This is a genomic window from Desulfomonilaceae bacterium (assembly GCA_041662605.1).
GTDB lineage: Bacteria > Desulfobacterota > Desulfomonilia > Desulfomonilales > Desulfomonilaceae > CAJBEZ01.
Window position 1 is genome coordinate 114,039 of record JBAZSD010000006.1, and the last position, 57,671, is coordinate 171,709.

46 protein-coding genes and 1 tRNA gene (2 of these 47 cut by a window edge) are annotated in these 57,671 nt (G+C 46.3%); 24 read left to right on the forward strand and 23 right to left on the reverse strand.

Going from position 1 to position 57,671, the window contains the following annotated elements:
• Both WC647_07120 and WC647_07125 read right to left on the reverse strand, forming a co-directional pair.
• Nucleotides 1–1,793, reverse strand: partial view of an AMP-binding protein gene (locus WC647_07120; protein ID MFA6222069.1) — the 5' portion only. 163 nt of this gene lie to the left of the window's left edge; the window shows 1,793 of its 1,956 coding nt (coding positions 1–1,793); its start codon is at nucleotides 1,791–1,793; the stop codon falls past the left edge of the window.
• Nucleotides 1,777–2,577: an ABC transporter ATP-binding protein gene (locus WC647_07125; protein MFA6222070.1), complete on the reverse strand. Its 801-nt coding sequence runs from the start codon at nucleotides 2,575–2,577 to the stop codon at nucleotides 1,777–1,779. The genes WC647_07120 and WC647_07125 overlap by 17 nt, the downstream gene beginning before the upstream one ends.
• A gap of 844 nt (nucleotides 2,578–3,421) precedes the next feature.
• Between WC647_07125 and WC647_07130 the strand changes: the two genes are divergently transcribed.
• From WC647_07130 to WC647_07140, 3 genes are read left to right on the forward strand one after another with little or no spacing between them, the layout of a single operon-like run.
• Entirely contained in the window at nucleotides 3,422–4,213 is a 792-nt protein-coding gene (locus tag WC647_07130; protein MFA6222071.1) for an enoyl-CoA hydratase-related protein, read from the forward strand.
• Nucleotides 4,214–4,227: 14 nt separating this feature from the next.
• Nucleotides 4,228–5,367 (forward strand): pyruvate carboxyltransferase, encoded by a 1,140-nt coding sequence (locus WC647_07135; protein ID MFA6222072.1) that lies wholly within the window; start codon nucleotides 4,228–4,230, stop codon nucleotides 5,365–5,367.
• Nucleotide 5,368: 1 nt separating this feature from the next.
• On the forward strand, nucleotides 5,369–7,318 hold the full coding sequence (locus WC647_07140) for an acetoacetate--CoA ligase (GenBank protein ID MFA6222073.1): 1,950 nt from the start codon (nucleotides 5,369–5,371) through the stop codon (nucleotides 7,316–7,318).
• Nucleotides 7,319–7,495: 177 nt separating this feature from the next.
• Here WC647_07140 and WC647_07145 read toward each other — a convergent pair whose 3' ends face one another.
• The 3 genes from WC647_07145 to WC647_07155 all read right to left on the reverse strand — a co-directional run bounded on the left by WC647_07145 (nucleotide 7,496) and on the right by WC647_07155 (nucleotide 11,203).
• On the reverse strand, nucleotides 7,496–9,436 hold the full coding sequence (locus WC647_07145) for a SpoIIE family protein phosphatase (protein ID MFA6222074.1): 1,941 nt from the start codon (nucleotides 9,434–9,436) through the stop codon (nucleotides 7,496–7,498).
• Between the two features lie 34 nt (nucleotides 9,437–9,470).
• Complete coding sequence (locus WC647_07150; GenBank protein ID MFA6222075.1) at nucleotides 9,471–9,803, reverse strand: STAS domain-containing protein; 333 nt, start codon at nucleotides 9,801–9,803, stop codon at nucleotides 9,471–9,473.
• 149 nt (nucleotides 9,804–9,952) lie between these two features.
• Nucleotides 9,953–11,203, reverse strand: a complete 1,251-nt coding sequence (locus WC647_07155) for a hypothetical protein (GenBank protein MFA6222076.1) — start codon at nucleotides 11,201–11,203, stop codon at nucleotides 9,953–9,955.
• 270 nt (nucleotides 11,204–11,473) lie between these two features.
• Between WC647_07155 and WC647_07160 the strand changes: the two genes are divergently transcribed.
• Complete coding sequence (locus WC647_07160) at nucleotides 11,474–12,232, forward strand: sugar phosphate isomerase/epimerase family protein (GenBank protein ID MFA6222077.1); 759 nt, start codon at nucleotides 11,474–11,476, stop codon at nucleotides 12,230–12,232.
• Nucleotides 12,233–12,377: 145 nt separating this feature from the next.
• Here WC647_07160 and WC647_07165 read toward each other — a convergent pair.
• The 4 genes from WC647_07165 to WC647_07180 all read right to left on the reverse strand — a co-directional run bounded on the left by WC647_07165 (nucleotide 12,378) and on the right by WC647_07180 (nucleotide 15,706).
• Nucleotides 12,378–12,453 (reverse strand) — tRNA-Ala (locus WC647_07165).
• Nucleotides 12,454–12,504: 51 nt separating this feature from the next.
• Entirely contained in the window at nucleotides 12,505–13,386 is an 882-nt protein-coding gene (locus WC647_07170) for a LysM domain-containing protein (protein MFA6222078.1), read from the reverse strand.
• 35 nt (nucleotides 13,387–13,421) lie between these two features.
• A complete protein-coding gene (locus WC647_07175; protein MFA6222079.1) occupies nucleotides 13,422–14,033 on the reverse strand; it encodes a CvpA family protein in 612 nt (203 codons plus the stop codon).
• 386 nt (nucleotides 14,034–14,419) lie between these two features.
• On the reverse strand, nucleotides 14,420–15,706 hold the full coding sequence (locus tag WC647_07180) for a tetratricopeptide repeat protein (protein MFA6222080.1): 1,287 nt from the start codon (nucleotides 15,704–15,706) through the stop codon (nucleotides 14,420–14,422).
• A 347-nt stretch (nucleotides 15,707–16,053) separates the two neighbouring features.
• Here WC647_07180 and WC647_07185 point away from each other — a divergent pair, with 347 nt between their 5' ends.
• Both WC647_07185 and WC647_07190 read left to right on the forward strand, forming a co-directional pair.
• On the forward strand, nucleotides 16,054–16,737 hold the full coding sequence (locus WC647_07185) for a hypothetical protein (protein MFA6222081.1): 684 nt from the start codon (nucleotides 16,054–16,056) through the stop codon (nucleotides 16,735–16,737).
• A 344-nt stretch (nucleotides 16,738–17,081) separates the two neighbouring features.
• The gene (locus WC647_07190; protein ID MFA6222082.1) at nucleotides 17,082–19,535 is read left to right on the forward strand and encodes a PAS domain S-box protein; all 2,454 of its coding nucleotides are present in this window, start codon (nucleotides 17,082–17,084) and stop codon (nucleotides 19,533–19,535) included.
• 150 nt (nucleotides 19,536–19,685) lie between these two features.
• On the opposite strand, the gene WC647_07195 is transcribed toward WC647_07190, so the two are convergent.
• A complete protein-coding gene (locus WC647_07195; protein ID MFA6222083.1) occupies nucleotides 19,686–19,823 on the reverse strand; it encodes a hypothetical protein in 138 nt (45 codons plus the stop codon).
• Nucleotides 19,824–20,000: 177 nt separating this feature from the next.
• Between WC647_07195 and WC647_07200 the strand changes: the two genes are divergently transcribed.
• The 3 genes from WC647_07200 (at nucleotide 20,001) to WC647_07210 (ending at nucleotide 21,475) form a co-directional block, all read left to right on the forward strand.
• Nucleotides 20,001–20,474 (forward strand): Hsp20/alpha crystallin family protein, encoded by a 474-nt coding sequence (locus WC647_07200; GenBank protein MFA6222084.1) that lies wholly within the window; start codon nucleotides 20,001–20,003, stop codon nucleotides 20,472–20,474.
• A 111-nt stretch (nucleotides 20,475–20,585) separates the two neighbouring features.
• Nucleotides 20,586–21,047: an Hsp20/alpha crystallin family protein gene (locus WC647_07205; GenBank protein MFA6222085.1), complete on the forward strand. Its 462-nt coding sequence runs from the start codon at nucleotides 20,586–20,588 to the stop codon at nucleotides 21,045–21,047.
• A 26-nt stretch (nucleotides 21,048–21,073) separates the two neighbouring features.
• Nucleotides 21,074–21,475, forward strand: coding sequence for an Hsp20/alpha crystallin family protein (locus WC647_07210; protein ID MFA6222086.1), 402 nt, complete (start codon nucleotides 21,074–21,076; stop codon nucleotides 21,473–21,475).
• 66 nt (nucleotides 21,476–21,541) lie between these two features.
• On the opposite strand, the gene WC647_07215 is transcribed toward WC647_07210, so the two are convergent.
• Nucleotides 21,542–23,011 carry a S1 RNA-binding domain-containing protein gene (locus tag WC647_07215; protein ID MFA6222087.1) on the reverse strand — a complete coding sequence of 490 codons (1,470 nt, stop codon included), beginning with the start codon at nucleotides 23,009–23,011 and terminating at the stop codon, nucleotides 21,542–21,544.
• Nucleotides 23,012–23,263: 252 nt separating this feature from the next.
• On the opposite strand from WC647_07215, the gene WC647_07220 reads away from it, so the two are divergent.
• Nucleotides 23,264–24,322, forward strand: a complete 1,059-nt coding sequence (locus tag WC647_07220) for a hypothetical protein (protein ID MFA6222088.1) — start codon at nucleotides 23,264–23,266, stop codon at nucleotides 24,320–24,322.
• Between the two features lie 15 nt (nucleotides 24,323–24,337).
• On the opposite strand, the gene nikR is transcribed toward WC647_07220, so the two are convergent.
• From nikR to WC647_07235, 3 genes are all read right to left on the reverse strand, one after another.
• Complete coding sequence (gene nikR / locus WC647_07225) at nucleotides 24,338–24,757, reverse strand: nickel-responsive transcriptional regulator NikR (GenBank protein MFA6222089.1); 420 nt, start codon at nucleotides 24,755–24,757, stop codon at nucleotides 24,338–24,340.
• Nucleotides 24,758–24,950: 193 nt separating this feature from the next.
• Nucleotides 24,951–25,391 (reverse strand): metalloregulator ArsR/SmtB family transcription factor, encoded by a 441-nt coding sequence (locus WC647_07230; protein MFA6222090.1) that lies wholly within the window; start codon nucleotides 25,389–25,391, stop codon nucleotides 24,951–24,953.
• A gap of 302 nt (nucleotides 25,392–25,693) precedes the next feature.
• Nucleotides 25,694–27,037, reverse strand: coding sequence for an endonuclease Q family protein (locus WC647_07235; protein ID MFA6222091.1), 1,344 nt, complete (start codon nucleotides 27,035–27,037; stop codon nucleotides 25,694–25,696).
• Nucleotides 27,038–27,477: 440 nt separating this feature from the next.
• On the opposite strand from WC647_07235, the gene WC647_07240 reads away from it, so the two are divergent.
• Both WC647_07240 and WC647_07245 read left to right on the forward strand, forming a co-directional pair.
• Nucleotides 27,478–27,753 carry an HU family DNA-binding protein gene (locus WC647_07240; GenBank protein ID MFA6222092.1) on the forward strand — a complete coding sequence of 92 codons (276 nt, stop codon included), beginning with the start codon at nucleotides 27,478–27,480 and terminating at the stop codon, nucleotides 27,751–27,753.
• Nucleotides 27,754–27,825: 72 nt separating this feature from the next.
• A complete protein-coding gene (locus WC647_07245) occupies nucleotides 27,826–28,854 on the forward strand; it encodes a hypothetical protein (protein ID MFA6222093.1) in 1,029 nt (342 codons plus the stop codon).
• Between the two features lie 22 nt (nucleotides 28,855–28,876).
• On the opposite strand, the gene WC647_07250 is transcribed toward WC647_07245, so the two are convergent.
• From WC647_07250 to acs, 3 genes are all read right to left on the reverse strand, one after another.
• On the reverse strand, nucleotides 28,877–30,646 hold the full coding sequence (locus tag WC647_07250; protein MFA6222094.1) for an AMP-binding protein: 1,770 nt from the start codon (nucleotides 30,644–30,646) through the stop codon (nucleotides 28,877–28,879).
• 109 nt (nucleotides 30,647–30,755) lie between these two features.
• The gene (locus tag WC647_07255) at nucleotides 30,756–31,796 is read right to left on the reverse strand and encodes a histone deacetylase (GenBank protein ID MFA6222095.1); all 1,041 of its coding nucleotides are present in this window, start codon (nucleotides 31,794–31,796) and stop codon (nucleotides 30,756–30,758) included.
• A 179-nt stretch (nucleotides 31,797–31,975) separates the two neighbouring features.
• Nucleotides 31,976–33,934: an acetate--CoA ligase gene (gene acs / locus WC647_07260; protein MFA6222096.1), complete on the reverse strand. Its 1,959-nt coding sequence runs from the start codon at nucleotides 33,932–33,934 to the stop codon at nucleotides 31,976–31,978.
• A gap of 471 nt (nucleotides 33,935–34,405) precedes the next feature.
• Between acs and WC647_07265 the strand changes: the two genes are divergently transcribed.
• From WC647_07265 to WC647_07275, 3 genes are all read left to right on the forward strand, one after another.
• Nucleotides 34,406–36,319, forward strand: a complete 1,914-nt coding sequence (locus WC647_07265; protein ID MFA6222097.1) for a putative nucleotidyltransferase substrate binding domain-containing protein — start codon at nucleotides 34,406–34,408, stop codon at nucleotides 36,317–36,319.
• A 56-nt stretch (nucleotides 36,320–36,375) separates the two neighbouring features.
• Nucleotides 36,376–38,307 (forward strand): DUF294 nucleotidyltransferase-like domain-containing protein, encoded by a 1,932-nt coding sequence (locus WC647_07270; GenBank protein ID MFA6222098.1) that lies wholly within the window; start codon nucleotides 36,376–36,378, stop codon nucleotides 38,305–38,307.
• 88 nt (nucleotides 38,308–38,395) lie between these two features.
• The gene (locus WC647_07275) at nucleotides 38,396–39,124 is read left to right on the forward strand and encodes a 3'-5' exonuclease (GenBank protein MFA6222099.1); all 729 of its coding nucleotides are present in this window, start codon (nucleotides 38,396–38,398) and stop codon (nucleotides 39,122–39,124) included.
• Here WC647_07275 and WC647_07280 read toward each other — a convergent pair.
• Nucleotides 39,112–41,004 carry a propionyl-CoA synthetase gene (locus WC647_07280; protein ID MFA6222100.1) on the reverse strand — a complete coding sequence of 631 codons (1,893 nt, stop codon included), beginning with the start codon at nucleotides 41,002–41,004 and terminating at the stop codon, nucleotides 39,112–39,114. The genes WC647_07275 and WC647_07280 overlap by 13 nt on opposite strands.
• 1,308 nt (nucleotides 41,005–42,312) lie before the next feature.
• Here WC647_07280 and WC647_07285 point away from each other — a divergent pair.
• The 4 genes from WC647_07285 (at nucleotide 42,313) to WC647_07300 (ending at nucleotide 48,947) form a co-directional block, all read left to right on the forward strand.
• Nucleotides 42,313–42,627 carry a DUF485 domain-containing protein gene (locus tag WC647_07285; protein MFA6222101.1) on the forward strand — a complete coding sequence of 105 codons (315 nt, stop codon included), beginning with the start codon at nucleotides 42,313–42,315 and terminating at the stop codon, nucleotides 42,625–42,627.
• Between the two features lie 14 nt (nucleotides 42,628–42,641).
• Nucleotides 42,642–44,558, forward strand: coding sequence for a cation acetate symporter (locus WC647_07290; GenBank protein MFA6222102.1), 1,917 nt, complete (start codon nucleotides 42,642–42,644; stop codon nucleotides 44,556–44,558).
• A gap of 499 nt (nucleotides 44,559–45,057) precedes the next feature.
• Nucleotides 45,058–46,875 (forward strand): sigma 54-interacting transcriptional regulator, encoded by a 1,818-nt coding sequence (locus WC647_07295; GenBank protein ID MFA6222103.1) that lies wholly within the window; start codon nucleotides 45,058–45,060, stop codon nucleotides 46,873–46,875.
• Nucleotides 46,876–47,207: 332 nt separating this feature from the next.
• Entirely contained in the window at nucleotides 47,208–48,947 is a 1,740-nt protein-coding gene (locus WC647_07300; protein MFA6222104.1) for an ArsB/NhaD family transporter, read from the forward strand.
• 379 nt (nucleotides 48,948–49,326) lie between these two features.
• Here WC647_07300 and nifS read toward each other — a convergent pair whose 3' ends face one another.
• From nifS to WC647_07325, 5 genes are all read right to left on the reverse strand, one after another.
• A complete protein-coding gene (gene nifS / locus WC647_07305; GenBank protein MFA6222105.1) occupies nucleotides 49,327–50,514 on the reverse strand; it encodes a cysteine desulfurase NifS in 1,188 nt (395 codons plus the stop codon).
• Entirely contained in the window at nucleotides 50,511–51,359 is an 849-nt protein-coding gene (gene nifU, locus WC647_07310; GenBank protein ID MFA6222106.1) for a Fe-S cluster assembly protein NifU, read from the reverse strand. Before nifU ends, nifS begins: the two co-directional genes overlap by 4 nt.
• A gap of 69 nt (nucleotides 51,360–51,428) precedes the next feature.
• Nucleotides 51,429–51,743 carry a hypothetical protein gene (locus WC647_07315; GenBank protein ID MFA6222107.1) on the reverse strand — a complete coding sequence of 105 codons (315 nt, stop codon included), beginning with the start codon at nucleotides 51,741–51,743 and terminating at the stop codon, nucleotides 51,429–51,431.
• A gap of 145 nt (nucleotides 51,744–51,888) precedes the next feature.
• Complete coding sequence (locus WC647_07320; protein ID MFA6222108.1) at nucleotides 51,889–53,100, reverse strand: glycosyltransferase; 1,212 nt, start codon at nucleotides 53,098–53,100, stop codon at nucleotides 51,889–51,891.
• 378 nt (nucleotides 53,101–53,478) lie between these two features.
• On the reverse strand, nucleotides 53,479–54,459 hold the full coding sequence (locus WC647_07325) for an NAD-dependent epimerase/dehydratase family protein (GenBank protein MFA6222109.1): 981 nt from the start codon (nucleotides 54,457–54,459) through the stop codon (nucleotides 53,479–53,481).
• Between the two features lie 440 nt (nucleotides 54,460–54,899).
• On the opposite strand from WC647_07325, the gene WC647_07330 reads away from it, so the two are divergent.
• The 5 genes from WC647_07330 to WC647_07350 form a co-directional block, all read left to right on the forward strand.
• Nucleotides 54,900–55,181, forward strand: a complete 282-nt coding sequence (locus WC647_07330) for a hypothetical protein (GenBank protein ID MFA6222110.1) — start codon at nucleotides 54,900–54,902, stop codon at nucleotides 55,179–55,181.
• Between the two features lie 38 nt (nucleotides 55,182–55,219).
• Nucleotides 55,220–56,104 (forward strand): Mrp/NBP35 family ATP-binding protein, encoded by an 885-nt coding sequence (locus WC647_07335; protein MFA6222111.1) that lies wholly within the window; start codon nucleotides 55,220–55,222, stop codon nucleotides 56,102–56,104.
• Between the two features lie 79 nt (nucleotides 56,105–56,183).
• Nucleotides 56,184–56,564, forward strand: a complete 381-nt coding sequence (locus tag WC647_07340) for a NifB/NifX family molybdenum-iron cluster-binding protein (GenBank protein ID MFA6222112.1) — start codon at nucleotides 56,184–56,186, stop codon at nucleotides 56,562–56,564.
• Nucleotides 56,565–56,582: 18 nt separating this feature from the next.
• Nucleotides 56,583–56,942, forward strand: coding sequence for a NifB/NifX family molybdenum-iron cluster-binding protein (locus WC647_07345; GenBank protein ID MFA6222113.1), 360 nt, complete (start codon nucleotides 56,583–56,585; stop codon nucleotides 56,940–56,942).
• Nucleotides 56,943–56,963: 21 nt separating this feature from the next.
• A protein-coding gene (locus WC647_07350) for an ATP-binding protein (GenBank protein ID MFA6222114.1) crosses the window boundary here: on the forward strand, nucleotides 56,964–57,671 show its 5' portion. 153 nt of this gene lie beyond the right edge of the window; the window shows 708 of its 861 coding nt (coding positions 1–708); its start codon is at nucleotides 56,964–56,966; its stop codon lies off the right edge, out of view.

Consider the following 57,671-nt stretch of genomic DNA (forward strand, 5'->3'; position numbering starts at 1 on the left):
CGAATTTTCCTGGTTCGAGTCAACTCGTCGTCATCAGCGTCAAATTCTTTGTACAGATTCGCGAACCTGTGAATCTTGGCAGCTTCCGGGATAGATTTGTTAACGTCTCCAATGGCTCTCATTATGAGATCGTAAACTTGCGGAATCTGCGATAACTCAGTGTAGCTCGTGTAGTTTATCCCATGATCCTCAGTCCACTTTCCGACAGTGTTGTAATCGATACATATTATTCCAGTTACATATGGCCGCTTATTGCCGACAATTAGGGCCTCTCTGATGTAAGGACTGAATTTTAGCCGGGCCTCAAGAAATTGGGGCGAGAACTTACGACCATCATTAAGGATCATTATGTCTTTGGATCTGTCGAAGACCACCAGGTGCCCATCATCATCAATGAATCCAGTGTCCCCCGAGTAAAGCCAGCCATCTATTAGGGCCTTTGTTGTCTCATCGGGCGACTTGTAGTAGCCCACAAAAACTGAAGGGCTTTTCGACAGGATTTCGTCGTTTTCGCCTATTTTGATCTCAGTTTCCGGTATGGGCGTGCCCACCGTGTCGAACTTGATGTCACCATCACGATGGACCACTGAAATGCCCGCTATTTCCGTTTGACCGTAAATTTGCTTAAGGTTGACTCCAATTGCGTGGAAAAAACGAAAATGATCAGGCCCCATGGCTGCTCCACCCGTATAGGCGTGTCGCACATGACTTAACCCAAGTTGATCTCTTACCTTGGAAAACATGGTCCATTCCGCCAGCATCCACAAAATCTTCCAGTAAAATGGCACAGGTTTCTTTTCAAATTTTAATTCCGCGGTGTGGTACCCGATCTTCATTGCAAGGGTATAGAGATTACGTTTTAACCAGGTCGCATCGAGGTGTTTAACCTGAACTGTCCTGGTAAACTGCTCATATAGCCGAGGGGGCGCAAACATCACGTGCGGCCCAATTTCTCTCACGTTGCTCTGGGAGGTCTCAGGCTCTTCAGGGAAGTTGATGGTATAACCGATCTGGAGACCACATGAGATTGACATCATCTGTTCCCCGATCCAGGCAAATGGCAGGTAAGAAACGAAGTCATCCTCAGGACCGCACGGATCAACCCTCATAAGGTTCTGACCCATTTTGAGCATGTTGTAATGAGTAAGGAGAGCGCCTTTTGGCAGAGACGTGGTTCCAGATGTGTAAAACAAAAGAGAAATGTCGTCGCCTGTTCCTTTGGAAACCAGGTTTTCAAAAAGATCAGGCTCCTTGGCCATACGCTCCCTGCCGAGCCTCATCACTTCTTCAAGGCTAATCAGCATAGGATCGTCATAATGACGCATGCCCTTCGGATCATCCCAAATAATCTTTTTTAGTTTCGGGCATTGATCACGAATCGCCAGAGCCTTGTCAACTTCTTCCTGACCTTCAGCCACATAGAATTTGGAGTCTGAATGATCAACAATGTACTTGACCTCATCCATCAAGCAATCCTGAAACAACCAAACCCCGACACCGCCACCACACATTGCGGCCATTTCGGTCCATAGAGCTTCAGGCCTGTTGTCACCAATCATTATGACCTTATCTCCAAATTCAAGACCAAGAGATACCAGACCAAGGGTTATTTGTTTCACATTTTCAAGATACTGACTCCAGGTGACAGGGAGCCATACCCCATACTCCTTCTCCCGCATGGCGACTTTTGCGTCTCCAAACTTTTTTGCCTGCGTTACAAAAAGCTTGGGTAGAGTAAGGTCTTTTGTAATTTCTATTTCACTCTTGAAACCCCGTTCATCTGCGGCTGACATACAGATCCTCCACCTCGCCGAGATAGGCTTTAATAACTTCTGGGTTTTCCTGGATTTGCGCTGGAGTTCCTTCCGCTATTTTGACCCCAAAATTCAAGGCCATGACACGATCCGACAAATCCATGACCACTCCCATATCATGCTCTACCAAAATGCACGTAATGTTCCACCGTTTGTCTTCGTTTATATCAATGATAAAACGAGCCATGTCTTCCACTTCCTCAAGATTCAAACCAGCTAGTGGCTCGTCCAATAGAATTAGTTCAGGTTTTACGGCTAGTGCCCTTGCCAGTTCTATCCTCTTCTGAAGACCATACGGAAGCATTCCGGTAACCTCGTTTCGGACCGCCTCGATCTCCAAAAGATCTATTATTTCTTCTTCAATGAATTTTCTGGTTTTGATTTCCTCGCGAGAAGTTTTTCCCCAATACAGGCATGAACTCAAAATACCGGACTTTAAATGCAAGTGTCGTCCTAAACGTATGTTGTCAAGAACCGTCATACCTCCAAACAACTCTATCTTTTGAAAGGTTCTTGATAAACCCATTGACGCCCGGCGATGCGGCGAGAATTTACTTATGTCAGCTCCCTTAAAGAAAAGTTGACCTTTTTTGGGGTGATAAAGGCCATTGACGCAGTTCATCATGCACGTCTTGCCGGCTCCGTTAGGGCCTATGATCGAAAAAATCTCTCCCTTCCGGACCTCAAAACTGACGTTGGTTAGCGCTGCCACCCCATGGAACGATAGAAAGATGTTCTTCGCCTCAAGTATGACTTCCGACATTCAATATCCCCTTTGTGAATCGCGTAAAAAAATTGAGCGCCCTTGCGACGAAACAAGTTATTTCCAGTAGCTTAGATCTAGGCAAACCTATAAATCCCAGCCGATCAGCCGACTGAATTACCTACCTGAAAGCGAGACGATAAGGCTACCAAAAATAGCTGTTACGATCAACCTATTGTTGATTCGACTACTCGACGCGACTTTTATCAGCCAAAAACCTGTCTTGAATCAAAGAGACCTGAAAGAGTGGTTTTCCACGGCTCTGAAACGGACCTATGTTCATATCATTAATGATACGCGGATGACGAACCTTTAACGGTTTAGAATCCGAAGTATTCAAATCAGAGGCCACACCACTTACTTGTTCGACGCTGTACGATCGTAGCGTGCAGCGATTAGAAATGTTCATATGATTAGATTGTAGATTAAATCGATGTGTCATTACTTGACTGATCATGAATAATCAGGGGTTGAAATGTCAAGACCAAAAATGGTATAGCAGAAATGTTTTTGATTTCATCCTGAATTATCTCCTAAATAAAGTAGTCTTATTTTTCGATTGGATCGGGTCTTCCAAGCAATTTTCTTTTTTTGAAATTGAACGAAACGGGATTGGAAAATTCAAAGTGTTTGCCTCAACGTTGCATCCCACTTTTTTCACCATAATGAACTCTGAAAATATTTTAGCCTGGCAATCCCAGTTAGCGCATAGTGTGAACTTTGACCATCCAACCACAGACATAACAAGTTGTTTTCCCGCGTCATAGGCTATGAGGCCTGAGCGAAAGTCTATGAGAATAAAACTGTAAGTCCCTTTATTTACTTCTTGATGGAGGAAAAACATATGAGTGAAGAGAGCGCCCTCTTGAAAGAGTCTCGGGACGGCGTGCTAATTTTGAAAATAAACCGCCCCAACGCGTTAAACTGTTTCAATATGCCTCTCCTTGAGTCTTTTCAAACCACAGTAAACCAGATCGCGTTTGACCAATCAGTCAAAGTGGTTGTGATTACGGGCTCTACCGAAGGGAAGAACGCCTTCAGCACCGGGGCGGATTTGAAGGAACGCGCCGGGATGACCCAAGATCAGGTCAGGTTTTATATCCGAACTATTCGAGATTTATTTACATCTGTGGAAGAACTTCCCAAACCCGTACTCGCTGCCGTAAACGGGTACGCCTTTGGCGGAGGCCTGGAACTTGCGTTGGCCTGCGATATAAGGATAGCATCCAACAACGCTGTTGTGGGACTTACTGAAACATCACTGGCCGTCATCCCCGGCGCTGGGGGCACTCAACGCTTGCCGCGAATCGTCGGGATGGCTCGAGCAAAAGATATGATTTTTAGAGCAAGAAGAATTACTGCTCAGCAGGGCCTAGAGTATGGGCTATTTCTGGAGGTGGTAGAACCTTCAGATCTACTTACCAGGTCTATGGAGATCGCGTCTGAGATAGCTCAAAACGGTCCGATAGCGCTGGCGCAGGCCAAATACGCTATCAATAAAGGAACAGAAGTAAGTCTTCCAATAGGTCTTGCTATAGAATCAAACGCATACGCCGTCACCATTCCAACTAAAGATCGTGTAGAAGGTCTAACCGCCTTCAGAGAGAAACGAAAACCAGTATACAAGGGAGAATAGACGGAGGACCACGAATGAGCGCTCACCAACTCAATTATCCAAAAAAAGTTCAGATCAATGACATCACAGTTCGTGACGGTTTCCAACATGAAGAAATCTGGATTCCTACGGAAGCAAAGCTGTTTTATCTTGAGGAACTGATTCTTTGTGGAATCAAGCACTTGGAAGTAACTAACCTGGGGAACCCTCGGTCAATGCCGCAGTTCAAGGACGCTGAGGAATTGCTCAAGAGCCTCAGAGGTTCTAAGAAGCTCTCCAGGGCTGGGGTGAATTGGGACGACATATCGCTAACTGCCATCACAATCAGGGAAAAGGCGGTTGATCGGGCCATAGCCGCTAAAAAGGAAGGATGGGGACCTGACCGTATTCTAATGATGGTTTCCACCGACGAAGAACACCATTTTGCAAACTCTGGAACAACTCTCCCTGCATATTGGGATGAAGCCAAGAGGTGTATTGAGAAAGCAAAAGATGTCGGCATCAAGATGAACGGCACGGTTTCGACAATATGGGGATCCCCTATTTCGGGACCCACCAGACTGGAAGACGCTGTAGAGTTTACCAAAAGATGGTTGGAAATCGGAGCCTACGATATAGAGCATGCCGACCATGACGGAAGCGCTCCTCCAAATCAGGTCTACAAGTATTATTCGATGATCCTGGAAGCTATACCTGATCGAAAGCTTCACATTGCGCATTTTCATGTTACCCGAGGATGGGGGACCGCCAACTGTCTGGCGGCTTTACAGGCAGGCGTGGAGATCTTTGAAGCGACCCTCGGAGGACTGGGAGGCCAACCTGCAAACTTTCTTGATCGTGTCCCAGTATCGGGAACTGGATCATATTATTACAGGGACCCAAACGTGGTTGGTTTGCAGTGCATCGAAGACATGACGGTCATGATGGATGAAATGGGAATTGAAACAGGGATTGACGTAGAGAGATTGTTGGATCTTGGAACCATGATGGAGAAAACCATCGGAAGAAGACTAAGATCGGAATCCATTCTGAATCGTAGGATCCCCAAAGAACCTCGTCCGGAATACAAAAGAAAGGGCCTTTCTGAATTAAAAAAGAAATTTGGAGAAGCTCCTGATCAAAAAATACCATCATCCTGGCCGGAACAATCCATTTACAAATCTCGGGAGGACTGACATGAAGCCTCTGTGGACTCCATCGGCAGAAAAGATACAGGATTCGAACCTGATGAGCTTTATCAATAGGGTAAACGAAAAATATACCCTTACAATTTCCAATTACCATGAACTTTACCAATGGTCTGTTGACTGCCGTGAGAGCTTTTGGGAAACAGTTTGGGAGTTTGGGAAAATAATCTCGTCACAGCCTTATCAGGAGATCCTCAAGGACACGCCTGAAATGATTGGGGCCAAATGGTTCCTTGGAGCAAAGCTCAATTTTGCCGAAAATCTTCTTAGGTTTAGGGATGATAACGTCGCCCTGGTATTTAAGGGTGAAGGACAGCCCATCCGTAAAATGACTTACGCCGAACTGTATGAGGCCGTGGCTAGAACGGCCGCCTCACTCAGGGCCGCCGGAGTTACTGTAGGTGATCGGGTAGCGGGCTACGTGCCTAACATGAGCGAAACCATCATAGCAATGTTGGCCACTACCAGCATCGGAGCAATTTGGTCGTCATGCTCCCCTGATTTCGGGATAAAGGGTGTTCTGGATCGCTTCGGACAAATCGAACCGAAAATTCTCTTCACCGCTAATGGTTATTTTTACAACGGTAAGAGTCACGATTGTCTGGAAAAGATCGCCGGTATTATCAGCAAACTTCCCAGCATCCAGAAAGTTGTTGTCATTCCCTATACTCAGGAGAGTCCTGATTTGAGCATGGTCCCCAAAGCAATCCTTTTCGGGGATTTCATGTCCAAAGAAAAAGGGCTAAACATCGCATTCGAGCAACTTCCTTTTGACCACCCCCTTTACATAATGTATTCGTCCGGGACCACCGGCTTGCCCAAGTGTATGGTTCATGGAGCAGGCGGAACGTTGATTCAGCATCTCAAGGAGCTTCTCCTTCATTGCGATCTGAAGCGAGAAGACAACATTTATTATTTCACTACGTGCGGTTGGATGATGTGGAACTGGCTAGTGAGCGGGCTTGCGGTAGGCGCCACAATCATTCTTTTTGACGGTTCACCTTTCTATCCTGATCCGGGCGTAATCTTCAAACTCGCTGAAGAAGAGAAAATGACAATTCTCGGAACAAGCGCGAGATATATTTCAGGTATTGAAAAAGCCGGTCTGAAACCGGGAGAGAAATATGACCTGTCTGCGCTTAGGCTGATGTGCTCAACAGGTTCTCCTCTGGCAGAGGAAAGTTTCAGGTATGTTTATCGAGACATCAAGGAAGACATTGATCTGGCCTCCATATCAGGTGGCACTGATATAATATCGTGTTTCGCTCTGGGCTGCCCAATTCTGCCGGTATATGAAGGAGAGTTGCAATGTCGCGGACTCGGTATGAAGATCCAGGCTTTTGATGGTTACGGCAAACCGGTATTGGGCCGCCAGGGCGAATTGGTTTGTACGGCTTCATTCCCATCGATGCCCATCTATTTCTGGAACGATCCGGATTTAAAAAAATATCGGGCCGCCTATTTTTCTGTTTTTCCAAATGTTTGGCATCATGGAGATTATGTTGAGGTCACTTCTCACGGCGGTGTCAAGATATATGGTCGATCCGACGCTACTCTTAATCCTTCGGGAGTTCGGATAGGAACCGCCGAAATATACAGGCAAGTAGAGTCAATGGAAGAAATCGCGGACAGTATTGTGGTGGGTCAGGATTGGGATAACGACGTTCGAGTTCTCCTATTCGTGAAGCCTTCCGCCGGCGTGGTTTTGGATGACGCTCTCAAACAGAAAATAAAAAAGACAATTAGAGAAAACACTACCCCACGTCACGTGCCCGCGCTCATTTTGCCCTTGGACGACATACCTGTCACTCTTAACGGTAAGAAGGTGGAGTTGGCGGTGAGGAACATGATCGAGGGAAAGCCAGTCACCAACAAGGACGCTCTGGCCAACCCCCAAGCTCTGGATCAATTCCTGAATATTCCGGAACTCAAAAGCTAGCAAGCAACCCCTCTCTTGACCTCTCAACAGAGCCTGTGGTCGATTGTTCATCACAGGCTCTATATTTAATTGTGTCGTTTGATCCCGCTTAGTCAGAGCCGTGTCGACGAATCCAATCGCAAGATCAATCAATGCGCAAGAGACTGGGAAAACCGCTAAAACGATTGTCCCGGGATGTCAGGTTCCTGGGGTGTATGTTAAAACCAAGATTGTGATGTCGTCCGACTGCGGGACCCCATCGCAAAACTTTTCTATTTCAAAAAGAACTTTTTCCGTAATGCCTTTGGAATCAATTTCGCCGATCTGATTCACAGTTCGAATTAGTCTTTCTTCGGAAAAGACTTCGTTGCATAAATCAAAAGCCTCGGTCACCCCATCGGTGTATATAAGCAGGCGTTCCTGGGATTTGAGACTAATAGCGCCGATTCTGAAATTACCCGGTTCCACTATACCAAGAATTGGCCCGCCGATGGCTTCGAGAAATTCAGCTTCTCGGTTGCTTGCCCAAATGACGGGCGAATTATGGCCGGCACTGGCATAAACCATTTCTCCAGTCTTCAAATTCAAAACACCTATGAACACTGTCACAAACATGCAGGAATCGTTATTCTTTACCAGGAGAGAGTTTATTTTCTCCAAAGCTTTGTCGATAGACGTCTCCAGTCCAACCGACGCCTCGATGAGATACTTTGTCACTGCCATAAAAAGAGCGGCAGGGGTCCCTTTCCCCGACACGTCTCCGACCGAGACACACAGATGATCAGAATCCAGAAGAAAGAAATCGAAAAAGTCTCCACCGACCTCTTTGGCAGGATGCATTATCGCATATATATCGAAATCTTTTCTTTCTGGAAACGCCGGAAAGCTTGAAGGGAGCATGCTTCTCTGAATATCCGCCGCTATTCTAAGCTCACTTTCAATCCTTTCCTTTTTCACGGTTGCCTGAGTCAGATACTCCATGTAGGTTTTAAGCGAGTTAGCCATGGCAATGAATGACCGCGCAAGCCGGCCAACTTCGTCAGTACGATCTTTTTCTACAAAATCGACATCAAATTTTCCTTCCCCGATTTTAGCTGTGACTGAGGCCATCCGTTTCAGAGGGGCCGTAATGGAACGGGATACGATAAAGCTTGCGGTAAAGAGCAGTAGGATTCCCGCTACTCCTACGAGGAATAATATCCTTTCAAGCATATACGTCTGGGCGAACAACTCGTCCTTTGGAACTACCACCCCCAATCTCCATCCAAAAGTGGGTAGACTGGAGAACGCAAGAAATGAGTCCTTGCCGTTCAGACTGGGTCCAGCGTCATAAAACCCGACCCTGTGATTCAACATCTCTTCGCCGACGGCTGCAAGTCTCGCGTCATTTCGACGTTGAGCAAGGCTGAGAATGGTTTCACGCATAATTAAGTCTTTTTCAGGCCAGACAATTAATTCACCTTTGTTCGATATCAGGAAGGCATAACCGGTTTTTTCGAATTTGATCTGTGAAACCATCTCGGTCAAATGATCCAAAGAAACATCCGCTGTAATAACGCCCTTTACCTCTCCCTTTTCGTTACTGGAGCGCATTTTAAAAAAAGGGGACGAGTAGGTGATCATAAGTGTTTGTCCACCACCTTCATCGAAGTAAGGGTCGCTCCACAATGGTGATTCAGTCTCAACCGGTTTCTTGAACCAGTCCTTCTCAAAATAGTCGTAAGAATCAGCGAGTTGCAAAAAGGTTATTCCGTCTGATCCTTTGTAGTAGTAAGGAGCATACGCTTTGATCCGGGAATCAAATTCGAATGGAGCGAAAGATATGGTAGACCCAAAAATGTCAGTGTTATTTTTAACAATGCTAATCAATAGATGATTGATGGAACTCTGATCCCAGGTTCCTGATTCAAGTGCATAACCAAGGTTCTTTGTCGACGTGGCTACACGCGACAATTCATTATCAAGGGTCTCTGCTTTCGCTGTGGCCGTTCGCCTCGCTTCGGTTTCAGCGCCTGATCGAGCAAATGAACGAGACAAAATTCCCGTAATACTTAAAACAAGCGATAGTACCAAACTTGTTGATAGCAACACTACAGCGGTTACCTTTGCGTTTATGCTCGAACGAAACCAATGAAGCATCTATAAAATTCTTTCCGGGATTTGCCCGCAGACCTTAAATCCGCTCCAGAGCATCTTCGACTGTATCGACTGTCGGAACGATTTCAGCAAATTTGCTTATTTCAAACACCTTTTTGACAAGACCCTTTAATTGGCAGCAAACCACCTGACCATTTGCGTTTTTTGTCTTCTGAGCTATGATCAAAGTTGACCGCAAACCAGCGCTGCTAAGATATTCCAGATCTGAAAAATCCAGAATTATTCTAGCCATCCCCCGTTCAATCAGGTTTTCCAGCTCATCCTGAAATGCAGGAGCAGTCAAAGTGTCCAATCTTCCGCTTATACACACGATCGATTTTTCATCGTGTTGGAGTATCTTGACGTCCATTTTATTCTCCTATCGCTAAATGCACAGAAGTCGTTGTTTTGGCTTCCCTGTATGGTAAATATGGATTCTCACTGCATGGTCACGACTATGGGGAAAGGTAAAACTGGTGATCAGAATGTAAGTTTAATTCTTAGGGAGCAACCGTGACGCTAGGTTCGAAAAAACTTGGAGCGCATAACTCCGAGTAGATCAATCATTCCTTTGATTTTTTTTTCAAAAATGTGGACGAACTGTATTAGGAAAGGCAATGGGTCATCCCAGGCAAACCATGCGGCTTCTTTGACTCCTCTGAGAGATCTGAGCCATTCCCCGATGGTGAGGGTATTCTCACGATAATAAGTGTAGGACGAGCGAAAATCTCGGTCCTCAACAATCCATTTTCGACCATCAGATTCAATGTCTTGAGGAATTCTCTGCCCTGTCCTGTCCAGATACATGGCCCGAACTATGTCCAGCCCTTCTCTACACACAAACAGCCTGAAACTAGCCCCAATTCTGGCGTTTACATCCAGAATTTTGTAAAGACCATCCCTCGGGTCAAACCGAAAATCCATATCAACAGGGCCCTTATATCCTATTTCCCGCAAGAATTTTATCGAAGTTGATTTCACGACCTCATTTGTTGAGCACTCAGCCAGCGAGGCGTAACCAGTACGAACCGGGGCCTGACGCGTCTTTTTTCCAGTAAACGCCAGGAGACATTCCGAATGATCATCGAAATAACCATTGAATATCCAGTCCTGAGTTCCTTTTCCATAGATGTATTCTTGCAGAATCACGTGAGGGCATTCTTGCTGTTGAAAGATTTCACACTGTCGGATCAATTCTTCGGGGGAGTTTATTATTGCCATTCGGTCTGAGGGTCTGGTTTCAACATCGGTCCACTCACTAGCCTTGAAAAGTAACGGGAATCTAGCGTCTTTAGCGAATTCCTCAACCTCTGTTTTCGTCTTGGGAGCAACCGCTTTGGCCGTTGGCACTCCGTGCTTTTCAGCCATGACTTGCATTTCCCATTTGTTGCTAAGAACTGGAACTAGCGCAGGGTCCATTTCAGGCAGAATGAAAAATTCTCTAAAAGTCTCGTAATTTTTAGCGACCAGGCATGCAAACACATCAACTGTGATCAACGGCACTGAGCGCCCGATTTTCCTTGCTACGCCTAGGACAAAGTCGACTACCTCCTCGTCTGGAGTGTTGGCGTCGATTTCGTGGAAAAACCAATCACTAAAATATCGGGAATGAGTCGATGGGATTCGTCGGGAACCACCTATACCATAGACGGGAACCCCAAGACGCCCCAAGCTTCTCACAGCCCCCAAACCAATATGTGAATCTTCAACACATTTAAGAATAAGAGCGGGAGTCGAAAAATCCAAGCCCTTGAAAATTGAGTGTTTCATCCTCATCTTTAGACCAGATCTTTCCCGATTTAATTAATGTAGAATGGCTTTAACTCTACTCCATGGACAGGAATTTTTCAACCTATGCGCTGTCGGAGGTCTTGCGTCCACACGAAAAAAGATGACCTAACACAGGGTCGAAGTTCGCTAGCAAGCATCGTCCTCAGGATGTTACAATAACCACAGCGGTATTTTCCAGAAATTGGCTCTTTCAATACGGTAACTGTTTTTGGAATCACAAACATGGGTTCGTCCAGATAATGGCCCATAATGAAAAAGGTGGAATGGACAATGCTGTTCGGCGCTCCAATAAAGTCTCCGGATGACATAACCCGACTCAGGAGGATGGGATTCGATTTCGGTGAAATAGCCATGGCAAGCGCTCAGGCCCGACGTATGTGGTTGGAATCAGGGGTCGTTAACGGGAGCGCGGGGAAATTCTTTCTTACAGCGCACGGACCACTGGAACACGCCCCCAATGACGCGAAAAATCTCTGGAATCGGTATATTCCCAGGCTTGTAGCAACAATCGACATCCTTAACAGAATGTGCGTCAATTCGTTGAACATTCACCTTGTAGTAGACAAACGAGTTGTCAGTAGCATTGTTCTCGGGGAAAAGATTAGGGCGTTAAGACAACTGGTGGAATACGGCAAGAGGAATTCTGTCGCCATTAATCTGGAAAACCTTACAGAAACAGCCGATGACCTCGATCTGGTACTGAATGCAGCGCCGGACCTCGGGATTACCTTGGATGTTGGGCATGCGAACCTCCACGGATTAGAGAACATTTCAATTTCCATTATAGATCGATTAGGGCAGTTGATTCGTCACGTTCATCTACATGACAACCGTGGAGGCACAGGTCAGCACGATGACCTTCACCTACCTATTGGTCATGGAAGGGTCGAGTTCAAACCTATAATTACGTCACTGTGCGACATGGGCTATCGTGGAACAATGACGTTTGAGGTTAAGCCTGAGTATCAGGAGGCTGGGAGGATTCGTATCCAGAACTTGGTCACATAAATGTGAAGGAACAGACACACTCTATCTGGGATGACAACCAGACTTCAGCGCCAACGACAAATGTGTTCGTAAAGCTTTCTTGCGAGTAGGAAAAGAAAAACCGCCGAGCTACCGGCGGTTAATTTTTGAAATAATTTATCTTTTATGGTGGAGCTGGACGGGATCGAACCGACGACCTCTTGAATGCCATTCAAGCGCTCTCCCAACTGAGCTACAGCCCCGGGTAATCTCTAACTATATAATTTACTCACAAACTCATGTCAAGAACATTGTCAGCCATCTATGTTCAGTGTAAACCCGAGCACTTCGGCCGGATCACTTATTCGAAGAAGACGCAGAGGTGGATCCGACTTTATTTCACCCTCCTTGACCCTGTGCATCACATCTTCTATATCCTCCACTTTTATTGTGGGCTTGGTCTTCAGGTCTTCAAGTTCAGCGATCTTTCGTAGCGACAGAAAAACATAAAGCATGTCGCCGGCGTTCTTGGGATTGTACGCAATCCCGGTCTTTCCAATTGGTATAATCACGGGATCATACGCCGTCACCTTGCCAGAGTCCCTCATTAACGGCTCGGGGTTTTTGTTACGCTTGCCTTTTTTCAGTTGGGCAGGGAACAATATCGCGACACCTTTGACCCCTTTTCTGAAAATATAAAGATTACCGTTCACGTTTGTTTCAAACCGCAACCTATATTGATCGCCCTTCTTAAATGGGGCCCCAAAGTTTTCCGGCTCGGAGAAATCTTTGGCTCCTTTGGACTTTATCATGATCTGGCTACTTACCCCTATTATGGGGTAAGGAATAACCACTTTCTCCCCTGGATTGACGCTGTTAGGCGATGACAGCTTGTTGTACGTCGCCAACCCGCCAGCCAAAGAGGGATTGCCCATCATGCTCTCTGCAATACCGTCCAAGGTCTCACCCTCTTTGACGGTAACAGTCGTTGTCTCCGGATCGTTGCCATCTTTTTTAGGACTTTGTAGCTCCGACCATGGGAAACTCTTGAAGTATTCGCTTTTCATCGTAAGAGGAGGTTTGACCTCTTCGATAGGAGGCAAAGGAGGAGGTTCATCCTTCTTCTGGAAGTAGGCGCACCCCGTAAATAGAGCAAACACCACTGCAATTACTGAAAACGAGAGGAATCGGTTCATGAAATCCTCCTGGAAAAGGTGACCGACTTCAAAATTTATCTTCGTCCTGGGTCAGGAGCATTCCCGGGCGTCATAAGCTGCGCTCCAAACCTAGGCGAGTCTTGCTGAGGACTTTCCTGCGAAGCCCTCCACCTTAATATCATTGCGTTAACTTGGTTCCTTGTCTCTTGCGGCACATAAGCCAACAACTTGTATGTCATGCCCTCAATCGGCATAGCCAACACTGAAGATTTAACCGCCTTCCACTCCGGAGCCGCTATTAATGCTATCTGCACAGAAGCTGCGGCGATCAATAGACCTGTCACAACGCCCATGGCCGACCCTAAAATTCGATCCAACCAGCCAAGTCGCGTGAAATCCAATATTGCTTCGAGTACACGCCTTATGACTACAAAAACCACCTGAGTTAGAACGAAAACAAGAACCATGGAGATTATGACTGATATCTGCGGATTAAGAGACGATATCTTAGTAAGCTGGTACTGAACCAAAGGATAGTATGCCGTCGCCGCCCAGACACCTACGGCCAGGCCCGTTAACGCAGTGAGGGACCTAACAAACCCCTTCCAAAAACCAAGGATGAATGTGATCAGAACAGTAGCAAGAATGAAAATGTCTATGGGATTGCTAGCTTCTAAAAAACTCATTTCCGCTCACAATGGAAACCTTGACCGATATGAAGTCTCTTGAACTGTCAACTTACACACTGAAAACGACGAGATGAATACGGCAATGGATAGCGATCGACGTCTTGGAGCCCAGTTATGTCCAAACTCTGAGCTGTATCCGTCATCTCTTCTATTATTAAGTGATAAATTTGTCAATAATAATCGGTATATTTTTAATAAAACATAAATTACTAATTTAACTAATTGAGATTAGTGTTTTGATTAAATAGTAATGATTACAAGTCTAGCTCCCAACATAGATCTCAATATTGCAATACCGAGACTCAAAACAAAAAGTAAATAGTTTCGACCCCGTTTTAATTCTCAAAATCAATATCTTCAGATCTTCAATATTATCTCTCTTTTCATCTACGTCGCGGATTGTTCGTAGACCCAGAATATTTTCCCTCTGAAATCTTACCGGATTCAGGTTCATTCGTAGGCTCATTCGCCACACCCTGATTCGTCAAAGTCGTAATCTTTTGATTGATGATTTCCTTGGCCTTTTCATCGTTTGTCAAATTCAAAGCTTGCTTATAATCGTCCGCAGCTTTTAGGTTGTCCCCTTTGGCAAGATATACAAGAGCCCGATTCTCAAAAAAGGAAGGGTTAGAAGCGTCGAGGGATATTGCCTTGGAGTAATCTTCCAACGCTCGTTCCAAGTTACCGGTTTCATGAAATAAAAGACCGCGATTGTTGTAACATACCGCATCCGCAGGATTCATGGTCAAGGACCTGTCATAGTCTTCAATCGCTTTTTCAGGCTTTTTCAATTTATAGTAGGTGTCCCCACGAACCCTAAATATCTCTTCCTTTCCAGGTTCAATTTCCAGGGCTCTATTGAAATCCTCGATCGCTTTTTGATATTGACCCAATTTGTAGTATGTCAACCCTCTGTCTCTCAGGATTTTTACGTTGCTCGGATCAACCTTGAGACCTGTGTTCCAAAAAATCAGCGCCTGCTTCGCGTTGCCGAGTCGGTAGTCTTCCAGTCCTTGATTGTATAACTCAGTGACATATTTGATCCTCAAATGATCAATTTTTTTATCTACTTCCCCTGAATCCCCTTTCTTGGCTAAGGTGGCTTTCAGTTTCAGATAAACGTCCAGAGCCTTTTCATAATCTTTTTTCGATTCGTATACTTCCGCTAGAGCCTTTTGAGGAATGACATTATTCTTGTTAATGGCAATGGCTTCTTTCAGATACTTGATGGCCTTGTCAGAATCCCCCTTCTCTTTATAAATGAGCCCGATTGTCGCAAAAATAGCTGGGTCTTTCTTCCTTTTACGCGCCACCGATTCCAGATCCTCCAGGGCTAAATCATAGTCCCCTTTACGATATCGCGCGATGCCTCGATTAACCTGGGCAGGATAGTAGTCCGGCTTGATTTCCAAAGAATGAGTATAATCCTGAATCGCCTTGTCAAATTCGCCTTTGCGTTTGTAGGCCACCCCACGATTGTTGTACGCGTAATTGTCGACGGGATCTATTGTTAACGCCTTGGAGAAAAGATTGATGGCGTCGTCAAGTCTACCCTGCGCCAAAGCCTCGACCCCCTGATTGTAAGACTCAACGGCTTCTTCCTGAGCCCACGAAGTTTCAGCCATACAAATCAACGAAATTAAAATTAGTAAATACAATACCTTCTTCATGTCTTGTATAAACCTCTTAAATTTAAATGTTCGTATGAATTTAAATCTTTCAAGCTAACTACTTCATATCGCTTTTTATGCGGTCGCATACGTGCTCGTCATCTAACTTTTAACATTAATAATTACATAATTATCTCGTTAAAACAACATTATATCTTCTCTAAGTTAATTTTAACGTAATATTTTTATTTAACATACAACAATACATGTTTTTACTTGACAACTAAAATACCTCATGTTAAAGCCGCAAGTCATTCAAGCTCTTTAATGAGCTGAATTAAAACGCCTTCATTTTAGTCGTGCAATTAACCCACGACCCGAAGGACGTTAAAAAAGGAGGATCAGGTATGGCGCTAAGAGTTGTCGCTATCTTCGCGTTTCTCACCTCGCTCTTATTCTTAGTCTCAACAAACTCGGTAATTGCAGGGGGGCCACCTATGGAAGCCGCCCCATACTGCGCGCCGGCTCCGCAACAGTGCGCTCCGCCGACTTGTGGACCCATGGGTCCTTCGTCTCCATTCGGCATTTGTGGGGCAGTCCTCGGAGCATGCACCAACATCTGCGGAACGGTAATAGGAATTCCTTCCGCCATAATGGCGGGTATCCTGGCTCCAGCGCCTAGGATTCAACCATTTCGCCCCAACTATTGCGCTCCGCCGTGCCCGCCGCCGACTTGCGCTCCACCGACCTGCGGACCGGTAGCGCCTTGTGGCCCACCAATATGCGCTCCACCCGCGTGTTTTCCGACTGGGATTACAAAATGCAAACCTTCGCGCCAAACCTATATGAGGTATGGGGCCGTTTCTAACCCCTCGTTGCCGTATCCAGCGATGATGGCAATGCCTGCGACGGCCCAGCGCGACCTTAAACAAGATCTGCCGGGGGGCCTAAAGATTCTCGCTAGCATAATGGAAATACCGCTGATTATGGTGTCCGGCAGCCTGGTTTCGTCGCCTCAGGCCAGCCGCGTAATGGGACGCATAGCCACCTCTCGCGACGGCCAAATGTCCTTAACGGGCCAGTATTGGTAGCGAGTGGAGCGACAACTCGCCACCTGTTAGCGAGCGCAGAGGCGTCATTGTACTGATGATCACACTAAGCGTCGTCTGATGATTGAAAGACGAACTACTTGATATAACCCCATGGAGACCCGGCCAGGTCTTCATTAACCAAAACATTTTTCCTCCTTATCTTAGGGGACGTCCAACGTCCCCATTTTTTTTGACCAAGTTAAAAAGAATTAGTTCTGTCGTTCCGAACATACATTTCAGGAAATAAGTTGTTTTTTTAGAAATCCTCTCTTACAATTCGCTCGTCTTCTACTCAACCTCGGAACTGCTTTTTTGCCCTTCCTGCGCCACATAAGGGGGATTTCATGAGTTTGGAGCAAGATCCAAAAAAATACGTTTTACCGACCGCTATTGATAATCAAAACGTACATGACGACATTTGTGGACATGGATTCTCTTCTGAAGAATCATCCATTGGAAAATTGGGGCGCTCTTCTGAAGATAAACATCTTCAACAAAATGACAGCCTGAATGGCGAGTTGCTTGCAAGCATTTTAAACGCAACTACCGATGCCATCGTGGTCTATGACACCGATGGAAATGTTCAATATGTCAATGCCGCTTTCACATCGATTTTTGGTTGGACAATTCAAGAAATTGAGGGGAAGCGAATCCCCTACATGCCGGAGGCAGAGACCCCAGCGACGATGGCAGTCATAGAAAAGGTCGTTGGAGAGGGCCAACCTTGCTCTGATTTCGAAACAGTCAGACTGACGAAAGATGGTCGATTGCTAAACATGAGCATTAGCGCTTCATGTTTTCGGGATAAAACTGGTCGGACAGCCGGGATGATCGTAATTCTTCGGGACATTACGGATAACAAAAAAGCACAAAGAGAGAACCGCCTGATATCGGAAAGGCTCGATCTCGCGTTGAGAGGAGCTGATCTCGGTCTCTGGGACTGGAATATTAAGACGGGCTGTCTGACGCTCAGCGATCGAGCGGCTGAAATCCTAAATTACAGGCTTGACGAGATTCCCCAACAGATTGAAGGTTGGCGAAGACTGATTCATCCAGACGAACAGCCTAATGTGATTCGGTCTGTTGATGATCATCTGAACGGTTTGAGCGCAGCATTCAAGAATGAGTATAGGATGCTTTCCAAAGGAGGCTCCTGGGTCTGGATTTTGGACCGTGGGAAGGTTGTAGAATTTGACGAGAGAGGAAATCCTCTCCGTGCCGCGGGCACGGTTAACGATATAACGGACAGAAAAATGTCAGAGGATGCTCTAAAGCAATCAGAGAAAAATTGCCGAGCCATATTCAACGCTGTAGAAGATGCTGTCTTCATTCATGATATCTCATCCGGGAAGATCGTGGACGTCAATGACAGCTTCTCCCGATTATACGGTTATGACAGAGACGAGGCGTTGAACGCTGATATTTCCATGATCACAGAGGATGACTCTGGTTATGCCTCATCGAGAGCGCTGGATAAAATTCGCAAGGCGGCCGCGGGCCAGACCCAATGTTTTGAATGGCGGCCGCGGACTAAGACCGGGAATCTTTTTTGGGTGGAGGTGAGCCTCCGTAAGGTCAACCTGGGAGGAGGCCCCCAGGTATTAGCTTTGGTCCGCGACATATCGGAGAGAAAAAAGGCTGAAGAAATACTGTTGCACTCTGAATTGATTAAGGCAGTCGCCGAACTCGCTTCCGGTGTGGCTCACAATTTCAACAACCTGCTACAGAGGATTCTGGCCAGTGGCCAGTCCGCTTTGATCAAATTGGATCAAGGAGACTTGGCGTCCGCCTGTGGGCTTATAAATGAAATTACACACAATTCCAGAAACGGATCTGAAACTGTCAAACGGCTCCAGAGTTTTGCTCAAATACGATCGGACATAACTGAGGAATCGGACACAGTTTTTGATCTCTCAAAAGCCGTTCGAGACGCCCTAGATATGAGTGAACTTCTTTGTCGAACTCTCGCGGCCAAGAATGGGATTTACATAAGGACCAAGACTGACTTGACGGAAGATTTGATGATATCCGGACGATCCAATGATCTTTTCGAGGTCGCACTGAACCTATTCCGAAATGCTATTGAAGCCACGCCCCATGGAGGATTGGTTACGGTAAGGACTTATCCTCGCGACGGTTTTGCCATGTTGGAAGTTCAAGATACCGGAAATGGAATAGCGCCAGAGAATTTAGGGAAAATTTTTGATCCGTTCTTCACTACCAAAGGAATGCAGAGTACTGGAATGGGGCTTGCCGCAGCATATGGAATCGTCAATAGCCATGGAGGAACAGTTTCCGTAGATACCGAGGTTGATCGCGGATGCAAGTTCACGGTCTCGCTTCCGTTAGCATCGATAAAATCTGACAAGAATGGCGATGATTCTTCAGCGCAAAGCCTGGACTCTTCCCTTAGGATGCTAATAATAGATGATGATGAAACCCTGCTCTCTTTATTTCAGGACGCGCTAAACTCTCTCGGTCAACATGCTCGTACCGCTTCTTCAGGAGCTAACGCCTTGCAGATACTGGCCAAAGAAGGTTTTGACGTTATCACTTGTGACCTTGGGATGCCTCATATGAATGGATGGGAGGTTGGAAAAAGGATTAAGGCCATATTTGAAGACAAGGGAGAAAATAGGCCGGCTTTTATCCTTCTTACCGGATGGGGAGGACAAACTTCCGAGCGCGACAAAATTATAGAGTCCGGTGTAGACCTGGTAATAGAGAAGCCGATCGACATCATTGAGTTGATCGGTAAAGCTAATGATCTTGTTAAGAAAACCCGCTGTATCTTTTAAAAACAGATTATTCACAAATTAGCCTAGCTTAAACGCCTTTATCAAAGATTCCGCTAATCGTCGTTACTCAGTTCCGAGGCATTAATTGGCTTGACCAGGAATTCGTTTATGCCGGATTGATAGCGTCTATCTTTGCTACATTATACTGACTCAGTGGATCTGAGAGCGCTTTACAAACCTTTTCTCATTCTTCAATAGACGGATGAAGCTTACCGCGTCTTTGTCGATGCATTCGTCCGGGTCCGGAAAACCTAACATTTCGACCCAGCGCCTGTTTACCCGTTTCATCCTTCTTCCACCTATCTGCCTTTTTTTACCGGATAATAACCCAAAGAGACCTGGTCGGAAATACAGTTTCCCATGGGTCTTGACAACGTACAGCGCGTGATCATCTGTTAGTTGAGTTATGCAAAATTCGTCAATAGCGAAAGGTCATCTCATCGGTTCGAAAGGAGGACATTAACAATGCGTAGCCTTATTCCGTGGAGATGGAAGGAAAATCAGGTCGCTCCTGATAATACGCTGACCGAATTCAGGCGTGAGGTAGACGATCTTTTTAACCAATTTTTCGGATCATCAGGATGGTTGCCTGTCGCAAATTTGGGACGGGGCTTTACTCCAGTCTTGGATGTGTCCGAAACTGATGAAGATCTACTCATTAAGGCCGAGTTGCCCGGAGTGGACCCGAAAGAAATAGAAGTCAACCTCTCGGGAACCACACTCACAGTAAAGGGCGAGAAAAAGGAGGAGCGTGAAGAAAAGACAGAAAATATGCATCGAATCGAAAGATCATATGGTGGTTTTTCACGTTCCATTTCTTTGCCTTGCGAAGTCAAGGAAGACAAAATTGAGGCAAATTTCAAAAATGGAGTATTGAACCTGAAACTGCCCAAGGCAGAAACGAACAAGAAAAAAACAATAAAAATTGACGTAAAATAGTTTCCAATGGGGGGAGATTTTGAACTCTCTCCCCATCGGAAAAATATCTTAAGCAACGAATCGAAGATTCGTATAGGCATTAGCCCGACAAAATCATCAGGAGGTTTAGCAATGGCGCATTGGGAAATATATAGAGATCCATGGCTTAGTGAGTTCTCGAGACTTCAAAAGAATATGTCAAGTTTATTTTCTGAACTCAATGAAGGTTCCACGCCATCATCTGAGTTCTTATTTAGAAAGTCTCGTTTATTTCCACCAATAAATGTGCAGAAGCAGCAGGACAATTACAAAATTTCGGCTGAAATTCCGGGCGTAAAGAGTGATGAAATTGAATTGACCGTTCACGGAGACACTTTAACCATCAAAGGTGAAAGAAAACCTGATTCCAGCGAAGAAGGGGCGAGCTACCACCGTCGTGAGCGTTCACACGGAGCTTTTCAGCGGTGTATTAGTTTGCCGGAAAAAGTTGATTCCGAAAATATCGGCGCAACATATAAAAATGGTGTTTTGACTATCACTCTCCCATTGGACAAGATAGCGGGCCCGAGAAAAATTTCAGTTGCCACCGAATGAATCTACTGACTCGGAGGAAAATGAAAATGGCTGATCAAGAGATACAAGTTGTCGAGAAAAAAGAGCTTTCTCCAGAGGGCGGTGAATTAACAAGAAACGGGGTCTACTTCACCCCGGCTGTTGACATATTTGAGACCACACAGGAACTTACAGTTGTAGTCGATCTGCCGGGTATCAACCCGGAAGATGTGGAGGTCGATTTACGGGAGAGCGTATTAACTATCATAGGTGAGACACAACCCAATGTTTCGGAGGGCCAGGAATTGCTTACTGAATATAGAACTGGCGGATACTATAGAACATTTCGAGTCAATGATCTGATTGATCATTCCAAGATTGCCGCTTCCATGGCCGATGGTGTGCTTACACTTAAACTGCCGAAGTCTGGGAAAGCTACACCAAGAAAGATCCCTGTATCCGTAGAATAAAACATGATCCCCACGGGTTTACCGTGGGGATCATTCATACCGCATTTACGAACTTCAGTGGGGAGATTAATCTTTTTGCCCCAATTTTAACTTCAGTAACTCTCCAAATGTCCCAAACGATTTCTTGACGTTCCCTGATTTAAGGTATTCCTGTATATGGCTCAACTCATTTGTCCGTTCCAGCGCTTTAATACTCAAGGCAATCTTATTTGTCTCGGAATCTATGGAGATTATTTTTACATCTAACATCGACCCCAGAGGAAATTTTTTTCTTAGTTCTCTAGGGCTGAAATCCCCAATTTCAGCGTTTCTCAGCAATCCGGTCCTGCCTCCCGGCAAGTTCACAAACAACCCGTAATCTTTGACTGCCTGGATTTCCCCGTGGACAACACTTCCTTCAGTGATTTCATCGGGAGTATTTCCGGGTGCGAAATCCTGAACATCAGCAACCAGATCAAGGCCGAGCCTTTTTTCAGTAGGACTTATGGAAATAACTCTTACTTTTACAGATTCTCCCGGACTGAGCGTTTCACGCGGATGGTTTATCCTCCGGCCGCGGCCAAGGTTGGATATGTGAAGAAGTCCTTCAATTCCCGGCTCCAATTCTACGAATGCGCCAAAATTGGCAAGCCTTGTAACCGTCCCTACGGTCTCAAAACCTTCATGAAAACGAGAGCTAACTGTATCCCAAGGATTGTCCCGAGCCTGTTTGAGGCTTAATCCAATACGGCGTTTTTCCCAATCAATCGTTGTTATTTTGACTGAAATCTCTTCCCCTGACGTCAATACATCCGAGACGGATTCAACTCTACTCCATGCAAGTTCGGACATCGGCACAAGTCCTTCGATTCCACCAATATCCACAAACGCTCCGAATGGAGCTAACTTTCGAACTGTCCCGCTAACGATGTCCCCTACGTTAAGGGTTTTTTGAAGCTCTTCTACCTTTTTATTGCGCTCCTCCTCAAGAGTTTGGCGCCTCGACAACACTATATTGCGACCCTTTTCCGAGAACTCAGTAATTCTAAAAAAGAATTTCTTACCTATATAATCATCGGGCAATCCTCCAGATACGATATCAATCTGGGAATATGGGCAAAAGCACTGGCGGCCGAATACCAAAACACTGTAACCGCCTTTTTTCTCTTCCATTACTAGTCCCTCAACGGGAACCCCGCTTCGGTAAGCAGCGCGTACGGCGTCTTCCGACGCTGCCTGAGTCATCTTCACACTCAGCAGGATATCTCCGTCGCGTTGGGCGATGACGTAGGCAGTGATCGAGTCTCCGACTTTCAAGTCCAGAACTCGGTTCGAATCGAGAAGCTCTTGTTTTGAAATCGCTCCCTCTGTTTTGCCGCCTATGTCCACAAAAACCCACTCGTCTCCGATTGAGACAATATTTCCACTTATCTTCGCATCGTGCCTCAATGCGTCTTTATCTGCCCTATTTGACGCTTCAAAGAGCGCTGCGAAATCTTCTTCCTGGTCAACGTGTGGGCCGTTGGACGGTAAATCCGATTCCTTGGTATTAGCCATATTAATACAAGAGCCTTTCCATGTATCTTATAATGTTAGTATTTAACCTTTTTTCCGGTTCCTTGCAAGCACGCTCAGTTGATGTTATGCTTATTATCATTCACACCAATGTTCCGGAACTATTTAACCACAACCATAAGTCGGAGCACAAAGCGTATGCGCTGTGGTTCCGCTGTTTCAACGTGATTACATGGTTATCTAAATGGCGCCGGCAGTCAATGCTTAAAGACACCGTTCGCTGACGAGGCTCTCATGCCATTTCTCAGAAGAAATGAAATAGGATGGAATGAGAAATTCCGTCGTTGTGTCTACTTCTTCCTTCGTGACGAACTTGACGGTCTTCTTATAACCGAAGGGTTGATCAAATCATACAAAGCCTTTAAGGATTCAGGGGAAGAATATCCTTTCGTAGAAATGCGCGAACTCAAACCAAGAGCCCGTGTCAAAGGGGTGGAACACGCCAAGCACTCCCATTTCATATTAATTTTCAATGAGGGCGTAATTCCTAATGACTCAAGAATTCACATACGTTTTTTCGATTCAAATAAAGTAACCAAGGAAAATCTTGCCAATCTCGCAATCTTCGATCTGAAGGAACTCTTTAACCAAAAAATGAGATTTTTCGAAGATACGGCATTCCCTATATTGCTCAGGGATCTGCTCAAATCGGATTACGCTGTACTGTTGCAACAGGACCCCACAATCAAGACCAGATATAGATACGGGATCACTCATTTTCATGTAAGGGTCGATTGGCCCGTCGCTCAGGCTGCTGAAGATTTAGGGAGATACCTACGATACCTTTCCAAGGACCTTTATGAAAAAGGAGAAAAGACAGCGGATCTGATACAGCAGAAATTGTATGAGTTTTATGGGTTCCATCACTCAGTAGGCGGACGACGAACCGCCGCGCTTGTAGCGGCTCGATTCATGGCCAGATTTGACTTCATATCGACTGTCTACATTTGTTCTTGTGAATCGCGCACGTTGTTCAGGCTGGCTGAGCAGGGGATTTCTAAATATGTTCTGATAAAGTTGAGTAATGATGAGATAAAAGACCTTGCTCAAGAAACCAGAATGGATCAAAAGGATTTCGAGAGTTCGTATCTGATTGACAGGACACCAGATCACGGTGTGGGTATTTTTCTAGTGTCTTATGAATATAACGAACATTCCTCTCCCCCACCTGACGCAAAACTCCGGGAATTAAATCCGGACTATCAGTGGCTCAAAGTAGATTTCCAGTTGCTTGTTCCTCCACCATCAAGAGGCGATATCAGACCTGTGCATCTATCACGAGTCTATTCCTGATCGGACTGATGGAAGTCAATCGATCTCCGTCCCGGTAGTGGTCATCGTGATTTTGCCGTGTTTTACTCCTCGAGTGGATATCAGCAACTCAGCGGTTTTTCTGACCTGATCGGACTCCCCTCTGAGTATCAGCACTTCCAGACAATTGTGAGCGTCTAAATGGACATGTAGGGCAGAGATTATAAGGTTGTGGGTCCTATGCTGAATCTCGGTTAGTTTTTGAGCGAGATCGCTCTGCTCATGGTTGTAAACGACCGTCACCGTGCCAACCACCTCGGCGCCAGCTTGACTCCATTGGTCTTCCACCAAACGATCCCTGATAAGATCTCTTATAGCTTCTGATCGATTAGTGTAGCCTTTCTTGTTTATCAATTCGTCAAACTTTTCCAGCAGGTCATCCGGTATCGATACGCCAAACCTCACAAGCTCAGGCATTACTTATTCCTTTTTTTACGCGTAAACTTGACCACTCGTATCGCGAAACAATTTTAACTATATAGCATGGTCGAAGTGTTTTTCAAAAAAGAAACGTGGTCTGGAATTAGACGCCTGGTTGGGTGGAAAATCAGTTTTCAACAACTGACCGGATGAGGGAAAAGTGGCCAGGTCTCAGAGAATCGGAATATTGTCAATCTGGCGCTTCTTCCAAAGCCTTGACGCGATTCCTTTCTATATTATCAACAATGCACTTCGCCCATGTATCCGTTACACTATAAACCATCTCTAATCCCTGTCGGGACGACTGAATGATTCCGCGTGTCTTCAAATGAATAAGGTGCTGTGAAACAGTCGCTTGATGGAGTCCGAGACATTCCTGCATGTTTTTCACATTGCAGCCGCCTACCATCAAAAGTCCATAGACTATCTTCAAACGAATCGGGTGTCCCAGAGCTTTGAAAATTTCAGCTTCTCTGGAAAATTCCATTTTTTTTATAGCGTCAAACATGGCTTCTTTATGATTATCCCCGTACTGCTCCAGGCTATCATTATCAATATCCATAAATGAGGAATCGTCGTCCAGATTTGGTTCCAGGTCTTCACGGCCTGATTGTTCGTTGGCATGACTCATTTTAAACATCCAAAGATTTAATGATTTTCCAAGTTATTCCGTTCCTTGTGATTTCCGGCTCCTCGATTCACGGGAGAGCAACTAGGCGACATTCAAGTCGATACGCCCATCTTCGGAAGAAGCCATCGATTCAAAACGAACCAACCGACAAAAACACTAATTATTATGGCAAGTTCCATTAAAAACACCTATCTATTGAAAACGTTTCTGGATCCCTATATATTCAAATATCTAAATATAATATTTTTGTCAAGGAACTTTTATAATCTCCTGTCTTTTTTATCAATCAAACTTGAGCTTGTTTATCGGAATTTGGACCTCTCCTCATCCTTAAATATTGAAACTCGACCATATTCTCCATCGAACCCGGCGTCCAGATTCACCCGCTCATTTCTGACTCTGTTCAAAGCTTCGACTACTATAGGCGGAGCCCCTTCCTTGATGATTTCCATGGGCAATGACCAGAGTATTTCGAGTTCAGGACCGAGTTTTGAAATCAACTTGGAGTGCAGATCCTTGGCTTTTTTTGCCTGAACGCCACAACCTAGACAATCGGCCACAATCTCTATTAATGGGAGCATTCTCCAATAATATCCAGCTTTAGACGGAATATGACCAGTAGATCTGTCGGCTAGCATATTTACTCTGTTCATAACTCCTACAGTTACAGAGTGTCCGCAGACTGGGCATTTGCCCCCGACCTGTTCTGTTTCTTCAGGACTCAAGCGAACGCCACATTTTCGATGACCGTCCATGTGATATTTGCCTTCTTCCGGAAAAAACTCGATTGTGCCGACGAAGCTTGGCGCGCCTGTTTTGATCGATTTGTTTTCCATTATAGACTGTCGTGGCCCAAGGAAGTTTTCGGTGTTTCTTGAACCATTCCCGCCTTTGCGCAACGCTTCCCTGATCGCCGGATATGATGGTTGGCCGGAGAAAATGTTCACTTCTCGACCAAGGCGGCTAGGAGAATGAGCGTCAGAGTTGGACACAAGCGTAAAGTCATCAAGCGACGAGACCCGGAAATTCATTTCTGGGTCCGACGACAGTCCTGTCTCAAGAGCAAGAACATGGTCTGTAAGATCTTCAAAACATTCTTTCATCGAATCAAAGCCGGATTTGGATCCCAAGACTGAGAACCAGGGGGTCCAAATATGCGCCGGCACTGCGAAAGACAAGTCCGAAACTTCCAGAGCCATCTCGAGCAAGTCCCGAGAATCCACCCCGAGTATTGGTCTGCCATCTGAATTCAGATTTCCTCTGGCTCCGAGATTTTTACAGAATCTGTCCATTGTATTCAGGTCAGGCATAAAGATAAGATTGTGAACCTTTCTGACCTTACCATTTTTTTTATAAATCGAACTGATTTCAACATTTAAGATGAAACGAACATCCTCGGGCCTGAAATCAAGAGAATCAATCAGGGGGGTCGGAATTGAATCCGCTTTTAACGCGAATAATCCGGGTTCACGCTCTTCGAGATTGCCATGTAACTCTCTGCGCCATTCGGGATGGGTGAAGTCTCCGGTAGCCACGACATGGATACCTTTTACCGCGGCCCACTGCGACAGACCCCTCAAGTCGCAATCTTTGGAGGTTGCGCGCGAATATTTGGAATGCACGTGAAGATCAGAGAAATATATCATGGATGTTCCTTAGTTTTTTCAGTATGTTACCACTATGGCACCAAGTTTTATAAAATTCCTGTTAAAAATCAATAATATAACAATATGGGTCAAATTATCTTGACTTTTTTGGATCAGAATTCTAAAAATTATTGTTATCTGTGCAGTTGGACACAAAACTATTTCTAGAAAATTCGCCTGTTTTTTTGATCCGGAGGAAGCTTTCGACCTTTTAGATCCAAACGGGTCTCTGTGACAGGGTTAGTTGGAATCTCGAAAAAAGCGTTACTAGTGTTGTTTCAGGAAAGGCTTTTGTCAAGGTCCTTATGTTGTTGAGGGGCAGAAAAAGCCTTCTATATTTAAACCGGGAAACACAATCAAGTTTGTTGATAAATCCGGTGTGATTTCAAGAAGGTATTTCAGGAACTGTTGTTCGTGATGAGGAAGAGGAGATTGCAATAATGAATAAGTCTGATCTCGTAAAGGCTTTAGCCAAAGAGACGGATCTCCCGATGAGGAAATCCGAAGAAATTGTGGACATGGTTTTTAACACCATGTCAGACGCTTTGGAACGCGGTGACAGAATCGAGATTAGAGGATTCGGCTCATTTGTTGTTAAGGAATATAAGGGGTATACGGGAAGGAATCCAAAAACCGGCGAGCAGATTGTGGTTCAGAACAAGAGCCTGCCATTTTTTAAGGCCGGCAAGGAACTCAAAGAAAACATCAACAAGTGATATTATTGGCAAAAAGCTTGTAACTCTGATAATAGGGGGAAAGGGGCCAACGACGTAACAAGAAGGTTCCTTTTGAAATTGACCAAGAAAATCTTGAGACAACGTGAGTCTATTTGCATCAGCCCATTACAGATATTCACGTTACTGGTTATCATCTTTACACTCATAATTGGAGTTACTGAATCTCCAGCCTGGATATCCGAACACGGAACAGGTCCTGGGGGATATGTATTTCCGCCCAATTTGGTCAAGGACGGGATTTCCTTTGCCAACACCCGAATTCCCATAGAACGCCCGGGAGTTCACGAGCGTATCATAGACCAACTGAATTATCTTCTAATGGATAGGCGAGCTTCCCTGGGGGAATGGTTTAATCGGCTGGTCCTTTATGGGCCCACACTCGTGGGGGCTCTCAAGAAAAACAATGTGCCCTCCGATTTCATCTACCTGTCTATGCTTCTCAGTGAGTTCGATCCCGACCACAAGACTAGATCCGGTGGACTCGGCTGGTGGGCGCTTGGCCCGTCCAGAGAAGGTTCTGGTAAAGATAATGTTCCATGGTTATCGACCCCTTACTGGGACGATCGACGTGATCCCGAGGTATCTACTCAGATTGCGTCCCAGATGTTCCAAAACATCCATAATAAAAACCCAAAGCGCGATTGGCTGCTCCTGATCGCCAGCTTCATCGATGGAAACGACAAACTTGAGCCTATCCTTAAGAAATCTCCAGGATTTGGTTTTTGGGATATCGTTACTCCTCCGTCCTCGGATTCATTGATCCCCAGGCTGGTCGCCCTTAAAATTATCCATCGTTACAGGAACTTCTACTGTGTAACGGTCACTCAGGATAAACCCCTCTCTTTTGACAATCTGGATCGCGTCAAGTTAGTCAAAGATTTTCCTTTGAGTAACCTAGCCAAATGGACTGGCCGAATTCCAAGGGACATATGGGGATTGAACCCAGGGGTCGACATATTGAGCGGTCTGTTGCCCAAAGCGGATAAACGAGCGCCTGATGGATTTCCCCTGAGGGTTCCACCAGGGACTGGGCTCAAGGTGAAGAATCAGCTCGAGTCTGAGGGGTATCTGTTGAAGTAGCTTTACTGCCACACAATAGAATTTATTCCCGGAGTTTCGATATGTCTCCGATTGGCAGGCCCAGTTCTCTGGCTAACAAAACTCTCCTCAACAAGCGACGTGAACTCAACATCGGAAAATCATGAATAATTTCAATCTCAAGCATTGGAATGTCAGCGCGCATGTTTGCTTTCACAAATTTCACAATCTCGTCCAAAAAATCCGGAGATGGCAAGTGAGAATTCTTCAATTTCAAAAACGCTTTAAAACATGGTTCGGAGCCCAAAGACTTCTTCGAAATTACGCCGGCTTCCCGGATTTCAGGATGCCGTAACAGAGTTCGCTCTATTTCGGGCGCACCCGTTAACAACTGGCCTATTTTTGTTAGATGGTCTACACGACCGAAATAATAGTAATAGCCATCTTCGTCTTTTAGAGCGAGATCGCCTGTCAAGAACCATCCGTCACGGTATCGCCCGTAGGCATGAGCGCTATCCGGGGCCATATCCAGGGCAAGGCTTGGGAAATCAGGTTTTAGAGCTAGCTGCCCCAATGTCAACATTGAAAGTGTCTCGCCCTGATCGTCCAGAATTGCTACCTGGACTCCTGGAACAGGCTTACCAATGGACCCGATCTTGATCTGTTCCGACGGAAAATTCGCGAGACAAATCATTCCGGCTTCATCCATCATCCAGACTTCATGAGGAGATCTCTTGAATTTTTCCCTAACCCATTGAAACAGCTCAGCGGTCAATGGCTCACCCGCTGTCAGAACATGTTTCAGTCCTGAAAAATCGTAACCTTTCAACAAATCGTCGCCGCCCGATTTCAAACTTTTCAGTTTCAGGCTATCCGTGAACCATACAGACACGCCCAATCGTTCCAGGGTCCAGTACCAGGTAGACGCGGCGAATGAATCACCTTGAATTACAGTGGCGCACCCGCACAGTAACGGCGCAAAGATTCCATATATAACACTCGCCACAGCTCCGGGGTCCGCGTCAGTCCACAACACACTATCCGGGCCAAGATCAAGAGCGAATTTCCCTGTAACGTACGCGCCAAGCATGTCCCGGTGGGCATGAGTTACCTGTCTAAGCTCGCTACAGGAATCCCAGACAAGGGTGTGATACAGAGGCTCATCTATTGAGACGCTCTGATTGTCAAATGTCGGTGACATATCAGACAAAACATCGCGCACGTATATTCCCGAGCCTTTTGATTCGATGTCCGGTTCGCCGGCGACAAACACTGTTTCCACCCCAACCAGGTCCTGATCGGAGAAGCGGTCCTCCAGATCGGCGTGTATCAGTATGGCCTTTGGTCTCAAAAGACTGATTGCGGAATGCAACCCCTCTATAGCGACGTTGGAACCAAGGTTACAAAATCCCGCTCCTATGCGCGCACAGGCGAGCGCCGCAAGGTACGCTTCAATGCAAGGCTTGGAACATATTAGAAGAGTGTCTCCAAGTTGGAATCCTTCATGAACAAGAAGATTGGCCATTCGCGATGACTCAATTTTCAACTCCGCGTATGATAGGCGCTGAACTTCCCCGGCATGTTCGAATATTAAGGACGTTCTATCGGCAGAACTGGGATCCGTTGCCCATCGGTCGACCGATTCCGAGACAATGTTTGAAAAGCCTGAACTATACCCTGGAAACAGATCTTGAGCATAAGACCAGGAAAAGCCCCTATAGACCTCGAAGTAAGACTTCAAGTTGGCTTGTGGATTTTCAGGTCTTAGCCTTGTCTTGATCATTTTTTTACTAAATAGTTTCCTGGAAGTTACTATGTTCAAAAGAGTTAACAAGGTTGCGCCGCCCGATTCCCGGCATTCAAAAGGACACGCCGGACCCGTTTCATCATTTTATATTTGTGAAAGTACGATTTACGTCAACATGGCAAATCAACATAAAACACTAATAGATCCATACTCGATGTTTTCGGTGAGCTTGCCTTAGCTTCTGCAGCATTTCTTCCGCTCTTTTTGTTGATCGAACAGGTATCCTGCCCCTTCTTCCCTTAAACGCCAGCATATCGAGAACTTCTCTAATTGAACCTGCCAGGGCTCTACTATCGTAACCACCCTCTAGAGAAAATAATAAAGGAACCCCGTTGCCGGCGTCCGACATTTGAAGAATAATTTGTGTCAGGTTGCGGTACGCTTTTTCAGTCAATCTTGTTCTTCCCAACGGATCTCTTTCATGAGCGTCAAAGCCTGCAGCCACCATTATAAATTGAGGTTTGAACTTCCTAACAATAGGGTTTAGAGCATTTCGGTAAACATGAACTATATCGTCATCACCAAGTTCTTTTGGAACAGGCACATTCACAGTGTAACCTTCGCCTGAATCAGCGCCGGTTTCATGCCAGTCTCCAGAATTTGGGTACCATCCCATGTAATGCGTGGAAAAATACAGCACCCTCCGATCACTATAAAAAAGTTCCTGTAGAGCGTTTCCGTGGTGGATGTCCCAATCAATGATCAGTATCCGGTCTAACCCGTACCGTTCAATCGCGTACTTTGCCGCGATTCCCAGGTTGTTAAAGACACAGAAACCTCCGGCCCTGTCATGTAACGCATGATGTCCAGGAGGCCTGACCAACGAAAAACAAACCCGGACTTCTTCGGCCATAAGAGCGTCTACGGCGGTAACGCAGGCTCCTGCAGCAAGCCATGCCGCCAGATATGACTTCGCGCTCACAAAAGTGTCGGAAGACAAAGGTGTGAAGTCTTTCTCCGCTGTGCTCATTATAAGGTCAATGTAGGATGGTGAATGCGCCAGTTGGAGTTGTTCAAGTGTCGCGAGCCTGGGTTCTATGTTGACTACACGATCAGCAAACTCCTTGTCCAGCATTCTATATACACTTCGCAAACGGCTCGGACTCTCTGGATGCACTAGTCCCGGCTTATGATCCAAATACCTTGCGTCACGAATTACACCAACTTTTAGAGTCAATGGGCCAGAGCCTTTGTATGGAGAAGAATAAATGTTCCCTGTATAAAATTTAGCCCTATTTCTGAGAATTTGGCAAGTGTTTTGGGCTTCCCTTTGGAAGAGGACCATTTGGGCCTATCCGACTCTCACGTTGAAAAGTCGGATAGGCCCGCAGTTGCTCTTACTAACACGAAAGCAAATTAGATCGTGACTCGGTCACGGACCAGTTGACCCACAATAGTGGGATCAGCAAGCGTGGTGGTGTCACCAAGCTCTTCGACGCTGCCCGCTGCTATCTTCTTAAGCAGACGCCGCATAATTTTCCCGCTTCTGGTCTTTGGCAAACCGTCGGCCCATTGTATGGCGTCTGGTGACGCAATGGGTCCGATCTGCGTTCTCACCAATTTTATCAGTTCTTTTTTCAATTCGTCGTTCTTTTCGACACCCGTGTTTACCGTAACGAACGCATAGATTCCCTGTCCCTTGATATCATGAGGGAAGCCAACTACAGCGGCCTCGGCGACCTTCGGATGAAGAACCAGAGCCGACTCCACCTCTGCGGTCCCGAGCCTGTGGCCCGATACGTTCAGCACGTCATCTATACGACCTGTAATCCAGTAGAATCCATCCTCGTCTTTCTTCGCTCCGTCTCCTGTAAAATACAGACCCGGCATACGGCTAAAGTAAGTATCGATGAAGCGGTCATGGTCACCATAGACTGTTCGAGCCATGCCTGGCCAAGGCCTTTTTATGAACAGAGCCCCTTCCTGATTGGGAACCTTGACCTCTTCCCCGGTCTCCGGATCCAGAATCACCGGTTCGACCCCAAAGAATGGGAATGAACAGGACCCTGGCTTGATCGGGCCAACGCCAGGCAGAGGGGTCATCATGTGACCACCGGTTTCGGTCTGCCACCAGGTGTCTACAATCGGGCACCAATCACGACCGACGTTATGGAAGTACCATCTCCAGGCCTCCGGGTTGATCGGTTCACCTACGGTTCCAAGGAGTTTTAATGAAGAAACGTCATGTTTTTTAACGTGAGAATCTCCTTCTTTGGCGAGCGAACGAATTACCGTGGGAGCCGTATAAAACTTATCTACTTTTCTCTTCTCGACGATTTCCCAGTAACGGTCAAAGCTGGGATAAGTCGGGATGCCTTCAAACATCACACTGGTATACCCATCAATTAACGGTCCATAAACAATGTAGGTGTGCCCGGTAATCCAGCCGATGTCCGCCGTGCACCAAAATGTCTCGTTTGGTTTAATATCAAAGGTAAGTTTGCACGTCATTGCGGCATAGAGCAGATAGCCGGCGTGGGTGTGGAGAACACCTTTCGGTTTACCCGTGCTTCCGCTTGTGTAAAGGATAAACAGAGGGTCTTCAGCGTCCATGGATTCAGGTTTGACATATGAGGGGAGCCCAGGGGCGGAAACCGCTTCATGCCACCAGACTTCCTTCTTTGGATCCAGTTTGAGATCCAGACCACATCGATTAAAGACTATAACCTTCTCTATACTGGGACATTGCAATAGGGCTTCATCAACAGTTTTTTTCAACTGAAGGACTTTTCCCCCACGAAATCCGCCATCACATGTGACAACAATTTTCGCGCCGCAGTCATGGATACGACTGGCTATTGATTCTGCGCTGAAACCTCCGAAGATGACACAATGCACAGCGCCTATCCTTGCGCAGGCCAGCATGGCTACGGACAACTCTACAATCATGGGGAGATAAATGATAACTCGATCGCCCTTTTTTACCCCATTAGCGAGGAGAGCGGCGGCAAATTTGTTTACGTCCTTGTACAGATCAAGGTACGTAACGGTTCTTGATTCAGCCGGATTATCTCCTTCCCAGTAATAGGCTACCCTGTTTTTCAGCGTATCTACATGCCGGTCCAATGAGTTGTAACAAGCGTTGAGCTTCCCACCTGCAAACCATTCAATGTTCGCTTTGTGGAAATCGTATTTGAGAACAGAATCCCACTCTTTGTCCCAGGTGAGATATTCCCTCGCCTGCTCGGCCCAAAAGTTGTCCACGTCGTCAAGTGACCTTCTGTACATGTCATTGTACTGATCCATCCCTTTAACGTAGGCCACTTCTTTGTATCCCTCAAGATGGACGTCATACCACTTTGGGGCATTCTCCATGATCAAATCCTCCTTTTTCAGATTAATCCTAGGTAGAGACTAGACAAACGTATTCCCCGTAATTCCCCTAAGGTTATCGCTTTCCCCCTTTCGTTAAATTTATAAAGAGCTTTTCTAGATTGCTACGTACCAAGCCACATATACAAAACTATGACCATAGGCCAAAAAAATTAACTAATCGCAGCTAAGACAGATCCGTCTGAGGCGCCGATGACCGTTAACCAAGCTGACGGCTACCGGAAGACCTGATTTTCCCCGAGCCACCTGGAACTACCGAGCGAACCTTATTGTCACGAAACCCTGTTTGGTCACGTATCTTATACGGACGGGATTGATGAATTGTCTGAAGTTGATATATATATTCTCTTGTTACAATGGGTAAGCCGGTATTGTCAAGTATGTTAAGCCCCATTAGAACCTGAGCGACATACGTCGTAGCGATTTCAAACACTTAACAACCAAGTAGACCATATGATCAAAAATTTGCCGGGATATTCGGTACCACCTAAAATAGCTGTCCAGTTCCTCGAGAGGTTCTCCCCGTTCAAGGAACTTGACTCAATTTCCATCGAACAACTGGCCAAAGAAGTTGAGGTTGAATTCTACCCCAAGGGGGCGGTCCTTTTCAGACAGCATTTGACTGAAGTCACACATTTTCATGTTATTCAGAAGGGAAGCGTGCAGGTTTTTGTTCGTAGCGAAAGTGAGAATCTTTCATTGAAAAATTTGGGAGGTGAAGGGGAAACCCTTGGCGCCTCCTGGCTAATTTCAGATGAAAAACCGGATGTGACAGTAGAAGCTTTAGAAGACACTTTTTGCTTCCTAATTCCCAAAGCGATCTTTCTAAAGTTCCTTTCAGAACAACCGTCTTTCGAACTTTTTTTTCGTGATGAATTTCAGCGCGATCGAATTTCACAGGCCTATTCTGAGACACGGATTGAGGGCATGCGCTCTATAGGCATGAAGCGTTACGATTATTTCAGCACCAGGGTTTCAGATATAATTCGTCCCAATTTTCATTTTGTAAATTCTAGCTCCAAAATTCAGGAAGCCGCTCGAACCATGGCCAAACTAAGGATAGGATCTTTGTTGGTCAGAGATAGTCCCACAAATATTCTTGGAATTATTACCAAAAAGGACTTGCGTACCAAAGTGGTGGCGGTAGGGCTTGATTACAACCATCCCGTATCTGAGATCATGTCGGCTCCGGTTCTGACAATTCCCGTTCAGGCCAGGTTATTTGAAGCCACCTTGCGAATGGTCAGAAGACAGATCAGTCATCTCCCGGCTGTAAAGGCCTCACAAGTGGTGGGAATCATCACGACTCACGACATTATGGTTCATCAGGCGGCTTCCCCCGTCATCCTTTTCAGGGAAATAAAATCCAGGCAAACTGCGGACGCCATGAACGAATTATCACGCAAGATTCCGGGAGTTGTTCGAAATCTGATTGAAGAAGGAGCAAGAGCCTACCATTGTACAAATGTTATCAGTCTGTTTCACGATCGGATATTTGTCAGGGCTCTGAAGTTGTTTTCTGAATCTCCTCGTTCGGTTCGGCCATTTTTCTTATTGCTGGGAAAGGCTGCCAGGATGGAACAGACGCTGCTTCCAACCTACGATTATGCGGTTATTTATCAAAACGGAATTGAGCAAAGTGACAAGAAAACATCAGATCATCTTCTTGAAAAAAGAACCTTACAACTTAATAACTTCTTTGAGAGTTGTTTTGGGGACAACCTGATTTTAAAAACCTCAGGGGCAAATCCTAGGTGGCGCAAACCCCTGGGAGTTTGGTCTACTTATATGGAGGAGTGGATATCAAATCCAATTCCTCCAGAAATAGCCGTCGCAAAAAAGTTTCTTGATATGCGCGCGGTAACGGGAGAAAACGCGACGACGCTATTATTGAAGCGTTTGTTTTTTAAAAGAATTTCATCTAGCAGGAGTTTCATGAAAAGTCTCGCGGAGGATTTCTTAAACGTAAAACCTCCCGTTTCCTTTTTGGGAAAGGCTATTGTGGAAGAAAACGGGGCGCAAACCCCGGGCCTTGATTTGGAAAATCGCGTCGGCAATCCTTTCTCGGATTTCGCGAGACTGATGTGCTTCAAAATCTCCGTTGAGTCAATCAACACTTTAGACCGATTCAAGGCGCTGTATGAGTCGGGAGCTATAAGTCACGGCATTTATTCCGAGGCTACAGAATTTTACGAATTTCAGACTCAGCTTGTGCTAATAAATCAGTTAAAAGACCTGGACGCTGACGTCACTCCTTCATATATTGTTGATCCATCAAGTCTGTCTGAACTGGAAAAGAGAACGCTAAAAGAAACTTTTTCTTTGCTTTTGCGGCTCCAGGCTATAGTTAAAAGAAAATTTCCATGAAATGGCTGTACGAATCCTTGGTTTGAACCGAATTTAATTTTTGAAAGGGACGATTCATGCCGCAAAAAAACGATTCGCACAAGGCAGATCCGGAAGCGGTTCTGGAATTTCTTAAAGTTGTGAGGCCATTCAATGAGCTGGAAGAGGAAATTCTTCAGAGAATATCCAGAAGAATGCGCCAGGATTTTTTTGAAGTCGGCTCTCCCATATTGGAACAAAACGTATCCGAACTCACAAGCCTCTTTCTAATCCAGAAAGGGGCCGTGAAGATAAGTCTTATTGATTCCGACAATCAATCTATTCTCCAGGACATCAGGGGTGAGGGCGGTCATTTCGGGGCCTTGTCCATTATCCGGGGAGTCAGATCTCTTTTCACCGTCGAGGCAATCGAGGACACATTCTGCTATCTACTGGAAAAGGAGATGTTTCTCGACCTTCTCAAGAAAAGTCCGTCGTTTGCAGGACATTTGTGGGAAAAGTTCTCCAGCGGTTTGGTTGACAGCGCTTATGAAGCATTGCGAAACCATAAGCTTGAACCAAGATCGGAGGAAGGACTAAGGCTTTTTTCTTCCACGGTAAAGGACATAATAAATCGCCCACTCGAAGTGGTGTCAGGTTCCGACACCATTCGGTTTGCGGCGGCGCGCATGACGGAAAGAGGAGTGGGCTCTGTTTTGGTCTCCGACGACAAAAACGAAATTGTAGGTATCGTAACGGACAATGATCTTAGATCAAAGGTAGTTTCTAATGGTTTAAGTTCCGAAGCGCCAGTTTTCCAGGCCATGTCGTCCCCTGTAAAATCCATACCTGCCGATACTCTATGCTTTGACGCCCTAATAATGATGATGAATATGGAAACACATCACCTTGCAGTCATTGATGGAAACCAGATCGTTGGTGTGGTGTCCTCACATGACATCATGGTGGATCAGGGAGTATCCCCAATATCGCTTTATAGGGAAATAGTCTCCCAAAACGAGATCGGGGGTCTTTATCCCCTGTCAGAAGCGACTCCCTTGATAGTGAGAAAACTCATAACAGAGGGAGCCAAAGCCAATGATGTGGCAAAAATGATCACTGCTCTCAATGACCACATAGTGAATAGAGCGCTCGTCCTTCTGGAGGCTGAACTTGGTCCTCCTCCATACCCGTACTGCTGGATGCTTATGGGGAGCGAGGGTAGACAGGAACAAACTTTTAAGACAGATCAGGACAACGCTCTCATATACGAGACCCCACCGGAAGATTGGGACCATGTAAAAGAAGGAAAATTGTATTTCAGGCGCTTCGGCAATCTCGCAATACAGCATCTTGAAGCCTGTGGCTACCCTTTGTGCAAAGGTGAGATAATGGCTTCCAACCCTAAATGGCGAAAGCCCTTCTCTGTCTGGAGGAACTATTTTGACAGGTGGATGAGCGCGCCGGAACCTCAGGCTGTTTTGCACGCGACGATATTTTTTGATTTCAGGTCGGGGCATGGAATGGCTGCTCTGCCCGAGAAGCTGAGAGATTATATCGTCATTCAGGCTCCGAACCGGGGGCTATTCCTGATGCATCTAGCCAGGGATTGCATGTCTACCCAAACCCCGTTGTCAATTTTTAGGAACTTTCTTGTTGAGAAAGACGGTGAGCACAAAGATCGGCTTGACATAAAAACCCGCGGCTTGACCCCTTTTGTAGACTTTGCGCGTATTATGGCTCTGCGCCACGGTCTGAGAGAAACTAACACCCTGGAAAGACTGACGGTCCTCGGCGAAGGTGGCCTTATCCCAGGTGAATTGTACGCGGAAGCCAGGGAAGCCTATGAGTTTCAAACACAGATCCGTTTGGTGCACCAGCTCCGTATGCTCGAATCCGGCCAACAACCGGACAACTATATTGATCCCGCGGAGTTGACGGACGTAGAGAAACAAACCTTAAAGGAAGCTTTCGGAGCAATCGGCAGGATGCAGGGATATGTGAAGACTGAGTTCAGAGTCCTGGAATAATTATTCAGGAAACATTGCTTGTTTATGATGATGTAAAATCCCCCTGATCAGCTTTCCTAGGCCAAGAGTGATTGTTGGGAACCACAATTTGAATCAGTGGCTAAAATGGCTTGGACTGTTTAGGCACGAGACCCTCAAAAAAAATCGTCAGTTCTTCTTTGATTTCAGCCGAAATCAGCCGATTGAAAATTACGACTTTGTAGTTTTTGACACTGAACTGACGGGACTAAAACCTCGTTCCGATGAAATTGTCTCGATTGGGGCGGTAAAAGTCCATAATTTAAGGGTTGCAATCGGCAAGAATTTCTTTTGTTACGCAAAGCCGAGCAAACCTCTGCCGAAAGACAGCACATTAATTCACAGAATTACTCCCAGCCAAATAGGTGGAGCGGGGTCGCTTCAGGAGTCTTTGCCCGACTTTATTGATTTTCTTTATGGAACTGTAGTCGTTGGGCATTTTGTAAACATTGATATTAGTTTCCTGAATCGAGCTACCAGAGCAGCATTAGGGGGAGTAATAAAAAATCCTTTGATTGACACTATGAAAATGGCCCGGTTTTATGAGGACTTTAGGCGGCGCAATTATTATGAGGCTCCAACATCCGGTTTCTCCTTCAATCTAAACCAGTTGGCAAAAAAATACGGTTTGCCGCTCTTTGAAAAGCATGACGCTTTGGAAGACGCTATGCAAACCGCTTATCTCTTCATCTTTCTAGTGAAAAGACTCAAAGGTATGGGTATTTCAACCCTTAGAGATTTATTAGTGGCTCAAGACAGAACCGGATTCTCTTCTGATCAAGACGCCTACACGGCGTAACCTATTCCTTTCAGGGCTGATCCTATTTCATCCAGCGTAGCCGGATCATCAATTGTAGATGGGACGGAGTAGGGCTCACTGTCCGCGATCTTCCTCATTGTTCCGCGCAGAACTTTGCCGGAACGGGTCTTCGGGAGACGATCCACAACTACCGCCTTCTTGAATGAGGCCACGGCTCCGATGTCCTTCCTGACCATCTGAACGACTTCCTCAATGATCTGGTCTTTGGGTTTCGTTACCCCTGCCTTGAGCACTACAAGTCCGACAGGAACCTGGCCTTTCAGGTTATCGGCCACTCCTACAACAGCGCATTCCGCCACATCCGGGTGACTGGCAAGGACCTCCTCCATTCCACCCGTTGAGAGTCTGTGACCAGCTACATTTATGACATCATCGATTCGGCCCATAACGAACACGTATCCGTCCTCATCAATATAACCCCCATCGCCGGTCAGATAGTAGCCAGGGAATGGGTTCATATATGATTCGACGAAACGTTTGTCATCATTCCAAAGTGTGGGTAGATTAGCAGGCGGTAATGGAAGTTTTACCGTGATTACCCCGTTTTGATTCGGCCCCAATTCTTCAGCGGTGGCTGGATCAAGAATTTTTATATTGTATCCAGGCATGGGCTTTGTAGCCGAACCGGCTTTTGTCGGGAACGACTCGAGACCCTTGAAATTGCCGGCAATGGCCCACGCTGTTTCCGTCTGCCACCAATGATCGATTACAGGACGGGACAGCAGATCCGTAGCCCAGAAATACGTGTCCGGATCGAGGCGTTCTCCAGCAAGAAAAAGAGTCTCAAAATTGGAGAGATCATGTTGTTTTAGAAATGCGCCCTTGGGATCTTCTCTTTTTATAGCTCTAATTGCGGTAGGAGCTGTGAACAAAGCCTTTACCTTGTGCTGGGAAATCACTCTCCAAAAAGCTCCCGGATCAGGAGTTCCGACAGGTTTCCCTTCATAAAGTATAGTGGTAGCGCCCATAAACAGTGGGGCATAGACTATGTATGAATGTCCTACAACCCAGCCTACATCGGACGCGGCCCAGTAAACTTCGCCCGGACTAATATTGTAAATGTGCTTCATGCTCCACATCAAGGCTACCGCGTGTCCGCCATTGTCACGCACAACACCCTTTGGTTTCCCGGTGGTGCCTGATGTGTACAAAATATATAGAGGATCGGTCGCTTCAACGGACACACAACCAACAGGCTGAGCCGACGCCTCTTTTTCGCTCCAGTCAAAATCTCTCGCCGGCTTGAGGTCCGCCGGCGCCATCGGTCTTTGATAGATCACACATTTGGTCGGCTTATGCAGCGCGATTTCAATGGCCTCGTCCAGCAAAGGCTTGTAGGGGATGACTCTCTTGACCTCAATTCCACAGGACGCTGACAGTATTACATCAGGTTTTGCGTCATCTATGCGGACAGCGAGTTCCTTGGGAGCAAATCCCCCAAACACGACTGAATGCACTGCGCCGATACGCGCGCAGGCGAGCATGGAAATCACCGCCTCAGGAATCATCGGCATGTAAATCAGAACGGTGTCACCCTTTTTGACCCCCAAATCGACCAGCAAACCTGCAACTTTCGCTACACGGCTCTGTAATTCTCCATATGAAATCTTCTGCAATGTGTCGGTGACAGGGCTGTCGTAAATTATAGCGTCCTGATCAGCCCTACCGCGTTGAACGTGGCGGTCAACAGCGTTAAAACAGGTGTTCAAAGCGCCGCCTTTGAACCATCGGTAGAAGGGAGGATTTGAACGGTCCAGAACAATGTCCCATTTCCTGTCCCAGTCGATGGCTTCGGCCGCTGTTCCCCAGAAGGTTTCAGGACTTTCCAGAGATTCCTTGTAAGCTTCCGCATAGGTCATGATGTACCCCCGAGACGCATTTATAGATTTCAATCCCTTTCGGATTTTGTAAATCAAGCTGTTGCTTCGAGAAGCGGCCCCCGCGTCTGATTGGTTTGAAAGAACCGGCGTATGAGTAAAAATCAGAATCAGGATTCTTAACGATCCAAGCCATACTATGTATAACGCCGTGTTGGCGTATAAAGCCGCTATGCGATGAGGATTCAATGATTACGTTTTTTGTTTGATTAGCGCAAGTGTTTTTTGGAAATTCTTCTGAGACTCGTTCTTCTATCTATATGATGTCTGTAACCACTCAAAATAATGGGATATTAATCGGACTCAAAAATTTGAGTTGACAGAGAGCCTAGAACCAAATTAACTTATGTCGCACTGACATCCTCACACGTCAGTTTCAAAATATAACCTAGCCGTTTGACAACTTGTTTGACCTCGACTGATTTTGACCGGGCATTTCCTGTTTCGCGTCGCCGAAACAAGACTTAATGAAGTTCGGTTAATCATAGACAACTGGTTCCTGTTTTTAGGCTGCAACCCTTTAACCACCGATTTGCCCTAGGAGCCGCTCAAGTGTGTCGACGACCGCCAATTGATCACGCCATTTGGAAACTATTTTGCGCTACGGGTCGCAGAATACGTTTCTTTGTTTTACAATTGATCCAGTCAATTAATTGTTACTTAATTTCAGTAGCTTCAGAACTCAGCCGTTATCGTATTAAAACGCGTGAAACTAAATTTTCGTCCATTTTAACGTCAAAGGTTCGAGATTTATTCTCAGCCATCCTTACAAGGACGCCCGGGGGGGTATTACCCGGAACCAAATCGACTATTCATGTCGTTAGTCTTGAATTCCTTCCTTTTTTGTCACTCTTCAGATCACCAGTGTCCACGATCCCAGATAAGTACAGGCAGCGTTTCTTATCGTACTCAGTAAATGTCAATGAGGCCCTGAAGGCTGCTCGCCCTTTAAGGCCCCACAGAAAAAATGGTTTTGAAAAACTTCCCATGAGTCTTCTTGATAGAAATCACTTTTTGGTGTTGATCAACGGGAGATCTCCACCGTAGGACGCAACAGCGGGCAAACACCTCTTTCATTGTTTTATCGTTTATTATTGCCTCTTCAGGACACAAACAACTTAGTTCTTTTTTAAATTAATTGGCTCAATGGCGTCTTCATTTAGTGGACGAGTTCTATCCCGCTAATCATGAGGACACCGCTGGCTGTTTTTTGACGAACGTCTGGCTAAAAGGGAAGTCTGAGGCTTCTCTGTCCTTTAATTCTTAGACAAGAGGAAGGAGAATTGTACCGTGGCGCAGCAACAAACAGATTGGGCGGCAATTGCGAGGAACCCCAAGTTCGCCGAATTGCACCGCAGAAAAACCAGCTTTCTCTTCGGGTGGTGGATCTTCTCTAACATTTATTATTTTCTTCTACCCATCGGCGCAGGCTCGGCGCAGGGCCTTTTCAGTGTTCAGTTAATCGGCCACATTAATTTCGGTTACTTATTCGCTCTTTCACAGTTCTTTGTGTCCTGGGGGATCGCGTTATATTACGCTTCGTGGGCCAGTCGTGTTTCGGACAGGTTAACCAACGAACTTCTTGATGAATTGAAACTGCGATAAGGAGGAGAGGCGCAATGAAGAAATTTTTCGTTATCATGTTAGCGGCTCTCGCCATGGGCGTCGCAATTTACTCTTTTTTGCCGGATACGAGCCTGGCCAGTCCTGAAAGCTTTATAGCTTCAGCAATCACAGCCCAGGCCCCTTCCGCTGAACCTCACAAGGTTAAGGCTAACAGGGCTATAACGATTACATTATTTGTCATAATCGTGGGCATCACTCTAGGGATAGTCGTTTGGGCCGCAAAACGGACCAAAACAACGGCGGATTTTTATGCGGCCCGTGGCGCTATCACCGGGACACAAAACGGGTGGGCCATCGCCGGTGACTACATGTCTGCGGCCTCGTTTCTCGGCATCGCAGGACTCATTTCGCTTTACGGGTATGATGGTTTTATGTACTCGGTAGGGTGGCTCGTCGCTTACGTCACGGTTTTGTTGATCGTGGCCGAGCCCTGCAGAAACGCCGGCAAGTTCACAATGGGTGACATCCTGTCTTTCAGATCGAACCCCAAACCGGTGAGGGCCGCAGCCGCCATATCAACAGTCGCTGTCTCGACCTTTTATCTCACGGCTCAGATGGTCGGAGCAGGCAAGCTCATTGAACTGCTCCTGGGTATACCTTTCAGGATAGCGATTTCGGGCGTAGGCGCACTGATGATTATTTACGTTGTTTTCGGCGGGATGATAGCGACAACGTGGGTTCAGATTATCAAAGCCGGTCTCTTGATGACCGGCGCATGCGTCCTTTGTCTTTTGGTTTTGGCTAAAGCTGGTTTCAACCCGATTCAGTTTTTTACCGACATAGCCACCAACACTCAAATTAAAAGCTGGGTTCAGATAAATCTTCTTAAAGAGGCGATACCTAAAGCCGGCTTTGATTACGGCCAGCGGTTCCTCGAACCGGGCCTACTCCTCAAGGACGTTTGGGATCAGATTTCACTTGGAATGGCGTTGGTGCTAGGGACAGCGGGGATGCCTCACATCCTTATGCGCTTTTTCACGGTGCCCACAGCCCAGGCTGCTAGAAAATCGGTCATCATCGCAATGTTTATAATTGGGGCATTCTATATCCTGACCACCTTGCTCGGTTTCGGCGCAGCCATAAATGTCAGCCCGCAGATCATCCACCAGGTAGACGCGGGCGGAAACATGGCGAACATGTTGCTAGCGCAGATGCTTGGAAATCAGATCGCTCCGTTCGCTGGAGATTTCCTGCTCGCGTTTCTGTGCGCGGTCGCGTTCGCAACGATTCTGGCCGTCGTTTCAGGGCTTGTCCTTGCGGCCTCCGCTGCTATTTCTCATGACATATATGTCAACATAATCAAAGACGGTCACGCTGACCAGCACGAACAGGTGAAAGCGGCCAGAATCACTTCCGTAATTGTCGGGGCTGTTGCTATAATAATCGCAATGTTGGCGGAGGGCCAGAACGTAGCGCATCTTGTCGCTCTGGCGTTTGCCGTCGCGTCCTCAGGGAACCTGCCGGTTGTGGTTCTTTCCCTTTTCTGGCGTAAGTTCAACACAGCAGGCATCGTGGCCGGTTTAATGGTCGGAACCGCAGTTTCGATCCTGCTCGTGCTAGTGTCCCCAAATATGCAGTATCCAAAGGCAATTGCGGCCGGCGCCCAAAAGATCTCGGTTGAACTGGAGAAAAAACAGGCTTCCGGAACTGCGTTAACCGACCAGGAGAAAACGATTCTCGCCAAAGCGAAAATCCAGTATGAAAGCAACAAAGACGGCACATCCATGATGGGTTTGGATAAGCCATTATACCCACTCAAGAATCCGGGAATAGTTTCAATCCCTATTGGCTTCCTTTCCGCTGTCCTTTTTGCCCTTTTATTCAGGAGCAAGAAGGAGGAAGACGCTTTTGACGAACTGTACGTTCGGCAGAACACAGGTATTGGGGTGGCTGACGTTTTGAAGCACTAACCTGATTCATCAGCCTCGACGATTTATCGGAGAGGCTGTTGATTCTTCTAAAGACAGGGGCCGAGCGTATCAGTTCCGGAATCATAGCGCCCCTAGCGTAAAGACGAGGGAAGATCTTATTTCCCTCGTCTTTTTTGTTGCGGCGATTTCCAATCTCAAACGCTCCAATTGGAAACTTTTTTAGCGAAACGTGAGCGGAATACATTTAATCCGATTCGGGTATGGGAGGACTGGAGGTAGTGTAAGGTTTTTATGACAATTGATTTCAGAATAAATTATCCGAGCATAGACATCATCGAACTGGACCTGGGTAAATAGATCTTGACTTCGAGGACTTAGATATCACAGAAATGTTATCACATGGGTGTATTGATAATCTGACACTATTTCATTATATGGCTTGTCTGCTAGATCGATACATGGTACACAACCTAGAGCTTAATCATAAGCCCGTTTCGTGAAAACCGGAAAATTAAAACAAATTGCCGGAGATCGACCGATGTCAAGACCAAAAAGCAAGGCGAATCCCAATATTCAGGCAAGTCAAGTCAATGGGAACGCATCGAGCCAAAGTAGGCTCAAAGAGACTTCCCTTCCTGATTCCATTTCCGAAACCCTTGCCCAAAACTGGTCAAGATTTGTCCAGGTCGTAGATATTCTTTTCGACGGGATACTCATTATCCAGGATGGTTTTATTACCAAGACAAACCAGGGATTCTTGTCCATGACCGGGTACAAGGCTGAGGAAATTATAGGCCTTAAAATCAGTAATCTCGATGGATGGAAAGAACTGGATTTGACTCTGGCCAAAGTCGTTTCGGAACAAATCGTGTCATTCGAAACAGTAGTTCCCAGAAAATACAGCCTGCCTGTGTCCGCCACTGTGCGAGCATTACGTGTATCTAACGGCGCTTCTTCAGTTCTTTTCGCTGTTATAGCGGGAATGACAGAAAACGAACCGGCCTCGGCAAACCTGCTCAGATCTGCTGAGCGATATCGTTCGCTTTTCGAATCAGTGCAGGACCTTATTTTCACGAAGGACAAAGACCTGAAATTTTCAGATGTGAATCCAGCCATGGGGAATACCTTCGGGCTTCCGCCCTCCGAGATAGTTGGATGTACTTCAGAACAAATTTACGGCCATGATGTTGGAACTCGGATTCGTGAATGGGATATGCGTGTCCTGTCCGGGGAAACGATCGAGGATGAACACGCCGTCGTAGTAAAGGGCGAGAGACTCATATTTCACGATATCCGGGTACCGATCAGGAACAGCTCCGGGAACATCGTAGGTGTGTGCGGAATTTGTCGAAACGTGACTGAACGACGTCCACCTGAGCCGAAATCAAGCATTTATTCATACGGTTACCGATCTGAGGCCATGAAGGACACGATGGAATTGGCGAGTCAGGCGGCGTCTAAAGACAGCATCGTCTTATTGCAGGGAGAAAGCGGGTCAGGAAAAGATCATTTGGCAAAATGGGTTCACGATCATTCGAAAAGATCCGGGAGCCGTTTCCTTACAATAAACTGCGCCACAGTGCCCCATGAATTAGCTGAGTCCGAGCTTTTCGGTCACGAATCAGGGGCCTTTACTGGAGCCGTAAGTCGAAAAAGGGGTTTGTTGGAGCTTGCCGAAGGTGGGACTTTGTTGCTCAATGAGATTGGCGAACTCTCTCCATCACTCCAATCTAAACTCCTTGTCTTTCTGGATACAAAGTCGTTTCACAGGCTTGGCGGTGAAAGAAACGTACGTGTCGACGCTCGAATAGTGGCCGCCACACACAGAGATCTGGAGGAGGAAGTCGCTGCAGGCCGCTTTTCCAAAGCGCTATTTTATCGACTCAACGTGTTCCCGATATTAGTGCCACCTCTCCGCAATCGTATTGAAGATATCCCTATGCTTTCTCGCGACCTCATCGCCAAGGTGGCCATGGAGATGAATTTGTCGGGAATCCCGAGACTGGATAGGGAGACTCTCAAGGAACTGACCCTTTATGATTGGCCTGGCAATGTTCGCGAACTAAGAAACGTGCTCGAGAAAGGGCTCATACTTTGGCAGAGTGGCCAATTGAAGCTCAATGTGCCATCGCCGGATCTGAAAACCAAAGAATGGTTTCTCCGTGTCGATTTGACCCCAGGCAAAAAATTAAGCGAATTAACAAAAGACGTAGTAAGGTCAATTTGTGTTGAAGCCATTAGACGCAACGGCGGTAACCGAAGCGCCGCCGCCAGGTCCATCGGAATATCTCGTGATTCGTTGTATAGACATCTTCGAAACGATAGTGAACGTGGCGAGCGCAATCACGGGAATTAAACGCCGCTGATATGACACTTGAAATTCCTAAATAATCGAAGTCATTATTTTGATCATCGTCTGTATGTCAGAGATTTAAGACAGCTTCCTCGATGTCACTATAGATCGTAATTTCGCGTCTCCCCAGACTATCCAATAACCTATCAATATACCAGAGCTTTTAATCGTGTTTCTCTCGCTGTTTCGACATGGCGCCCATCTTGCTCATTACCTACTGTTTAATTTGTGCCTGGCGTTTTTGTAACAACAGTAAATTGGTTTGATGTTGAATCTGTGTTGTAACTCCGCTCGCGGGGCGCCATGTGTCGAGTTTATACAGAGAGGAATCCACCATGAGGCGTCATTCAATTCTTTGTTTTACCATAATATGCCTGATTGTATCTATTTCGGGGTTATCTTCAGCGGAAAAAACAGACTTAGCCAAAGATACGCTGGTGATCCAGGGCAAGATACTCGATTCAGCCGGAAACGCCCTTAGTGAGGCAAACGTCTTGCCGTATCTTGATGGCAAACCATTCCTCGCTGCAGGTCATGGGGTTGGAGCCGAAAAAGAATATTCAACCGGTAAGAATGGCCTGTTCCGTATCGAAATACCCTTAGCGGAAGACAAAATCAAATCCGGCAAATGGGAAGTGAAGGTCAATCGCCCCAGTTTCAAACCATCCGGACTTACAACTTTAAAAATCCTGGATGTGGGAGTGTCAGAGGACGGTGTTCACAGGTGGAGCGCCAACGCTACCGTTCAACTGAAGAGAATGCAGGGGTCTGCATTCTGGATAGCATTGGTTGTATTTCTCGGCGTCTATGCGCTCATAGCGTTCGAGATCCTCCATAGGACCCTCGCCGCCTTCCTTGGAGCGACCCTGGTTCTGTTGATCACTCATACTTTGGGTCACTTTGATGAGGCTTACAACATCCTGACATGGGACCAAGCATTACATTCTGTCGACTGGAACGTTATCTTTCTGTTGATGGGCATGATGATAATAGTTGGAGTATTGAAAGGTTCCGGTGTTTTTCAGTGGCTGGCCTATAAGTCCTTCCAAGTAGCTAGAGGTCAAATATTTCTCCTCTCTTCCGTGCTCTGTGTAGTAACAGCCATTTGTAGCGCTTTCCTGGACAATGTAACCACCATGCTGTTACTCACCCCTGTGACCTTGGAAATTGCTCTAATCTTGAAAGTCTCGCCTTTTGTATTTCTAATGCCCGAAATAATTGCCTCCAACTTTGGAGGAACAGCTACGCTGATCGGTGACCCGCCCAATATCATGATCGGTTCTTACGCAGGCCTTACATTCAACGATTTTGTCATAAATCTCGCTCCGGTCGTAATCGTTGTCCTGCTCGCCCAGATCATTTACAACAAACTCATTTATGGACAAGATTATCACCGGGCCAAGGTAGAAGACGCGCCGAAGATGATTGCTTTTCTGAAAGAGAAATACAAGATCACCGACAGCAAACTGCTAACCCTCGGTGGCGCAGTGCTCCTTGGGGTTATCACTCTGTTCGTCCTGCACGGCATGTTCCACATGGAAGTGTCTGTTGCGGCCCTTTTTGGAGCAGCTATTGTAGTTCTCCTTTGCAAGGTGGACATAGTTGAAATGCTTGAGAAGGAGATTGAATGGCCTTCGCTGGTCTTTTTTATTATGCTGTTCATAGTCGTAGGAGCTGCCGAACATACTGGAATTCTACAGGTCCTGGCCGACTCGATAAAGGATGTCTGCCAAGGTAGACTATGGGTAGCAATCATAGTCATATTATGGGTATCAGGCATAGCCTCGGCCATAGTTGATAATATCCCCTATACCGCAACCATGTTGCCGATCATAGCGTTCCTGAACAAGTCCATTCCGGGGGCTGAATCGGGTGTTCTGTGGTGGGCGCTTGCTCTGGGAGCGTGTTTTGGGGGTAATGGCACCATAATCGGAGCGTCGGCCAACGTTGTTACCACAGGCATAGCGGAAAAGGCCGGTTATAAAATAACATTCGGGCAATTCGTGAAAGAGGCGGCGCCGATAACCCTAGTGAGTCTTCTCTTCTCATCCGTATACTTGCTTTTAATGTACTGAGAGGTTAGCTGATTTTAGCCAATCGTTATCTTCCTATGCTACGGCGGATACTTAAGGACAAGAGGGTCCAAACAAAAGAGCCAGGCTAGGGAACATGCGACTGGAGGAACTGTGAACATGGTAGGTGCGCCGAAAAACGTGGATAATGTGAACCAAGCTGACAAAATTAGAATGAATGATTCATTACAATTTCTTGTATATTGTCCTAACGAGGCCCAATTGACACTACAGACACTACAATCACTTCATTTTTTAGGGAGTTTTGCAGTTGGCTCTTCGTTTATGATGTCCGCTATTATTTTGTATTCCGCTTCCTGAATGAGTATCGTTACACATTTTATGAAGCGTTCCCTTGTTATGATAATAGGCTATTGGATCTTTACTGAACTATACATGCGGTGTTCATGTTCTCCACATTAAATGGGGACATGGCTCTGAGAGTCGATATGATCTTGGGAGTTTCTTCAATGACGTATTCGATTTCATCTTCCGTGTTGTATCGGGAGAGAGAAAATCTTATAGAGCCGTGAACCGCTGTAAAGGGTACACCCATAGCCCGGAGCACATGGGACGGCTCAAGGGAACCCGAAGTACAGGCCGACCCCGAAGAAGCGCAAATACCTTTCTCGTCCATTCTCATGAGAATGGCTTCGCCCTCCACAAATTCAAAACCAATGTTCAAAGTATTTGGGAGTCGAGCTTCGATGTGACCATTTACCCTCGATTGAGACACCTTCTCCAGTAGTCCAGATTGTAGGCGGTCCCTCATGTTTTTGACGCGGGTGTTCTCTTCTTTAAAGTTCTTTGTCGCCAGACGAGCAGCGCAACCAAGACCAACTATCCCTGGAACATTTTCCGTCCCTCCTCGTCTGCTGAACTCCTGGTGTCCGCCGATCATAAATGGGGAAAAACGTGTTCCCCTCTTTATGTACAAAGCGCCTATGCCTTTTGGAGCGTGAAGTTTGTGCCCGGACAAAGAAAGGAAATTTATATTTGATTTACCAAGATTTATCGGGATCTTTCCAACTGCCTGAACACCGTCCGTATGGGTCAATGCGCCCCTTGCGGCCGCGATCTCAGAAATTTCCTCTATAGGAAATATGACTCCTGTTTCGTTATTAGCCCACATCACCGAAACAATGGCGGTATTGTCTGTTATGACTCTCCTGACTTCTTCCATGTCAAGCATGCCGAGTTTGTCCACTGAGAGCCATCTGACGGTGTACCCTTTAGTCCGGGCAAGGTGCTTACACAGGTTCAGGACGGCTGGATGCTCAACTTTTGTGGTAACGATTTCCCGCCGTTCAGGCATGGTACTGAGAGCGCTCAGGATCGAGGTCGAATCCGATTCGGTGCCTCCTGATGTAAACACAATTTCCTGAGGAGAAGCGCCCAGAAGTTCAGCCATGCTCTCCCTGGCCGCTACAATTTCCCTGCCCACACTTCCCCCAAAAAAGTGCATGCTCGATGGGTTTCCATAACGCTCCGTAAAAAAGGGTCTTATGGTGTCAAAGACTTCATCAGCGACACGGGTTGTCGCATTGTTATCCAGGTAAATGGTTTTCATTGGGGCGCCTCTTCCACGACCAGATCAGGATAGACCAACTCCCGAAGTTTACTTTCAATGCCTGCCTTCGTGAGGGACGAACTCGGACAGGAAGAACAAAGACCTCGTAAAGCGATCTTAACGACATCACCTTCCAGGTCTATGAGTTCAACGTCTCCACCATCCTGATTCAAGCTTGGTCTAATTTCTTTTTCAAGGACTTCCTGAATTTTGGCTATTTTCTGAATATTGGTCATTGTTTTTCGGAGCTTGGCGCTCAAAGGCTGAGAGGTTTTGTTTGCGCCTTTAACTTCTGCGATGATTCTTTCTATTTTTTCATGGCACAATCCACACCCTCCTCCGGCTTTGGTATAATCCGTTACCTCCTGGATGGTAGAAAGATTGTTTTCTTTCACAGCTCGCCGTATCTGGTCGTCCGTAACCCCGAAACACTCACAGACCAATTCCCCTTCCATCTGTTCGCGAGGGGCTTTATCGCCACGGTAACATGCTACTGCCGCCTGGAATGCGTCCCGGCCCATCACGGAACAGTGCATCTTCTCTTTTGGAAGACCTCCAAGGTAATCCGCAATATCTTGATTTGTTATTTTGAGGGCTTCTTCAACCGTTTTGCCCTTAATCATTTCGGTTAATGCGCTACTCGACGCTATTGCGCTTCCACAACCGAATGTCTGAAAACTTGCGTCAACAATTTTGTCAGTTTCAGGATCAATTTTGAGGAAAAGTTTGAGGGCGTCACCGCAAGCCAGCGAACCGACTTCTCCTACCGCATTGGCGTCAGTCAGGGCTCCTACGTTTCTTGGTTTGAAGAAATGTTCCTTAACTTTTTCTGTATATTCCCACATCTTAATCACCCTACTGTGAATTCAATTCTATCAGAACAAATAAGTTCGTTTCAAACGCTTGGCCTATTTTCACTTTTTCTTGTCATCACCGTTAGAATTATCTCTAAGAGGCGGACCAGGCGCTCGGTCAGGCCGAGCAAATTCCGGTTTCAACTCAGGTCTGCCTATGGGAACCTTACGATCCGACTTCTTTAACTTCTTGTCGTATTTAGATTCCTTTCTAACGTTTTCGTTTCGGACCCCAGGTTTATCGTATTTTATTTCAGTTTTTGTTTTGTCGAGTTCTCTCGTAGACCGAATCTGTTCCGCGGTGCTTTTCCCGGAAAAGCCGCATAACAAAATGGCCAGAGCGATGACAATTGGAAACGTGCGCCGCTCGGACATAGTGGATTTCTCCAATAATACTCTACAATATCGAAAGCCGCCTGAATTTCAGATTCAACAGTTGAATCCTTTACGATGTGTCCTATACGATCTGTGGTTTCTCTGCAAGAGCTTTGAAGGGGGCTTTGGAAAAGACCTGACCGGGTTATCCATGTAAACGCTTTTTTTCATGAACCTTTTTCAATGTAGATAGAAATATCTTCTCAAAATCCTCTGCTGTCGAGTCCCAATCCAACCCTGCTTCATTTAATTTTCGTCTTGAGCTGATCCCCATTTGCAGGCGCATGTCTTTATCTTCCACAAGTTTCCCAAGATAGTCCCGCAGTTCTTCTATGGCGCCGGGCTCGTACAGGAATCCGGTCCGCCCGTGATCCACAAGTTCAGGCACTCCCCCCACTCTCGCTCCTATCACTGGCAATGCAGTAGCCATGGCCTCCTTTATAACGTTAGGACTTCCTTCCGTATAGCTTGGCAATACAAGAATATCAGACTCACGAAGGACCTCACCCACTTTAACCGGAGGAACTATGCCCATCCATTCAACACAGCGACCATTTAGTTTCCGGTTCGCCAACTTTTTCAGCTCCGGACCATAGTAGCCATCCCCAACAATGATAAGCTCCGTGTTTGCGAATTGCGGCGAGGTCATAGCTTCTATCAAATCTTGCAGACCTTTCTTGGGAATCAGACTTCCGACAAAAATTATTTTCAATTTGCCCCGATTCTGCCTGACTTCGCAATTCGGATAAAATATTTCGCTGTCAACTCCAAAACGAGGGGTGCTCAACCTTTGTGCATCCGCTCCCAAATCTTTCATGATATTAATAAGTTCAGAGCTTACTGCGGTGACATAGGCCGACTTTTTGATTACCCATTTGGTCGCTAATCTCCAAAGTGTTCTGTCACGCGCCAGGTAACCGTCATCTCCCCGGAAAGAAACAACCATCGGTTTTCCTGTGATCGTACCCGCAACGGCGCCCACAAATCCGGCGCCTATCCAGTTTGAATAGATGATGTCCGCCTTTTTTGACAATATCAAGGCCCGGACAATGAACAGAAGCGTCATCGGTATAATCTGGAACTTTGCCAGAAAACTCTTGGAAATATTCTCAGGAATCCCCCCGGCTCCTATCGTGAGACGTTCCAATGAACGGGGCCAGAAATACCCAAACCGCATGACTTGCACACCATCCAGCGTGTGGTTTCCGTAACGTTCTCCGTTTGACGGCGCCAGGACTGTGACTTCGAACCCCTTTCTCCGAATGGCCAGAATGAGACTATGTATAAAGGCCCCTTGCCAGTCGCCTTGATGAGAAGGGTACGTGGTCGTTAGAACAAGTATTCCGCATCTAGACAAACAAAGCCTCCGACTTGAACGTACGTTTTTGGATCAACAAAAACCATTACAGAAAAAAAGAGCGGTCTTTTGAAAGCCGCTCATTTGTTAATACCATCAGGTTTACTCAAGCCCAAGCAAAAGGTCTAACTCAAGCACAAGCTAGAAATTAATATTAGGTTTGTCTTAATCCCTTTGACATTATTATCATATTGTAATTAAAGTGTTTTCTAGTTTGACAAAGGTGAATCTTCTATGTATTGTCATTTCATACTTTTTAAAATTAATTTTCTGGATAATATCCAGTAGTTGTATGTCCGACTGAGGGTTCAGGGGTTAGGGTCGGACATTTTCTTTCTTTTTTGGAATAAATCAGAAATCCCCTCAACAAGTCGCGATTTATATACCTGACATTTTTCTGTAATACTCTATCCCCGCTTCCAAACCTTTTGGTAATTCACATTCGGCCTGGAACCCCAATTTCTCTTTTGCAAGAGCAACGTCAGCGGATGAGTGCATGACATCTCCCTGGCGAGCGGGTTCAAATACAGGTTCTATGTCAGCCGACAGGAGACGTTTCAGGTTATCGAGCAGTTCCAGCAAATTTATCTGGTCTCCCCGCCCAATATTATACGACGCGCCGCACACTCCGGATGGGGCTTCCATTGCGGCGACATTTGCCATCACCACATCTTTTACAAAAGTAAAATCTCTACTTTGAAGACCAGTTCCGTAGATGATCGGGGAGACTCCAGACAACAAACGGGTCACAAATCTCGGTATAACAGCGGCGTATTCCGAATCCGGGTCCTGGCGGGGACCATACACGTTGAAATAACGCAACCCCATGGTATCCAGGCCATAAAGACTTGTGAACAGTTTTCCGTGTTCCTCATTGATTTTTTTTGTGAGAGCGTATGGAGACAATGGCTGCCCCTCAACGCCTTCTTTTTTCGGAAGCGCCTCACTAGAGCCGTACACGGATGAAGAAGATGCGAAAACCACCCTCGAAACGTGATTTTTGTGAGAAGCCCAGAACACATTTAGAGTTCCATTGGCGTTAACGTTCTGTGTTGTCAGAGGATCAGCCACCGATCTGGGAACGCTCCCGAGAGCGGCTTGATGAAAAACTCCATCGACCCCGGTTGTTGCTGACAAGACGGTCTGGAAATCCCTGATGTCCCCTTCAATTACTTCAAAATCACGGCCGGGAACATACCTACCATTGCCCAACTGATTGAGGTTTTCTTTCTTGCCCGTTGCAAAATTGTCCAGGACTTTTACATTATGCCCTTTTTCCAGGAGACCTTCCACGAGATGGCTTCCTATGAAGCCGGCCCCCCCAGTGACCAAAAATTTTTTGAGGATCGACGACGGCATTTAAGCTCCATTTGATCTAGTTTGAATATGACTAAAAATACATAATAACCTTTGCTGCCAAATAACAGCAAAATATTTTTATTGAAAAGTAAATAGTTGTAATTTAACCCTAATTCGTTGAAAATACTTTGTAGATAAGTACAATCATGTCTGTGACAGCTTGAAACACCTCTTGTGTTTGGTACAATGATGTTTTATAAATCATAATTAGAGAGTACAAAGAATGATAGACGCATCGAATTAATTAAAACTGACTGAAAGTCTATCCCATTCAAATTTATTGGTCTATTAATAACACATGGAAAGGACGATTAACATGCCCCGTTTCGATAGAACGGGTCCAGAAGATCAGGGCCCAATGACCGGAGGAAAACGCGGTCGATGTCTGAATTCCGGCCAGAATGATACTCAGGGTTCTTCTACGTATGGGGGCGCCGGCCGTGGCGGTACCTCCAGGGATTGTCGCCGAGGAAAACAATGGGGCCAAAGCGCAGGAATCGGTCGACAGGGACAGTTTCAGACGTCGGATCAAAAAGAATCCTGAACTGAACGGTGTATCGGTAGGAAATGAATTTGACGTCCCGTGCTTGCGACCTTACGCAATAGTAATTATTGTACTTTTTCGGGGCTGCTTAACCGTTCGGATCCTTTGGGTAAGCGTTAATAATCCGAGAAGTCTAGCAGCCTCATTATATTCATCAAGCGATTTAAGTGTCCAATAGTTGGTTCTGGGCCAAAGAAAAATCATCTGAGGAAAATTATGTCGGAAAAAGTTGAATGTTCATCTGATGCGACGTGCGGAACTTGCGGCTCAGCCTCAAGTTGCGATTCAGCCGCCCAAGCGAAACATGCCGAAGAAATTTTGCAGACCACGCTTTCAAAAATAAAATATCGTATAGCCGTTATGAGCGGGAAAGGTGGAGTAGGCAAATCTACCGTGGCCGTCAACCTTGCGGTGGCATTAGCAAGGTCGGGAAGATCCGTAGGCCTTTTTGACGCTGATGTCCATGGGCCCAACGTCCCCAAGATGCTGGGTCTGAACGCCTCTGTTCCCAGTATGGGACCAAACGGACTTGTTCCAGTCCAGGCCGGTGAGAATCTCAAGGTAATATCAATGGCGTTCATGTTGGACAACCCCGATACTCCGGTTGTCTGGAGAGGACCGATGAAACATTCGCTGTTTCAACAATTTCTTTCCGATGTAGACTGGGGACCCCTGGATTATCTGGTTGTTGATCTGCCACCGGGGACCGGAGATGAACCATTGAGTATCGCACAGTTACTAGGACAACCGCTGTGGGCGATCATAGTAACCACGCCTCAGGAGGTGGCCCTTCTAGATTCAAGGAAATCCGTGATCTTCGCACGAACCCTTGAAATGAAGACGCTCGGCATAGTTGAAAACATGAGCGGATTGGTATGCCCGCATTGTAAAGGCGTCGTGGATTTGTTCAAGACGGGTGGAGGCGCCAAAGCCGCTACTGAACTTGGTGTGCCTCTTCTTGGAGTAATTCCTATTGATCCCCAGATTGTTACCGGTGGTGACGCCGGCATCACTATTGAATCCGCGGATCCTACGGGGTCGTCGGCAGAAGCTTTCAGAGAATTGGCGAGAAAAGTTGAGACAGAGATATGGCGAGGATGATTTATAGAGTTATATCTCGAGCAATTTACCGAAGCACGGTAATACTAAAAAATAATTCGGATTTATAAGGAGTAGTAAAATGGCAAGAGAAAGTGTCGCTGTTCCATCCATGAACCCTGGCGGACTAGACGCCCCTCGATCAGGCCACTTTGGGCATTGTGATGTGTTCACGCTTGTTCATGTCGAAGATGGAGCGATTAAGGAAGTCTCCATAGTCGAAAACCCCCCGCATGTTCAAGGTGGTTGTTTTGCCCCAGTAAACACCCTACATCAAAGCGGAGCAAATGCTCTTATTGTAGGCGGCATTGGCATGCGCCCGCTGATGGGATTCAAAGAGGTTGGAATCGACGTTTACTATGGACCTGAAGGTGAAACCGTCGGATCGGTGATAGGTCAATTACTTGAGGGCAAATTGCAGATAATTGCGCCTAACCAGGTTTGTGGCGGCGGTGGAGCGTGACGCTCCCAGGGAGTAAAAATGAAAATAGCTGTGACATCTACGGGGAAAACAATTGAATCCTCGATTGATCCGCGTTTCGGACGGGCCCCGTTCATTCTCATAGTGGATGACGATTGCAACTTGATTGAGGCAATTGACAATTCTACTAATGTAAACGCTATGCGGGGAGCTGGAATTCAGGCTGCAAAGACGATCGCCGACAGAAAAGTTGACCTACTTTTGACTGGTCGTTGCGGTCCTAATGCGTTTACGACCCTGGAAGCCGCCGGCATCAAAGTTGGCGTCGAACAATCGGGAACAGTTCGTGAGGCTGTTGAACGACTGAAGAGAAATGACGTGCCGCTTGCCGACAAACCTAACGCTGAGGCTCACTGGTAAGTCCTAAAGGAATTTTCAATCATGATTGTAGCGGTTGCGAGCGGAAAGGGAGGCACTGGCAAGACGACAGTGGCTACCAGCCTTGCGATGGTTCTCGGGAATCGAGCCCAAATATTGGATTGTGACGTTGAGGAACCCAACTGCCACATCTTGCTTAAACCTACCATTCTGACGACTGATGCGGTGAATTTGCCAGTACCGTCAGTGGATCTTCAAAAATGTACTTTATGCGGGAAATGCGGTGAAGTTTGCCAATTTAGCGCTATAGTGCCAATAGGAAAAACTGTCATCGCGTTCCCGGAACTTTGTCATGGGTGTGGGGCTTGTTCAATGTTATGTCCTGAGAAGGCCATTCAGGAAGTCCCCAGAAATTTGGGAGTAGTTGAAACCGGAATGGCAGGACCTCTGGAATTCGTACAGGGGCGAATTAGAATTGGGGAAGCAATGGCTCCTCCTCTGATAAGAGCGGTAAAAACCCAAATCAGCGGCGATAAGTTCGCCATTCTTGACGCGCCCCCTGGAGCTTCATGTCCAGTCATAACGACGGTGAAGGGATCCGATTTCGTAATCATGGTAACTGAACCAACACCGTTTGGTCTTAACGATCTTGAAATCGCGGTCGAGGCTATCCAAGGGTTAGGCATTCCCATGGGGATAGTCATCAACAGATCTGACATAGGTGACTCTGGTGTCAAGGATTTTTGCCGGAATAAAGGCCTTCCATTGTTA

Coding starts and splice junctions, on each gene's coding strand:
- WC647_07205 (MFA6222085.1), top strand. CDS start 20,586: ATGGCGCATTGGGAAATATATAGAGATCCATGGCTTAGTGAGTTCTCG.
- WC647_07220 (MFA6222088.1), top strand. CDS start 23,264: ATGCCATTTCTCAGAAGAAATGAAATAGGATGGAATGAGAAATTCCGT.
- WC647_07170 (MFA6222078.1), bottom strand. CDS start 13,386: ATGAACCGATTCCTCTCGTTTTCAGTAATTGCAGTGGTGTTTGCTCTA.
- WC647_07280 (MFA6222100.1), bottom strand. CDS start 41,004: ATGACCTATGCGGAAGCTTACAAGGAATCTCTGGAAAGTCCTGAAACC.
- WC647_07335 (MFA6222111.1), top strand. CDS start 55,220: ATGTCGGAAAAAGTTGAATGTTCATCTGATGCGACGTGCGGAACTTGC.
- WC647_07235 (MFA6222091.1), bottom strand. CDS start 27,037: ATGATATATTTCTCTGATCTTCACGTGCATTCCAAATATTCGCGCGCA.
- WC647_07160 (MFA6222077.1), top strand. CDS start 11,474: ATGAAAAAGGTGGAATGGACAATGCTGTTCGGCGCTCCAATAAAGTCT.
- WC647_07140 (MFA6222073.1), top strand. CDS start 5,369: ATGAAGCCTCTGTGGACTCCATCGGCAGAAAAGATACAGGATTCGAAC.
- WC647_07230 (MFA6222090.1), bottom strand. CDS start 25,391: ATGAGTCATGCCAACGAACAATCAGGCCGTGAAGACCTGGAACCAAAT.
- WC647_07290 (MFA6222102.1), top strand. CDS start 42,642: ATGAAGAAATTTTTCGTTATCATGTTAGCGGCTCTCGCCATGGGCGTC.
- WC647_07200 (MFA6222084.1), top strand. CDS start 20,001: ATGCGTAGCCTTATTCCGTGGAGATGGAAGGAAAATCAGGTCGCTCCT.
- WC647_07195 (MFA6222083.1), bottom strand. CDS start 19,823: ATGAAACGGGTAAACAGGCGCTGGGTCGAAATGTTAGGTTTTCCGGAC.
- WC647_07315 (MFA6222107.1), bottom strand. CDS start 51,743: ATGTCCGAGCGGCGCACGTTTCCAATTGTCATCGCTCTGGCCATTTTG.
- WC647_07145 (MFA6222074.1), bottom strand. CDS start 9,436: ATGCTTCATTGGTTTCGTTCGAGCATAAACGCAAAGGTAACCGCTGTA.
- WC647_07180 (MFA6222080.1), bottom strand. CDS start 15,706: ATGAAGAAGGTATTGTATTTACTAATTTTAATTTCGTTGATTTGTATG.
- WC647_07150 (MFA6222075.1), bottom strand. CDS start 9,803: ATGGACGTCAAGATACTCCAACACGATGAAAAATCGATCGTGTGTATA.
- WC647_07125 (MFA6222070.1), bottom strand. CDS start 2,577: ATGTCGGAAGTCATACTTGAGGCGAAGAACATCTTTCTATCGTTCCAT.
- WC647_07300 (MFA6222104.1), top strand. CDS start 47,208: ATGAGGCGTCATTCAATTCTTTGTTTTACCATAATATGCCTGATTGTA.
- nikR (MFA6222089.1), bottom strand. CDS start 24,757: ATGCCTGAGCTTGTGAGGTTTGGCGTATCGATACCGGATGACCTGCTG.
- WC647_07340 (MFA6222112.1), top strand. CDS start 56,184: ATGGCAAGAGAAAGTGTCGCTGTTCCATCCATGAACCCTGGCGGACTA.
- WC647_07175 (MFA6222079.1), bottom strand. CDS start 14,033: ATGAGTTTTTTAGAAGCTAGCAATCCCATAGACATTTTCATTCTTGCT.
- WC647_07135 (MFA6222072.1), top strand. CDS start 4,228: ATGAGCGCTCACCAACTCAATTATCCAAAAAAAGTTCAGATCAATGAC.
- acs (MFA6222096.1), bottom strand. CDS start 33,934: ATGGAGAATGCCCCAAAGTGGTATGACGTCCATCTTGAGGGATACAAA.
- WC647_07215 (MFA6222087.1), bottom strand. CDS start 23,011: ATGGCTAATACCAAGGAATCGGATTTACCGTCCAACGGCCCACACGTT.
- WC647_07325 (MFA6222109.1), bottom strand. CDS start 54,459: ATGCCGTCGTCGATCCTCAAAAAATTTTTGGTCACTGGGGGGGCCGGC.
- WC647_07130 (MFA6222071.1), top strand. CDS start 3,422: ATGAGTGAAGAGAGCGCCCTCTTGAAAGAGTCTCGGGACGGCGTGCTA.
- WC647_07270 (MFA6222098.1), top strand. CDS start 36,376: ATGCCGCAAAAAAACGATTCGCACAAGGCAGATCCGGAAGCGGTTCTG.
- WC647_07185 (MFA6222081.1), top strand. CDS start 16,054: ATGGCGCTAAGAGTTGTCGCTATCTTCGCGTTTCTCACCTCGCTCTTA.
- nifU (MFA6222106.1), bottom strand. CDS start 51,359: ATGTGGGAATATACAGAAAAAGTTAAGGAACATTTCTTCAAACCAAGA.
- WC647_07190 (MFA6222082.1), top strand. CDS start 17,082: ATGAGTTTGGAGCAAGATCCAAAAAAATACGTTTTACCGACCGCTATT.
- WC647_07240 (MFA6222092.1), top strand. CDS start 27,478: ATGAATAAGTCTGATCTCGTAAAGGCTTTAGCCAAAGAGACGGATCTC.
- nifS (MFA6222105.1), bottom strand. CDS start 50,514: ATGAAAACCATTTACCTGGATAACAATGCGACAACCCGTGTCGCTGAT.
- WC647_07345 (MFA6222113.1), top strand. CDS start 56,583: ATGAAAATAGCTGTGACATCTACGGGGAAAACAATTGAATCCTCGATT.
- WC647_07210 (MFA6222086.1), top strand. CDS start 21,074: ATGGCTGATCAAGAGATACAAGTTGTCGAGAAAAAAGAGCTTTCTCCA.
- WC647_07265 (MFA6222097.1), top strand. CDS start 34,406: ATGATCAAAAATTTGCCGGGATATTCGGTACCACCTAAAATAGCTGTC.
- WC647_07295 (MFA6222103.1), top strand. CDS start 45,058: ATGTCAAGACCAAAAAGCAAGGCGAATCCCAATATTCAGGCAAGTCAA.
- WC647_07155 (MFA6222076.1), bottom strand. CDS start 11,203: ATGAAACACTCAATTTTCAAGGGCTTGGATTTTTCGACTCCCGCTCTT.